The following is a 56,781-nucleotide window of genomic DNA, read 5'->3' on the forward strand; positions in this document are numbered from 1 at the left end:
ACATGTCGTTCCACTGCTGCAGGAAGAGATGGATCCCGGTGGAAAACACGCAACGGTCAAGCGCACGCAGGCGCGCACGCGGATACCGGCCTGCGCCCGCCCACCGCGGGTTGCCAAGTAGCGCCTCAGGCCGGTCTCCGGGCTTGCGAGGGGCATGAAGCCTTCACCTTCCCATGCGTGCGCACAGTGGTCTGTCGAAGGATTCACTCGCTTACCGTTGCGGGGGCAGCGCCGGACTTGTCGTGACAACGACGCACCGGCTTCCCGTTTCACCCTGCGCACGGCGGCGCAGGACACCTGAAACTGGCGCGCATCTGACCATTGAACGGGCAGTGAGTCAATCGTTTGAGTGGGTGGGGAAACTGTGACGGACAGGGCGGTTTAGAGCGGTTTGCCAAATTTTTTCGAACTTTTGCCAAGCCCGTTGTCTCGAACCGGTCGTTCGCCATTCATTCACGTCATGGAGACTTTTGCGAATGTTTACCCGTAACCTGCTGCGCCACGCCTGCCTGCTTGCCCTGCTCGGTGCCCCTCTGGCTGCCACGGCGGCACCGAGTACCGACCCGCTGTTCACCCTCGGCTTGCTGGGGTCCTACGACAAGTTCAAGTTCGAGGGAGGAAGCGAATCGGACAAGGAACACATGGGCCAGGGCGGTGTGTTCGCCACGTTCGGCAACAAGATGACCGCCGAATCCGGGTTCATCTACCAGATCGGTGCCGAGGCCAAGTATGGCAAGAAGAACGACAACAAGCTCAAGGAAGCCCAGGCCGACCTCGACCTGGGCTGGCGCGCCGCACTGGATGCGCGCAACTTCGTCGACCTGACGGTGGGCGGCGGGTACAGCTGGACCCGCTTCGAGCCCGAGATCAACGATCTTGATACACGGCTGACCTACAAGTCGCCGTTCGCCAAGGCAGCGCTGGGCTACAACCACCAGTTCGACGCGTCGACCCTGCGCGTGGAGGTGGGCGCGCGCCACACCATTGATGGCCGCGCGCGGCTCAAAGTCGATGATTTCGGCAGCGACAGCGTCGACATGAAGGACCGCACCAACCCGTATGCGGAGGTCACGCTGCTGATGAACCAGCAGGGCGGCATGCCGGTGCAGGTGGGGGCGTACTACACCCGTACAGAATACAAGCTGGACGAGGATACGCCGGTGGCCGACAACACCAAGCTCAAGCGCGACGAGTTTGGGGTGAAGGTGGGGTTGGCGTTCTGATCGGTTGAGCCTGCGCTGATTCCGTCGCGGGGCAGGCCCGCGATGGATTCAGCTGCCTCTTATCGCCCGCGTCGGCGCGACACCCGCGCCTCGATGTTCTTGCGCCCGATCAGCAGCGCCGGTTTTTCCACGACCGGCTCATCGGCCAGCCACTTGTACATCACCAGGCAGTCCACCAGGCCCAATTCGGCATGGCGGTATGCCTTGGGCAGTCGCCCGACGGTCTCGAAACCGAGCTTGTGCCAAAGCGCCACGGCCACCTCGTTGCTCGCTACCACCGAGTTGAATTGCAGGGCCAGGAAGCCCTCCTGGCGCGCCAGCTTCTGCGAGTGCTCGCACATCAGCCTGGCCACGCCCCGGCCGCGTGCCTGTTCGCAGACCATGTAGCCGCAGTTGCCGACATGTCCCCCGGGGCCGGCGGCATTGGCCTTGAGGAAGTAGGAGCCAAGCAGCACGCCGTCTTCATCGGCCACCAGTGTGCGCAACGGGGTTTCCAGCCACAGCCGGCGCGCCTGGTCGAAATCCAGGGCGGGGTCGAAGGCGTAGGTCTGGCGGGCCTGGACGATGGCCTGGAAGGTCGGCCAGAAGCGCTCGAAGTCTTCCGGGGTCATGGGGCGGATCTGGATCATGGTGGTTCCTGCACGGGCTGAGGCGCCAAGTCTGGGTGTCGCGGCGCCCGCGCGCAAGGGCGCCCACGCCGCAACCTGCTCAGGCGTCGGCCTTGCCCACGGCGTCTAGCGCCCTGGCCGAGTAGACCAGCGCGGCGCCGGCATTCATCGCCACCGCCACGCCCAGGGCCTCGGCAATCTCTTCGCGGGTGGCGCCGTGCTTGACCGCCTGCTGCGAATGCACGGCGATGCAGCCGTCGCAGCGCGTGGTGACCGCCACGGCCAGGGAGATCAGCTCGCGGGTCTTGGCGTCCAGGTGGTTGGTCTTGGCCCCGGCGCCGCTGGCGGTCATGTAGCCGGCCACGGTATCGGGAGAGAGTTGCTTGAGATCGCCGATGCCGGCCATCAACTGCTTACGGTAGGCTTCCCAGTCCATCATGCTCATCGTCTTCACCTTGTCAGGTTGGCAACAGGAGCTATCAGGCTAGTCGATGTTTGGCGGGGGGATGAGGTGTAGGTGATCTTGGTAGAAGCGGCCTTGCGGCCCTTTCGCGACACAAGGCCGCTCCCACAGGGGCGTGGGGCGGCCGATAGACAGTGGCAGGTCAGATATAGATGAACACCAGCACCAGCGCCGCGACCACCGCCCACTTCTCCAGGTAATAGCGGGTGCGGTTGCGTTTCTTCATCGCCTTGCCGCGCTCGCGGATCTTGTAGATGCGGGTGAACAGGCGGTTGATGCCGCCGGTCTTGTCGCTGGCATCGTTGGGCGCGGCGGCGGCGGCCATGACGTTGCGGCTGAACCAGCGGTTGAACGCTGCGGCCCAGCGGTACTTGAGGGGGCGCTCGACGTCGCAGAACAGGATGATGCGGTTGTGCTCGGTGGTGTTGGCCGCGTAGTGGATGTAGGTCTCGTCGAACACCACGCCCTCGCCGTCACGCCAGGAGTACTTCTCGCCGTCCACGTCGATGTAGCAGCCATCGTCGTTGGGCGTGTCCAGGCCCAGGTGGTAGCGGTAGGAGCCGGCGTACGGGTCGCGGTGGCGCACCAGCTTGGCGCCCGGCGGCAGGGTGGCGAACATCGCCGCCTTGACCGTGCCGATGCCGGCGAGCAGCTCGGTGGTGCGTGGGCACAGGGTCATCGCCGAGGGGTGGCTCTCGCCGTACCACTTCAGGTAGAAGCGCTTCCAGCCGGTCTTGAAGAACGAGTTGAAACCGACGTCGTCATAATTGTCGGACTTTTTGATCTCGCCGGCCTGCAGCAGCTGCTGGCCTTCCTTGCGGATTTCCTGCCAGTGGTCCTGCAGCACCTGCAACTCGGGGAAGGCGCTGACCGGCAGGTACGGCTTGGCCGGATGCTTGGAGAACAGGTAGAGGAAGGCGTTGACCGGGGCCAGGAAGCTGGAGTGGTCGCCCAGCTGGCGTGTCAGCTTGTGACGAACCCGACCGCGCAGGTGAACATAGGCGATCGAGAGGACGAAGATCAGTACGAGTGCAATTTTCATGGACGATTACTTGTCGAAAAATGGCCATGCGCCATGGCGTAAGCCCGCCAGCATAAACAATCGTGGCGTGGGTTTGTACTTATTGTTACGTCTTGTCTGGCCGACTTAGGTGCAATGGCTGACAGGTTGCGCAAACGATTCAACAGTTTATGTAGCTGTTTTGCGTGGGCAGAACGCTACACTCGATGACGCGAACCGTTACCAGGGAGACTCCAATGGTCCAGGATCAGCGCCCCAGCGGCGCGCCGTTCAAACGGTTGTTCTTCGCCTTGCCGGTCAGCGACGAACAATGCCGCGCCCTGGCGCAGTGGCGTCGAAGCCTGAACCTGCGCAGCGGCAAACCGGTGCCAGCGGAGAATTTCCACGTCACCTTGCTGTTTCTCGGTGACGTGGACGCCGAGCAGGTGCCGGCGATCTGCTCGGCGGTCGATCAGCTCAGGCGGCCGGTCGCACCGCCACGCTTGCTGCTCGACCTTCTGCAGGTCTGGCCACGGGCCAGCGCGCTGGTGCTGGAGGCGCAGCAGGCACCCGCAGCGCTGCTGCAACTGGTGTATGGCCTGCAACAGGCGCTGTTGCCCCTGGGCGTGGAGGCGGCAAACCGTGAGTACCGCCCGCACCTGACCCTGGCCAGGGACTTTCGCGGCCAGCCGCCGGAGGCCGGCACGGCGCCGGAATTCTTCCTTGCCGCGCGGCACTTCACGCTCTACGAATCGCGCAAGGGCCGTTACTGGCCCTTGGCGCAATGGCCGTTGAGCGCGTGAGCGGCGATCACAACTCAGGCGTGTACTTGACCGAGAACATCACGGTGCGCGGCTCGCCGTGGTTGTTGCTGCCGTTGAGCTGGTTGAAGCCTGCCCGGTGGCATATCAGGCCGCAGCTTCCTGGCCTTCGAACAGGGTCGATCCCAGTTGGCGGGCTTGCGGCAGAAGGCTAGCGGGGGCTGCGCCTTCACTGTCGGTGAACAGGGTCGAACTAATGACCCGGGCACCGCAGTAGTCGAAAATGCCGTGCTCGATCTGCACGCGCATGGCCTCGCCATAGCCATGGCGCTCGAAGGTGCCGGCATCGGCGCCGGCCACGCCGACCAGGTGCGCGGTCATACCGTGCAGCAGCTTGGTAGTGGTGCCGTCGGCGGCCTGGTCGAAGGCCCAGCCGTTGCTGAACACCCGCTCGACCCAGCCCTTGAGCAGGGCCGGCAGCGACCACCAGTAGATGGGGAAGACCATGACCACGGTGTCGGCACGTTCAATGCGGGCTTGTTCTGCCAGCACATCGGCGGGAGGCTTGCCCAGGCGCCGATGCACGGCGTGGTCGGCCAGGCCGAAGCGTGGGTCGAAACCTTCACGGGCCAGGTCGGCGAACTCGCTGGTATGGCCGGCGGCGTGCAGGCCCTCGGCCACTTGCTGGGCGAGGGCGTGGGTGAGGGAGTCGGGATCGTGGTGACCGATGACAATCAAGGCATGCATGGTGGAATCTCCAGAATCAGGATGCAGGGACACCGGGAGCGTTATATACTCGAGGTAAGTTACGTTTAGTAAGTTACTTTTGGTAGGTAATCGATGTCAAGCGAGGAAAAGTCCGCGCCGCGCAAACGCCTGTCCCGCGAGGAGCGTCGGCGTCAATTGCTGGACGTGGCCTGGCGGTTGGTACGCGAGGAGGGCACCGATGCCCTGAGCCTGGGGCGCCTGGCCGAGCAGGCCGGGGTGACCAAGCCGGTGGTGTACGACCATTTCGAGACCCGCAACGGCTTGTTGCTGGCGCTGTACCAGGAATACGACGCCCGCCAGACGGCCATGCTCGACAAGGCCCTGGCCGGCTGCCCGGCCGGCCTGCCGGAGCGGGCCTGGGTGATTGCCGAGGCCTATGTGGACTGCGTTGCCACCCAGGGCCGGGAGATCCCCGGGGTCAGCGCCGCGCTGGCCGGCTCGCCAGAGCTGGAGGCGCTAAAGCGCGGCTATGATGGGCCGTTCATGGACAAGTGCCGCGAGGCGCTAATGCCATTCGCGCCGGGTGGCGATATCGGCGTGGCCGGGTTGTGGGTGCTGGTGGGAGCGGCGGACGCGTTGTCCCTGGCGGCGGCGGCCGAAGAACTGACGGCTGAAGCGGCCAAGCGCGAACTGCAGGCGACTATCGTGGCGATGGTTCTGCGGCAGTAATTTGGGGGAGCTCCAGTTCAAGATTGCCGGGCTCCAGTCAGGCCGGCAGGCTCTGGTATGGCTGTTCCTCGCCCGGACTGCGGGCGAACTGGCGCTTGTACTCGCGGCTGAACTGCGAGGTGCTTTGGTAGCCGACCCGGTGCGCCACCTGGGCCACGCCCAGCCCTTCGCCGATCAGCATCTGCTGCGCCTTGAGCAGGCGCAGGCGCTTGAGGTACTGCATCGGTGCCAGGTCAGTGCAGCGCTTGAAGTGTTCGTGGAAGGTCGACACGCTCATGTTCGCCCGGCTGGCCAGCTCATCCACCCCTAGCGGCTCGGCGTAGTGCTCGCGCAGGTAGGCCAGGGCCGAGCCGATCCGGGCGAAATGCCCCTGCTGCTCGACCAGTGCCCGCAGCACGCTGGCCTGTGGCCCGCGCAAGGCGGTATAGAGCACTTCGCGTACCCGCGCCGGCCCCAGCACCTTGGCATCCAGCGGGTCCTGCAGGCACTGCAGCAGGCGCTCGACGCTGTCGCGCATGGCTGTGTCCAGCGCTGCCGAAGTCATCGATTGTGGCGTCTGTGCCTGCACCGCGGCATCCGGCCCCAGGTCCATGCTTTGCACCAGCTCGCCGAGCAGGGCACGGTCGATGTCCACCGCCACGCCGAGCAGCGGTGCCTGTGGCGTGGCGAAGGTCTCGCACATGAACGGCACCGACAGCGCCTGTACCAGGTAATGCCCGGCACCATACTCCAGGGTGCGTGGGCCCAGGCGCGCCAGTTTGCTGCCCTGGGCGAGGATGATCAGGCTGGGTTCGTAGATCTGCGGGCTGCTGGCCACATAGTGGTCCCAGGTGAGGATCTGGACCTGGGGCAGGGCGGTGGGCACGAACCCCGGGCCTGTGGCGAGGGCGCGGATCAGCGAGCAGAGCGTGGCATTGGCATCCACATGGCGAGTCAGGTGCATGGTGAACCCGGGCAGAGAATCAGACACTGGCATCTTCGCAGATTAGCGGGGGCATGCCAGAGGTAGGCGACAAGGTCCGGAGAATCAGGCATGCATGCCGGAGAATCGGCTGTGGGCGAGTCTGGTAGCGGCGCGCAGAATACGCCGCCTGAATCGTTTCACTCGCACGAGGTACCCCATGTACACCGCCATCGGTTACGCCGCCCAATCCTCCTCCAGCCCCCTGGCTCCCATGACCTTCCAGCGCCGCAGTCCGCGGCCCGACGATGTGGTCATCGAGATCCTCTACTGTGGTGTGTGCCACTCCGATATCCACCAGGCCCGTAACGAATGGGGCATCGCCGTGTACCCGCTGATGCCGGGCCACGAGATCGTCGGTCGGGTCAGCGCGGTGGGCGCGCAGGTCAGCCGTTACCAGGTCGGCGATCTGGTCGGCGTCGGTTGCATGGTCGACTCCTGCCGCCATTGCGAGGCCTGTCGCCAGGACGTCGAGCAGTATTGCCTGGAAGGCCCGACCATGACCTATGCCACCCCCGACCGGGTCGACGGCAGCAATACGATGGGCGGCTATTCCAACAGCATCGTGGTCAGCGAGCATTTCGTCCTGCGCATACCCGAGGGCATGGACCTGGCCAGCGCGGCGCCGATTCTTTGCGCCGGCATCACCACCTATTCGCCCCTCAAGCATCACGGCGTAGGCCCTGGGCACAAGGTGGGCGTGCTGGGCATGGGCGGCCTGGGCCACATGGGCATCAAGCTGGCCAAGGCCCTGGGCGCGGAAGTGACCCTGTTCACCCGCTCCGCATCCAAGGCCGAGGAAGCCCGTCGCCAGGGCGCCGATCATGTGATCGTCTCCACTGATGCCGAACAGATGCGCAGCGCGGCGGGCCGCTTCGATTTCCTGCTCGACACCATACCGGTACAGCACGACCTCAACCCCTACCTGCAAACCCTGAAGTTCGATGGCGTGCATATCCTGGTCGGGCTGATCGAACCGATTGACCCGCCGGTGCATGCGGCCAACCTGGTGATGCAGCGTCGGATACTCGCCGGCTCCCTGATCGGTGGTATTGCCGAAACCCAAGAGGTGCTCGACTTCTGCGCCCAGCATGGAATCAGCTGCGATATCGAAATGCTCGACATCCGCAACATCAACCAGGCGTACGAGCGGATGATTGCCGGCGACGTGAAGTACCGCTTCGTCATCGACATGGCCACGCTCAAGGCCTGATCCTGCCGTGGAGCGGGCTTACCCTTTGATGCCTTGCGCTACCTGAGCGGCGCAGCATATCCCTGGCGCAGGTCCATGGCCCAGCCATCGAGTACGGCCTTGACGTTGTCGGCGGTCATCACCTGTCGGTCGTTAGCCAGCGGCACGCCAGTACCCGCGAGCATCGCTTCGCCCACCACCTTGCCGCTGGTGCCGGCCTCGAACGACAGCTCGCTGGTGATCGCGCTGTCCCGGTCGCGAATACCCGCGGCGCTGCTCACCCCGGCCGCGACCAGTGTGATCGGCAGCCACTCGTAGAGCCGCAGGCCTTGGGTGTCGGCGCTGATGCGGGTGATGGCCGGCCTGACCACCAGGGTGTTCGGGCCGGGCCTGTCGACCACGGTCATGACCTTGCCCAGTTCGTTGCGCAGTACCGCGTCGTAGTAGTGGGTGATGCTGGCGAGGGTGGTCTGGGGAATGCGCGTGCTTGGCTCGGGTGTCGGGTAGAACTGGCTGGGTGCCAGGTACACCTCGATATAGCGTCCCCGTGGCCATTTCGGGTCGGCCCAGCTGAGCACCGTCCCGCCTGAAGGTGCCTGGTGCGGGGTGAGCAGGCCGTAGTCCTTTAGATAACCGGTGGGGGCCGGCTTGTTGCTGCCACACGCGGACAGTCCCAAGCTGGTCGTCAGCACCAGTACCAGAAGGTGGCGCCGACTCATGGGTGGCGAACCTCGCGCCGGGCCGGGTGGGCCGCTTGCAGGTGGGGTACATCCTGCGATGTCTGGATGCGCAACTGCCCGCGCGCCATCAGCCAGTGCACGAGGTCACGGACGGGAACGGTGTGGCTGTACTCGACCCATTCGCCAAAAGTTGGCTCATAGTGTTCGAAATACCGGCGCAGGGTGACATAGCCCTGTTCGCTTGCCAGCTCCAGGCTTTCCTGCTGCACGATCAGGGAACCCGTTTGTCCGCGCTGGGTGTTGCGCTGACTGAGGATCAGGGATGCGCGGCCCTCATGCCCATCGGTGCTGTTGCGGCTGTCGACTATCTTCATGGGGAACCCTCGGTAGTGGAAGGCCGGCAGGGTGAAGGGCCATCGTTGCCAGGTGATGTCTGCTTTGTGTCGGGTGTGACGAAATGTTGCGCGATTGAAATAAATGACCCGCGTGGCGCAATGGTTTTAGATACGCCTTTTTTCGGACCGGTATGACCGTGAGCAGACTGTTGATCGTCGATGACGACTTGGAAATCCTCGCCTTGCTGAAGCAGTTCTTCGTCCAGCACGGCTACGAGGTGGACCTGGCCGCCGAGGGGCAGGCGATGTGGGCGGCCATTGCGCGGCAACGCCCGGATGCGATCATCCTCGACCTGATGCTGCCCGGCGAAGGGGGGCTGGACCTGTGCCAGAAACTGCGCGCGCAGCTTGGGGTGCCGGTCATCATGCTCACTGCCATGGCCGAGCTGAGCGACCGCATCATCGGCCTGGAACTGGGCGCCGACGACTACCTGACCAAACCCTTCGACCCCCGCGAACTGCTGGCCCGCCTGCGTGCCGTGCAACGCCGTGTCGGCGAGCAACTGCCGCGCGGCGAGACGGCGCGGCCGGTGATCGGCTTTGCCGGCTGGCGCCTGGACATCACCTGCCGCGAGTTGCGCTCGCCCGAGCAGGTGATGGTGCCGCTGTCCGGCGCCGAGTTCGACCTGCTGGTGGTGTTTCTCGAACACCCGCAGCGTATTCTCACCCGCGAGCAGTTGATCGACCTGACCCGTGGTCACGGCCATGACGCCTTCGACCGCAGCATCGACGTGCAGGTCAGCCGCCTGCGGCGCAAGATCGAGCCCGACAGCAAGCGACCGGACCTGATCCGCACGGTGCGCAATGGCGGTTACCTGTTCAGCGCCACGGTGAGCCGTTCGTGATCCGCCGCCTGCTGGGCCGCGATACTTTGCGCAAGCGCATCGCCCTGACCATCTTCACCGCGTTGCTCGCGTCGTTGGCGTTCAATGCCCTGTTCGTCCAGCTAGCCGGCAGCTGGGCACGCCCGCCCATCGACCGTACCGGCCTGCTCGATCAGATCGCCGTGACTACCCATATGATCGAGACCGCGCCGCCAGCGCTGCGTGGGCAACTGGCCGCGGCGGCGAGTACGCCGACGTTGCGGGTAAGTTGGAGCACCCGGCGCGCAGACTTCGGTTTGCCTGGTCCGGGCGTGCCGCTCAATTCCGGACAGGTGCCGGCGATGGCGCAACTGTTGGGACCGTCACGCCCGATCGCGGTGTACAACCCGGGCGACTGGCCTGATGGCAGTGCCGATGCACACTACGTGGCGCTGGTCGGGCTGGACGATGACAGCTGGCTGCTGTTCGTGCCGCCGGAACGCAGCTGGGGCATGAGCGCGACGGCGCGTCTGGCGGTGGTCATCGGCCTGGGCCTGGTGGCGACCCTGCTGGTGGCCTGGCTTGCCACTCGCCAGTTGGCCGCGCCGCTGCAACGCTTCGCCAGTGCGGCGCGGCGCTTTGGCGGCGACCTGCAGGCACCGCCTATCGCTATCGAGGGCCCCGAGGAGATCCGCCAGGCGATCATCGCCTTCAACACCATGCAGGCACAGATCCAGCACTTCATCCGTGAGCGCACCCATATGCTCGCGGCCATCTCCCATGACCTGCGCGCTCCGTTGACGCGCATGCGCCTGCGCAGCGAGTTCATGGAGGATCTGGACCACCAGCGCAAGCTGGTCCGCGATGTCGACGAGATGCAGACGATGATCAACGAGGCCCTGGCGTTCTTCCGCGAGGGCACGCAGTTGGAGCAGCGCACGGCGTACGACCTGTCGGAGCTGTTGCAGACCCTGGTCGACGACTACCGTGACCAGCATCTGGACATCGCCTTCAAGGGCCCGGCACACCTGGTGCATGACGGCCGCCCATTGGCGACCAAGCGGGTGATCGTCAACCTGGTGGAAAACGCCATGAAGTATGCCCGCGATCCGCAGATAACGCTGCGTCGCGCCGCTCACCTGATCGTCATCGAGGTTCGCGACAGTGGCCCAGGTATTCCCGACGAGGCCCTGCAGCAGGTGTTCGAGCCGTTCTACCGGCTGGAGGGCTCGCGCAACCGAGACACCGGCGGCGTCGGCCTCGGCCTTTCGGCCGCCCGTGCCAGCGTGCGCGAGCAGGGCGGCGAACTGACCCTGCGCAATCGCGTTGGCGGTGGGCTGGTGGCGCGGGTCGAACTGCCCGATGACGGCTGAGCGGGTCAGTACACCCAGACCTCGACCCGGCGGTTGCGCAATCGTCCCTGTTCCAGGTCATTGCCGGCCACCGGCAGTTCGTCGCCCATGCCCGCCACGTCCCTGACCTGCACTCCGGTCCGGGCCAGCTCCCGGCGTACCGCCATGGCCCGCAGGCGTGACAGCAGCGCGGCGCGGCCCGGCGTCTCCTTGGGGTCGCCGAAACCCACCAGCACCACCTTGCCCTGCAACTTGCCGGCCTGGCGCAGGTAATCGCCGACCCGCTGCACATCGCGCAAGGCCTTGTTGTCCAGGCCGGCGCTGCCCTCCTGGAAGCGGAAGTTCACGCTCAGGCGCTGCGCCTCGCCGGCCAACGCCCGATAACGCGGCGGCATGTCGGTCTGGGCCGCGACCTGCTGTGGCTTGATCTGCTGGGAAACGAAGCCCTGCTCGGCGACGATGGCCTGGCCGGCGGGGCTCTGGGCGAACTCGGCAAGTGCCCTGGCTTGCGGCGCGGGGTGAGCGGGGAGGTAGAAGAACAGTCGACGCGACAATGGGTAGTCCTCGCTGGCCACCAAGGCACGGCTGGGCGCCAATGCCGGTGCGTCGCCTTCGGCCACTGCCAGCGCCTTGGCCCTGTGGACCGTGGCCAGGCCGCTGAAGCCGATGGCCTGGCGGTCGGCCGTGACTTGGGCCGCCAGTTCGTCGGCGGACTCGAAGCGCCGTGCCTCGCTGGCCAGTGTCGCTTTCTGAGGCGCGAGTACCAAGGCCTTGAACGTTTCGAAGGTGCCGGAGCGGTCATCGCGGGCATACAGGTGGATCGCTCCGCCAGGCACGCCCAGTTGCTCCCAGCGCTGCAACTGGCCGGAAAACACCTGGGCCAGTTGCTCGGTGGTCAGTTGGCTGAGCGGGTTGTCCGGGTGAACGATCACCGCCACGCCATCCAGGCCGATCACCTGTTCCGAGCCGGCGCCGCGCAGGTTGCCCAAGGCCTGTAACTGTTGCGCCTCGCTGTCGCTGATCGGTCGCGAGGCCGCGGCCAAGTCAGCCTCACCCCGGGCCAGCGCGGCAAATCCGGTGCTGGTGCCGTGGGCGGCGATTTCGATGCGCACGGGCTGGCCGTTCGCATCAACGGCGTGGATCTCGGTTTCGTTGGCCGTGGCACCGGGCCAACGCTCGATGGCACTTGCGCCCTGCGCCTGTAGCAGCCCCTGCACCAAGGCCGGGCCAAGGGCCGCGCCGATGGTGTTGGAGCCCTGGATACGCAGTTGCGCGGGCCCGGCGCTAGCCAGGCCCGGGAGCAGGCATAGCAGAAGGAGTAGCAGGCGGGGCATGCCGGAGACCTGTGGCACAGAGTTGCACTGCAGATTACGACAGTTGCTTGACCAAAAAATGACAGCGCCCCGGCGGGCGCTGCCAGCTTTTTGCAACCCGGCTCAGCGCGCCTCAGGCACGATGATCCCGGCCGGCGCCTCGGCCGCCCGGCGGCGGGCCACGCAGTAATACAGCACGCTCGGCACCACCAGGCCGATCAGCCACGACACATCCACGCCACCCAGGTGCGCGACCATGGGCCCGGTGTACAGCTTGGTATCGATGAACGGCATCTGCACCAGCACGCCGAAGGTGTACACGCCGATGCCCGGCCAGTTCCAGCGCCCGTAGCGGCCGTCAGGGTCGGCCAGTGCCGGGATGTCGTAGCGTTCCTTGGTGATGAAGTAGTAGTCCACCAGGTTCACCGCGCTCCATGGCACGAAGAAGGTCAGCAGGAACAGGATGAACGACTTGAACGCAGTGAGGAACGAATGCTGGCCGAGCAGGGCGACCAGTGTCGCAGCGCCGACGATACCAAGCACGAACACCAGGCGCTGGACCCGACTGATCTGAAGGTGACCCCGGAAACCGCTGATGATCGTGGCGATGCACATGAAGCTGCCGTAGCTGTTGAGGGTGGAGATGGTCACCTTGCCAAAGGCAATGCTGAAGTACAGCAGCGCCGCCGTGGTGCCGGCGCCGCCCAGGCCGACGATGTAGGCCACTTCGCGCCCGGAGAACTGGCCACCGGCGATGGCCGCGGCGAACACGCCGAGGATCATCGAGGCCTGGGCGCCGATCACCGAGCCCAGGCCGGCGGCGAGGAAGGTCTTGAGCGGCGAGGTATGGCTGGGCAGGTAGCGCGAGTAGTCGGCCACGTACGGGCCGAAGGCGATCTGCCAGGACGCCGCCAGCGACACCGCCAGCAGGAAGCTGGCCCAGCTGAAGTGGCGGTTGTCGAGCAACTGGCCGATGTCGGCGAGCATCAGGATGCGGCTGAACAGGTAGACGAAGGCGATGATCCCCAGCACGCTGGCCACGCGCCCGATCCAGTGGATCACCCGGTAGCCGGCCAGGGTCGCCAGCACGATCACCCCGGCGAAGATGAGAATACCGGCGCTGTCGCTGATGCTCAGCAACTGGCCGATGGCCTGGCCGGACAGCACCGCGCCGGTGGCGGTGAAGCCCAGGTACATCAGGCACACCAGGGCCATGGGGATGGCCGCGCCGTACACGCCGAACTGTACGCGGCTGGAGATCATCTGCGGTAGCCCCAGGCGCGGGCCCTGGGCGGCGTGCAGGGCCATCACCGCGCCACCGACCAGTTGCCCGAGCAGCAGGCCGATCAACGACCAGAACACATCGCCGCCCAGCACCACGGCCAAGGCGCCGGTGACGATCGCGGTAATCTGCAGGTTGGCTCCCAGCCACAGGGTGAATTGGCTGTAGACGCGTCCATGGCGTTCAGACTCGGGGATGTAGTCGATCGAGCGGCGCTCGATCACGGGTTTGCTGGACATCGGGGAGGGCTCCGCTTCGTTGTTTTTGTGAAAGGCGGCGGCTATCGGCGGGACGCAGGGCGGATGGCCGAAGCCCGATATGATCATGTATATACAAGTCTGGTCAAGTGAAGCTTGCGCAGGTTTTTGTCGGTGTCGCGAGGCCATCACAGCCGACTGTTGCGCAAGGCTGGCGCGCAACTGTGCTGGTCCGAGGCAGCGCGATGCCCTTATGCTGTAACCAAATATGTCTATAACAAGCCTGAAGAAGGAATGCGTGCCATGCCACTCAAGGACCTGCTGATCGCCCTGGTGGTGATCATCGCCTGGGGCGTCAATTTCGTGGTCATCAAGGTGGGCCTCGACGGCCTGCCGCCGATGCTGCTCGGGGCATTGCGCTTTCTGCTGGTGGCCTTTCCGGCGGTGTTCCTGATCAAGCGTCCGAACTTGCCCTGGCGCTGGCTGATCGCCTACGGCGCGACCATCTCCCTGGGCCAGTTCGCCTTCCTGTTCCAGGCCATGGCCAGTGGCATGCCGCCGGGGCTGGCCTCGCTGGTGCTGCAGTCCCAGGCGTTCTTCACCCTGGGCTTTGCCGCGCTGTTCCTTGGCGAGCGGCTGCGCCTGGCCAGCGTGCTGGGCCTGCTGGTGGCCGCCGGCGGTCTGGCGGTGATCGGCAGCGAGGACAGTGGCCACGTGCCGTTACTCGCACTGCTGCTGACCCTGTGCGGCGGCGCCATGTGGGGCATGGGCAACATCATCACCCGGCGCTTCGGCAAGGTCGACCTGGTTGCCCTGGTGATCTGGGGCGGGTTGATCCCGCCGCTGCCGTTCCTGGCACTGTCCTGGTGGCTGGAAGGCCCCGTGCGCATAGGCCATGCCCTGGCCAACATCGGCCTAAGCTCGGTGCTGGCCCTGGCCTACCTGGCCTTCGTCGCCACCATGGTCGGCTACAGCCTGTGGAGCACTCTGTTGTCGCGCCACCCGGCGGGCAAGGTGGCGCCATTCTCGCTGCTGGTACCGGTGGTCGGCCTGAGCTCCTCGGCCCTGTTGCTGGGCGAGCGCCTGAGCGAGGCCCAGGGCTGGGGCGCGCTGCTGGTGATGCTCGGGCTGCTGATCAATGTGTTCGGGCCGCGGCTTGGGGTACGCCTGCGCGCGGCCACCGTGCGCTGAAACGCTGCTGTACAGCTGTCAGCGCTGGGCGAACGCCAGGTTGATGCCAAGCCCGGCGAACGAGGCGGCGAAGCTGCGGCGCAGCCAGGCCTGTACCTGGGGCGAGTCGATCACGGCGCGGCGGAACAGATGGGCGAGCAGGCCGTAGATCACGAAGACGACGAAGGTCATGGCCATGAACACCGCGCTCAGGCCGAGCATCTGCACGGTCGCGGAACCGGCCTGGGGGCTGATGAACTGCGGCAGGAAGGCGAGGAAGAACAGCGTCAGCTTGGGGTTGAGGATGTTCAGCAGGCAGGCCTTGAGCACCAGCTGGCCGGCGGCGGTTGGAGTGGCCTGGGTGTCCACGGCGAAGGCCGCGCGATCGCGCCAGGTGGCATAGGCCAGGTACAGCAGGTAGGCGACGCCGGCGAACTTCAAGCCCTGGAAGGCCAGGGCGCTGGTGTGCAGCAAGGCCGAGAGGCCGAGCACCGAGGCCAGCAGGTGCGGGACGATACCCAGGGTGCAGCCGGTGGCGGTCCACAGGCAGGCGCGGCGCCCGGCCACCAAGGCGCTGGAAACGGTGAGGATGACCCCGCTGCCGGGAATCAGCACGATGATCAGCGCGGTAACGAGAAATTCCAGGCTCGGCATGAATGACAGCTCCTTGCAGTCGGGGGTGGATGCACTATACGCCCGGTGACAGCGGCTGCAACATGCCGTCCGGGCGCAGCGTGGCGAAGCGCTCGCGCAGCCACAGGTGCAGCTGGGCCACCGCCGGGGTGAGCTGCTTGCGGTGCGGGCACACCAGGGTCACCGGGGTCAGCTCGCCGGGGTGTTCGGGCAGCAGGACCTCCAGCTCGCCGGCGGCGACATTGGCGCTGACATCCAGCCACGACTTGTAGACGATGCCTTCGCCTTCCAGCGCCCAGCGCCGCACCACATCGGCGTCGTCGCTGAACAGCGGCCCGCGCACCTGCACGGTGCGGTTGCCGAGCCGCCATTTGTCGTAGACCCGGCTTTGCTGCAGGTACAGCAGGCAGTCGTGCTGCTGCAGCTCGTCAGGGCTGCCCGGCCGGCCATGGCGGGCCAGGTAGTCGGGCGAGGCCACCAGCACCCGACGGTTCCACGGCGCCAGCGGCAGGGCGATGTAGTTGGCGTCCTCGTTCTGGCCGTAGCGGATGGCGACATCCACCGGATCGCGGTAGAGGTCGGCCAGCTGGTCGGAGAGGAACAAGCGCAGTCCGAGCCCCGGATGCTCGCGGCGAAACGCGCTGAGCCAGGGCCGCAACAGGTTGCGCCCCATGTCCGAGGGCGCCGCCACCTGCAGCACGCCGCGCAGGCAGCTGTGGCTGCCGTGCAGGTCCTCGCGACCCTGGCGCAGGGCGTCGAGCACGCGCTGGGCGGTGGGCAGGTACAGCTCGCCCTCGGCGGTCAGGCGCAGGCTACGAGTGGTGCGGGCGAACAGGCGCACATCCAGTTCGCGTTCCAGGCGCTTGATCGCCGCCGCCACCTGGCCGGGCAGCAGGTCGGCCTCGTGGGCCGCGGCGGTGAAGCTGCCCAGGGCGCTGGCACGGGCGAACAGTTCGAGGTCGTTGATGCGCAGCATTTTCACTCCAGGGATGAAAGTGTTGCTGCATTGTGCTGGTTTTTCTTTACCGCCGGGAAGATAAGATGCGGCTCATTCACGATCCCTTTTAGGAATTGCCGTAGATGGATACCGTTGCCCTCGCCAAACGCCGTTACACCACCAAAGCCTACGACGCCAGCCGCAAGATTCCCCAGGCCACCATCGATGCCTTGCTCGAGCAGCTGCGCCACAGCCCGTCCTCGGTCAACTCGCAGCCTTGGCACTTCGTCGTGGCCGACAGCGCCGAAGGCAAGGCGCGCCTGGCCAAGGCCACCGACGAGCGTTTCGCCTACAACAGCCCGAAGCTGCGCGATGCCTCCCATGTGATCGTGTTCGCCGCCCGCACCAACATGACCGAAGGCCACTTGCAGGCGGTGCTGGCGCAGGAGGCCGCCGACGGGCGCTTCCGCACCGAGCAGGCCCGTGATGGCCAGGACCAGACCCGTCGCGGCTACGTCGACCTGCACCGCTATGATTTCAAGGACCTGCAGCACTGGATGGAGAAGCAGGTCTACCTGGCCCTGGGCACCGCACTGCTGGGCGCCGCCGCCCACGGCCTGGACGCCACGCCGATCGAAGGCTTCGACGCCAAGGCCCTGGACGCCGAACTGGGCCTGCGCGAGCAGGGCTTCACCAGCGTGGTGCTGCTGAGCCTGGGCTATCGCAGCGAGGAGGATTTCAATGCCGGGCTGAGCAAGTCGCGGTTGGCGGCGGCTGAGGTGTTTACTTTTCTGTGATTGATGGTAGGTAGGGCTGTACCTTGCAACTATCAGGTGAATAGCCGTGTTCTGGCTGCCACGCCCTCCATGCCGAACGAGATCAGTCTGGCTCTACGGCTGACCGATACTGTCGACCCCATGGGGCGTATCCTTCTCGATATCGGGAGTTTGACTTTGGCTCTTGGGCCGACGTTTAGAGGCACGGGTTTTCCTCTCCGGCCGTTTGCCAGGGCGTATGGCCCAGAGGTAGGCATTTTCCCGCAGCCTTTCCTGGATATGGGGGGGGTAATCGTCAACTGTGGTTAGTGCCGGGACGGGTTTTCCCGGCAGGCCGGCTTCACGGATAATCTTGGGCCATCGAGGCTTCCAGCACAGCAGGAGGCTCATCCAGTGGCCTGTTCCGATGATCAGGAAGGCAGGAGAGATCAGCAGCAGACCGCACTTGATGACGCGTGGTGAACTGCGGAAGTAGTGGGTCAGGCCTTCGAACTGAGGCGTGAAGGCTTGCCAGGGCCAAGGGAAGTGCGAGGTGATGTGGGGGCGCGGTAGCCCCTCCGGTCCGTCATCCATGAAGCGGCGGATAAACTCCCATTCGGCTTGAATCTCCGCGAAATTATTGGCGGATTTGCCGACCCAGATCAGTTCAGGACGCAGTGTGCCAGTAAAAACGGGCGACCATGTGAGTTCCAGCGGCATGCCCATGCCACCTGGTGGTGCATACTTTTTATCAGAGCCGCTGGACGATACGCCGTTCCACGGGAGCGTGACGATCCCTCCGCAGTATGGCGGGCGGTGGAGGTAGACTTGTTGGGTGGTGCGGTTGAAGCGTATCAACAGGTGGCGTGATGTAAACATCTCAAAGCGTGTGAAACGGAAACCATACTTTAGGTAAATCCATAAAAGCCATGGATCCAAGCAGAGAAAGAAAATTGTGGTGATTAGGAGTTCTCCATACGGTTCACCTTGATAATTGTAGGCTAATGCGATTAATTCCTTAATGGAATCAGTGGTGAAATATAACTCGAATGTGATTACCGCTATGATTGCAAGGGAAAGGATGGTGATCAAGCCACGTTTGTCCTCCCACATGCCGCAGCGCATTTCGAGCACATGCTCGTTGTACACGTAGACTGGGCCACGGCTCTTTGGGGTTTCGCATACTGATTTTTTTGCAGCTGCAACGTATTCTTCGTCTTCGCTTTCGTAAACCCCTCTATTTTTGATTGTTTTGTTCTGTTTTTTAAAGGCTTCGCGTTTCTCTTTAGGGTGTATGGCTGCCAGCCATGAGAACCACTCAATAAAATACATTAGATCACCTCGCTCATGGCATTAAACAACGCTTTGAGCTCTTCGGCGTCCTTTAGGTATCCTTTGTCGGATGGTTTAAGGCGGAAACAGCATTTGCTACACCACTTCTCCAATGCGTCGTCATCGATAATGAGTAAGGTTACAGTGGTGCCTAATATAATAGCGCCGCCTATCCAGCTCAAGCGGCTCAGAAACATCATGGCGGCACGGTTGGCTGCCAATTCTGCGGAGAGTGTGGATAAAGTGGAGAATAAGCTGCTTTTCCATGTTTGATTGGCACTCATTGATAGCCATTGGAAAAACGCACTCGCTTTTGAAAACGCAATTCCTCCCTGCCCCAGAATTAGGGCAATCGTAGATACAGCTCTTGTCCTGTATGCTGCGGCAAGCATTGATTTGGATCTGATTTTTGCTTCTTCGGCATCTGAAATGTCCCACGCAATACTGACAACGCCCCCCACCGTCGCCAACGCCGCCCCCCATAGCCGATAGCGCCCCAGGCTGATGTCCGCTCCCCGCGCAATCGCGCTGTTCCGCTCGACGCCCAGCAGGGTCTGTTCCGTCCCCACTGCCAGTAGCTCGAATCCCGCTGCCGCACTGGCCAATCCTGCGGCCACCACCTCGCTCCAGAAACGCCGGTCCTTGTCATCCCGCTGCCCCTGCAACAGGAGCAGTCCCGCCTCCAGCAGGAGCAGGCCACTGGCCAGCCGAAGCCGATAGAACGAATGAGCATGAGCGCCCTGCAACGTCTCCACATAGGCGCGATCAAGGCGTCGGACCATGGGGGCCGCCACCCGTCCTCGCGAGGGGGTGTCACCCTCGAGTGCGTGTTCACTCAGGCGCAGGTTGATGGCTTGCTCGCCCAGCGAGGCGATGAGGTAGGTGCCCAGGCGCCGGTATAGCAGGCGATCCATGTTGCCGGGGGCGCCGGCCTGCAGGCTCTGGCGCCCCAGTTGACCCAGCCAGGCCAAGGCCCCGGCGGTGTTGAGGGCGCTGTGCTGGGCCAGCTGGTCGAGGTGGCCGTCCACCCGGCTGAACTGCGAGGCGAGTTCCTTGGCGTACTTGAGTGAAGTGTCCACCTGCTGCCAGTGATCGTATTCCGGTGGCAGCGCTTGCAACGCCTGGCGTGTCTGCTCCAGCACCTCGGCAATGGCGCGCTGGTTGAAGACGAAGGAACGCAGGGCCAGGTTGTCGGGCGTCAGCGTGTCGGCATGCCACCACTGGGCGAGCAGCCGCGCCCCGGCTGGCACGCCCTCCATGCCGACCACGCTGAGCCCGGTCTGGTGAGCGAAGCACAGGCCGCTGCGCAGGTCGTTCTCGTCGTAGTAGGCCAGGGCCGCGAGCAGCTGCTCAGATTGCAGCCAGGCGAGGTGGTCGTCGGCCCGCACGTCGGCCAGGCGCTGCGCTTCGAGGCCGTGGGATTCGAACCAGGCCAGCTGGTCATGCATGGCCTTGAGGTCGACGTGTGGCAGGTAACGCGCCTCGAACTGCCGGGCGAACTCGCCGTTGTTCCCCCGGGCCTCAAGGTCCTGGCGCCTGAGTGCGCCTGCGGTATCGAGAATGCCTTCCTTGGCCTGCGCCCACCAGGCGGCCATCTGCGGGTTGGCGCCCTGGTCGGCACCGGCGAGGTGGGCGCGCATGGCCTCTTTGTGACGGTCGACCAGCGCGGCGACCTTGCGCTCACTGAATTGCTGATGCAGTTCGGTGAAGGCCTGGGCGACCAGCACCTTGCGCTCGTTGCTGGGGCCGGGTTTTCCCGCGACCGACTCCGAGGCTTGCAGCCAATCCTTCAGGTGTTCCATGCCCGCGTTGCGCCAGGCATTGAGTTGCTGGGTGATGCCGATGGCATCTTCCACCACCACCGCGATACCACGGGCTTCGGGTTTGCCGGCAACCGGGCCCAGCATGTACCGGGCTGCCGTCAGCGAGTGGACGCTGGTTTCACTGAACAGCTGGTTGTCCAGCAGCTTGCGCAATGAGCTGTCGGTTTGCGCAGCGAAATCGGCGACCAGGTCCAGTTGGTCATGGCGCAGCACATAGGGCCTGGGCGTCGGGCAGCCAAGGCCGGTGAAAGCGGCAACATCCACGGCCGGCAGCCTGTCGCGTCGACGCAGCAGTTGCTGCTGGGCCGCTTCGGTCAACGGGTCGGGGCTGTAGAACAGGCGCAGCTCGGCCAGGTCTTCGAGGTCATGGACGTTGAACGCCAAGGCCGTGTTGCGAATCATGTCGCGCAGGGTGTGGACATCTGTGGCGTCTGGCTCGGACTGCCCGGGGGCAACCAGCGACAAAGAACCGTTCGCCGCAATGCGATAGGGCGGGTGCAGGCTGTGCTGCCCGCTGCGCTTGCGTTTCTCCATGACATACAGGAAACCTTGGCGCAGTGGCCGGATGGCATAGTTGGCCTGCTGGAGCGTGGCAACGCTGTAGGGATGGCGCAGGTGTTCGGGCAGGGTTGGCAAGCGCAGGCGCTGGCCGGTAGTGCCGGCAACGGCCGCATAGCGCAGGGGCAGGATGGTGAAGGTGCGCGTGCAATGGACGGCGGGCCCGCTGGCGAAGGGGGCCTCCAGGGCCTCGCAGGCTTGCCGATTGATTTCGAGCAGTTTGTTGAAGTCGAACATCCGATGTCCTCAGCGAAGCTGTTCATGCAGGCGTGTTAGTACCGAGCCCGTGGCTGTTGCAGCCAGCCACGGGCGACGTTACGCAGACCTGAAACACTAGCGAGGAACGGATTCTGGGTGGTCGACAGGGCTTCCCAAGTCCGCGTAGGACGTTTCTCTGATTTTCCCTTTCAGGGCTATTTGGCAGCATTCGCTTACAGTTCTTGGGAGAACCTGCCTGAGGATGCCCCCATGCCGAAGCCCGCGAGCAGATCGACCCCCGCATCGCCAGCCTTGCCGACCGGCGTGGTCCGCACCTGGTCCCGGGTCAGGGCGCTGATCCACCATGCCGGGCTGCTCAATGCCAGTCTCAAGGGCGACACCCGCCGGGCCATCGACCTGTATGAGGACGAGTGGCTCGACGAGCAGGCATTCATCGCGCTGGTGCTCAACCTGGGGCAGTCCTGAATCACCACCCAGGCCTTGCGAGGGAGCAGTCGAGCGTTACACCGCCCGGGTGTTGACCAGGCGCACGCCCAGGCCGATGAACAGCGCGCCGGTGGCGCGCTTGAACCAGGCGGCCAGGGGCGAAGCCTTCAGGCGCAGGCCGAAGCGCCAGGCGGTGAAACAGTAGAAGGAATGCACCAGGCAGACGATCAGTGCGCCGCTCAGGTACATCGCCGCGAACTGGCCGAAGATCGGCCGCCCAGGCTCGAGGAACTGCGGCAGGAAGGCGCAGAAGAACACCAGGGTCTTGGGATTGCTCACCGAGACCAGGAAGGCCTCCACGGCGATCCGCCATTGCGTCTGGGGTGGCGTCGCGACCACCTGGGCCGCCGGGGCGGCGGGGCCTCCTTTACCCAGCAACTGGCGCAGGCCGAGGTAGATCAGGTAGCCGGCACCGGCCAGCTTCAGCACCAGGAACGCCGTGGGCAGCGAGATCAGCAGGGCGCCCACGCCCATGGCCACGGCGGTGATCGTCAGCAGTTGCGCGGTGAGGTTGCCGAACAGGGTCATGCCCATGCCGGAGGGGCCGTAGCGCAGGGCGTTGCGCACCGTCAGCAGGACGTTGGGGCCGGGGATCAGCGAGGTGAGCAGGTAGGCGAAGGAGAAGGTCAGCCAGAGGTGCAGGGCCATGGGGGCGCGTCCTTTGCGCGGGGAAAGTCGAACAATGCCAGCAATCGGGGCGGGCTGCCATGGGTACTACGCCAACCTGGAGCGGCCTTGCCGAGGCGTCGGACCGGTCGGAAAGGGCTGCGCAGCAGCCCCGGGATTTCAGCATTGTTGCAAAGATCGCCGGGGCCGCTTTGCGTCCCTTTCGCGACGCAAGGCCGCTCAGAGAGATCACGCCAGTTGAGAAATCTCCGCAAGACAATTGATCCCACGCTCTACGCCCCAGACTCAGACCTAGACGTCAGCGCGGTAGGCGCCCGCTGACGAAGTGCGCCACATCGTTGAACCCGGGTGTCGAGGCATGGCCCGGCGTCACCAGCGAGTCGATGAACGCTTCGTCCTCCGCCGTGATCTTCACTGCCAGCGCGCCGGCATAGGTGTCCCACTGCGCCTCGGTGCGCGGCCCGACGATGGCCGAGCTGACCAGGCGGTTGTTCAGCACCCAGGCGATGGCGAACTCGACGATGCCCACGCCCTTGGCCCCGGTGTAGGCATGGATCTTCTGGGCGATGGCCAGCGACTCCTGGCGCCATTCCACCTCCATGATGCGCTTGTCCTGGCGGCCGGCGCGGCTGCCTTGGTCCGGGGTCGAGCCGGGCGCGTACTTGCCGCTGAGCACGCCGCGGGCCAGCGGGCTGAACGGCACCACGCCCAGGCCATGGTAGGCGGCGGCGGTCAGTTGCTCGGGCTCGGCCTGGCGGTTGACGATGTTGTACAGCGGCTGGCTGACCACAGGCTTGGCCACGCCGAGCTTCTCTGCCAGGTTGCAGATCTCGGCGATGCGCCAGCCACGGAAGTTGGACACGCCCCAGTAGCGGATCTTGCCCTGGGCCAGCAGGTCGCCGATGGCGCGCACGGTCTCTTCCAGCGGTACGGTGTGGTCCTCGCGGTGCAGGTAGTAAATGTCCAGGTAGTCGGTGCCCAGGCGTGTGAGGCTGGCCTCGATGGCGTTGAACAGGTGCTTGCGCGACAGGCCGCTGCGGTTGGGCACGCCATCGACCGGGCCGTAGCCAGCCTTGGAGGCGATGATCCAGTCGTGGCGGTTGCGCGCCACCGCCTCGCCGACGATCTCCTCGGAACGGCCGCCGTTGTAGACGTCGGCGGTGTCGACGAAATTGATGCCCTGGTCCCAGGCCTTGTCGATGATGCGCAGCGAGTCTTCGGTGCTGGTCTGCTCACCGAACATCATGCTGCCCAGGGTGAGGGTCGAGACGTGCAGGCCGGAGCGGCCGAGGGGGCGGTAGATCATTGCGAGTCATCCTTTCCTTACAGTGTGGGTGAGCTTGTTTTACACAGTTCACCTCGGTATTGAAAGCTCGCGGTGGCCAAGGCAAGGCGTGCGCTCAGGGCGTCGGCAGGCCGAGCAGTTCACGCCTTGTCTCCAGGGCAATGGTTGCATAACCCTTGCCGGTACCCCGGTTGCGCAACCCATGGTCATGCTGGGCCGTCACGTCTTCCCAGCATTCGATCGACAGCAGCTGGCAGTAACTGCTGTCGGTCTCGAGCTCGAAGTCTATGAAGCGTTCGGTATCGGTCAACAGACTGCCCGTCAGGCTGGCCATGCCGGGGAAGTCGAACTCAAGGTCCAGCAGCAGGGAGCGTGTCCAGTCGATCCCGTGGCTTTCGGCGACGCGTAGCAGGGCAGGCGGTACCTCACGGGTGAGCCAGGGGCGTGCCGACTCTCTGATGCGATGGGCAGTGAGCAGGTTCTGCTCCTGCACATTGAGTTGTCGTTTCCTGAGCAACCGCTGGATATCCAGGGAGCGCGAGTTCATCCGTCGGCCCCGCTGCGGCCGAGGGCCTGCAGAAAGTCCTGTTCGCCGTCTGCCTGCCACCAAGGGATGCGAACCTGGCCGCCTTGTTGCCGAAGTTGGCGCAGCAACGACAGCAGGGCGTCGATTCGAGGCGCATCCCAGTCAGGCCCCATGCGATAGTCCAGTGTCAGGCCGTGCTTGCAGACCATCACGCCCAGGTCAGGGAGGGGCTGGCCATCGATGTTGATACCCTTCGCCAGTACATGAAACGGTTCGACGACACCGTCACTGACACGTGAGGCATCCTGTGGGCCGGTAAAGGGCGTTTCGCACCCGCTTGCCTTGTCCCATAAGCTGCCGCAGCCCACCCTCGCACCGAGGGTGAACAGGCGTGCGAATGCGCTCGGCATGTCCGCGCTCCGGGCAAAGTAGAGCTCGATTTCCGGCAGTGTACCGTCGTCATGGCTGAAGTAGCCTGCCAAGGGGTGCGCTTGTGGCGTCTCTACATGCAATACCAGTTCGATCGAGTCTTCACGTAACCCCGCAAGTCCTTCGCTCTGAATTCTGCTGATGACGAATCGTGAGCCAGGGCGAGTTTCGGCAGGCATGGAAAAACCGTTGGCCAGCCGCTGTCTGAGCGCTTCGGTGAAGGTGATTTGAAGCATGTCTTCATTCAGTGCCAGGAACGCCTCTCGCCGATCACAGGAAACTCGCAACATCGTGCAGGTTCCCGTGGCAGAGCGAAGCGCGAGTTGCGCGTGGCTGCCAGGTCGGCATCGGCGCATTGTCCGTGCCAGGTTGTTGAATGCCTGGGTACTGGCAAAGAGGTGGGCCTGGTGTTCGTGCCAGTCGAAGTGCACTGGATCAATCTCCCTGCGCTGGGGCGAGTCTGCGGTGTACTGTACGGTGAGGAGCGCGCGGTTGCCACTGTCCGGGCAACGCCAGGTCTCAATCCGGCCAGGCATCGATCAGGTCACGCGCCTCGCGGCTCGACAGCGGCCGTTTCAGCCGCTGCGACAGCACCGCCATGGCCCGCGCGTGGCCCTTGGCGATTACCGCCTCGACCTGGTCGTCCAGGCACTGCAGGGCGATGAAGTCGCCCTGTTCCGGGGTGCCGACGTATTCGATGCGGTTCCAGCCGCTGGCATGCCCGAGCACTTCGTAGGTGCGGCCGTGCTGGTAGGTCCAGAAGAACGGCACGTCGTCGTAGCGGCGGCGCTCGCCGAGCATGTTGGCGGCGGCGATCACCCCATGCTGCTGGGCCAGGCGCCAGTGCTCGATGCGTACCGGGCGGCCGGCCAGAGGGAAAGTGGCGATATCGCCGGCCGCCCACAGGCCGTCGGCGGCCTGCAGATGGGCGTCCACTGTCAGTGAACGGTCCTCGGCCAGGGGCAGGTCGTGCAGATAACCGGTGGCCGGGCTGACGCCGGTGCCGAGCAGTACCAGCGGGGTTTCCAGGCGCTCGCCAGTGGCCAGCAACACGGCCTCGACCCGCTCCCGGCCTTCGAAGCCGCTGACCTCGGTCGGCCCGTGGAATACCACGCCCTTGCGCTCGTGCAGCTCGCGCAGGGCCTGGCCGATGCGCTCGCCCAGCTGCCGGGCCAGCGGGATGGCGTGGCGCGTGACCACATGCACCTGTAGGCCGTACTTGCGCAGGGCGCTGGCGGCCTCCAGACCGATGAACCCATCGCCGACGATCACCACCGGCTGGCCTGGTTCGGCCAGGTCGAGCAGTTGCGCGGCATCCGTGCGCGAGCGCAGCACGCAGATACCGGGCAACTGCACGCCGGGGAGTTCGGGGCGTCTGGGTTTGCCGCCGGTGGCCAGCAGGGCGGCGTCGTATTTCAGCTTCTGGCCGTCGGACAGGGTGATCACGCGCTTGTCGGCATCCAGGGCGCGCACCTTGCCGTGCAAACGCTGCAGCTGGCCACGGCGCAGGGCGTCCGGGGCGAGCAGGGTCGGCACTTCGTCCACCGGCATCTGCCCGGCGATGACGAACTTGCTCAGGGCGGTGCGATCGTAGGCGTTCGGCTGTTCCTGGTCGATCCACAGCAGGCGCCCGGCAAAGCCATGCTCAAGCAGGGTGGCGATGGCGGCCGAGCCGGCGGCGCCGGCGCCCACCACGACGAAGGTGCGGGCGTCGCTGTGGCGCGGCGCCACGGTTTCGGGCAATGGCTGGTCGTCGACCCAGACCTGGCCATGCCTGAGCTGCACGGCATGGCGGCGCAGGCCGGTCAGGGCCGGCGGTTCGCACACCGCGCCCTCGTCCACGGCGAAGGCGGCCTTGTGCCAGGGGCAGATCAGCAGCCCACCACAGACCGCGCCTTGTTCGAGGGGCGCGCCCTCATGCGGGCAGTTGGCCAGGTAGGCCTTCACCAACTCGCCCTGGCGCACCAGGATGATCTCCTCGGTGCCGGCCTGGACGCGCAGGGGGCGGTGTTCCTCGAGCTGGTCGAGGCTGGCCACGGCGTGCAGGGTCATGGCGGATCTCCTCAGGCGTTGTGTTTCATTTGACGCCCTCCATGGGCCAGGACTGCGACGAGCCGACGATCGGAGGTGGTCATTACAGCTTTTCACAAAAACTTCAAATGAGACAAAATTGACTCAAATAGAATGTACAAGTACCATTCGCGCCAAATTTAGTTAACGGCTCGGGTGAGTTCATGAGCAATTTGCGTGCAATAGGAATGGCCAGCTGGCTGGCAGTGGCTGTGGCCCTGGCCGGCTGCGGGGCGGCCGACGAACAGCAGGCCGGCGCTGAAACGGCCTTTCCGGTGGAAATCGTGACCGTGGCCGCCGAGCCACTGGCCCTGGCCTCGACCTTGCCAGGTCGGGTCGAGCCGATGCGGGTGGCCGAGGTACGTGCCCGGGTGGCCGGCATCGTCCTGCACAAGCGTTTCGAGGAAGGTGCCGACGTCAAGGCCGGCGATGTCCTGTTCCAGATCGACCCGGCGCCGTTCAAGGCGGCCCTGGCCCGCGCCGAGGCCGACCTGGCCCGGGCCCAGGCCGTGCAGCAGGAAGCCCAGGCGCGGGTAAAACGCTATGAGCCGCTGGTGAAGATCGAAGCGGTCAGCCAGCAGGACTTCGACAGCGCCACCGCCGAGCTGCGCAGCGCCCAGGCCGCCGTGCGTTCGGCCCAGGCCGACGTGCAGACCGCGCGCCTGAACCTGGGTTACGCCACGGTCACCGCGCCGATCTCCGGGCGCATCGGTCGCGCCCTGGCCACCGAAGGCGCGCTGGTCGGGCAGGGCGACGCCACGCTGATGGCGCGCATCCAGCAGCTCGATCCGATCTATGTCGATTTCACTCAGTCTGCCGCCGATGCCCTGCGCCTGCGCCAGGCGCTCAAGGACGGTGCGTTGGCCGGTGGCGACGACAAGGCGCTGACGGCCCAGGTAGAAGGCACCGACTACCAGCGCCAGGGCGCGCTGATGTTCACCGACGTGGCGGTCGACCGCGGCACCGGCCAGGTCTCCCTGCGCGGGCGCTTCGACAATGCCGACGGCATTCTCCTGCCGGGCATGTACGTGCGTGTGCGCACCCCGCAGGGCACCGACCAGCAGGCGATCCTGGTACCGCAACGGGCGGTGCAGCGCGGCAGCGATGGCGAGGCGCGGGTAATGGTGGTGGGTACCGGCAGCCTGGCCGAGGTGCGCAGCGTGCGCACCGGCGGGATGCACGGTTCGCGCTGGCAGATCGTCGAAGGCCTGCGCGGCGGTGAGCAGGTCATCGTCGGCAGCCCGGCCGGCCTGGCCCCGGGCATGCCCGTGGTGCCAGCGCAGGCGCAGCCGGTCGCGGCGAAATAAGGCGAGGGTAGCGAGATGTCCAAGTTCTTCATCAATCGGCCGAACTTCGCCTGGGTCGTGGCGCTGTTCATTTCCCTGGCCGGCCTGCTGGTGATCCCGGCGTTGCCGGTGGCCCAGTACCCCAGCGTGGCACCGCCACAGATTTCCATCACCGCCAGCTACCCGGGCGCGTCGGCCAAGGTGCTGGTGGAGTCGGTGACCAGCATCATCGAAGAGTCGCTCAACGGCGCCAAGGGCCTGCTGTACTACGAGTCCACCAACAACTCCAACGGCGTCGCCGAGGTGCTGGTGACCTTCGAGCCCGGCACCGAGCCGGACATGGCCCAGGTCGACGTGCAGAACCGCCTGAAGAAGGCCGAGGCGCGCATGCCCCAGGCGGTGCTGACCCAGGGCCTGAAGGTGGAGCAGGCCAGCTCCGGCTTCCTGCTGATCTACGCCCTGACCAGCAAGGCCGGCGACCGTGGCGACACCACGGCCCTGGCCGACTACGCCGCGCGCAACATCAACAACGAACTGCTGCGCGTGCCGGGCGTGGGCAAGCTGCAGTTCTTCTCTTCGGAGGCGGCCATGCGGGTCTGGGTCGATCCGCAGAAACTGGTGGGCTATGGCCTGTCCATCGATGACGTCAACAACGCCATCCGTGGCCAGAACGTCCAGGTGCCGGCCGGCAGCTTCGGCAGCACGCCGGGCGCCAGCGAACAGGAGCTGACCGCGACCCTGGCGGTGCAGGGCACCCTCGACACCCCCGAGGCCTTCGCCGGCATCGTCCTGCGCGCCAACCCCGACGGCTCCAGCGTGCGCCTGGGCGATGTCGCGCGGCTGGCCATCGGCAGCGAGAACTACAACCTGTCCTCGCGCCTGAACGGCCACCCGGCCGTGGCCGCTGCGGTGCAGCTGGCCCCTGGCGCCAACGCCATCCAGACCGCGACGCTGGTCAAGGAACGCCTGGCGGAGCTGTCGCAGTTCTTCCCCGAGGGCGTCGAGTACTCGGTGCCCTACGACACCTCGCGCTTCGTCGACGTGGCCATCGAGAAGGTCATCCACACCCTGATCGAAGCCATGGTGCTGGTGTTCCTGGTGATGTTCCTGTTCCTGCAGAACGTGCGCTACACCCTGATCCCGTCGATCGTGGTGCCGGTGTGCCTGCTGGGCACGCTGATGATCATGAAGCTGCTCGGCTTCTCGGTGAACATGATGACCATGTTCGGCATGGTGCTGGCCATCGGCATCCTGGTGGACGACGCCATCGTGGTGGTGGAGAACGTCGAGCGGCTGATGGCCGAGGAGGGCCTGTCGCCGGTGGACGCGACCATCAAGGCGATGGGGCAGGTGTCCGGGGCAATCATCGGTATCACCCTGGTGCTGGCGGCGGTGTTCCTGCCGCTGGCGTTCATGTCCGGTTCCGTGGGGGTGATCTACCAGCAGTTCTCGGTGTCGCTGGCGGTGTCGATCCTGTTCTCCGGCTTCCTCGCCCTGACCTTCACCCCGGCGCTGTGCGCCACGCTGCTCAAGCCGGTGCCCCATGGCCACCATGAAAAGGGCGGCTTCTTCGGTGCCTTCAACCGCGCCTTCGCCCGCGTGACCGAGCGTTACTCGGTGATGAACAGCGCTCTGGTGGCCCGCGCCGGCCGCTGGATGCTGGCCTATGTCGGCATCCTGGTGGTGCTTGGCTACTCCTACCTGCGTCTGCCGGAGGCCTTCGTGCCGTCGGAGGACCTGGGCTACAGCATCGTCGATATCCAGTTGCCGCCAGGCGCCAGCCGGGTGCGCACCGATCACACCGCCGAGGCGCTGGAAAAATTCATCATGTCGCGCGAGTCGGTTGCCAGTGCGGTCATCGTCAGCGGCTTCAGCTTCTCGGGCCAGGGCGACAACGCCGCGCTGGCGTTCCCCACCTACAAGGACTGGTCCCTGCGCGGCCCCGAGCAATCGGCCGAGGCGGAAACCGCCGCCATCAACGCCCAGTTCGCCGCCAACGGCGACGGCGCTATCACCGCGGTCATGCCGCCGCCGATCGACGGCCTGGGCAACTCCGGCGGTTTCGCCCTGCGCCTGATGGACCGTGGCGGCCTGGGCCGCGAAGCGCTGCTGGCGGCCCGCGACCAGCTGCTGGCCCGTGCCAACGGCAACCCGGTGATCCTCTACGCGATGATGGAAGGCCTGGCCGAGGCGCCGCAGCTGCGCGTGCAGATCGACCGCGAGAAGGCCCGCGCCCTGGGCGTGAGCTTCGAAACCATCAACAGCACCCTGGCCACCGCCTTCGGTTCAGTGGTGATCAACGACTTCACCAACGCCGGGCGCCAGCAGCGCGTGGTGGTGCAGGCCGAGCAGGGCGAGCGCATGACCCCGGAAAGCGTGCTGCGCCTCTATGCGCCGAACGCCCAGGGCGAGCAGGTGCCGTTCAGCGCCTTCGTCACCACGAAATGGGAAGAGGGCCCGGTGCAGCTGGTGCGCTACAACGGCTACCCGTCGATCCGTATCGCCGGCGACGCCGCCCCGGGCTACAGCACCGGCCAGGCAATGGCCGAGATGGAGCGCCTGGTCAGCGAGCTGCCGCCTGGCATCGGCTACGCCTGGACGGGCCTCTCGTACCAGGAGAAGGTCTCCAGCGGCCAGGCCACGGCCCTGTTCGCCCTGGCCATCCTGGTGGTGTTCCTGCTGCTGGTGGCACTGTACGAAAGCTGGGCGATCCCGCTGACGGTAATGCTGATCGTGCCGATCGGCGCCTTGGGCGCGGTGTGGGCGGTGATGCTCACCGGCCTGCCCAACGATGTGTACTTCAAGGTTGGCCTGATCACCATCATTGGCCTGGCGGCTAAGAACGCGATCCTGATCGTCGAGTTCGCCAAGGAGTTGTGGGAGAAGGGCTACAGCTTGAGCGACGCCGCCATCGAGGCCGCGCGCCTGCGCTTCCGCCCGATCGTGATGACCTCCATGGCCTTCATCCTCGGCGTGGTGCCGCTGGCCATCGCCACCGGCGCCGGCGCGGCCAGCCAGCGCGCCATCGGTACCGGGGTGATCGGCGGCATGCTCAGCGCCACCTTGCTGGGCGTGGTGTTCGTGCCGATCTGTTTCGTCTTCGTGCTGAAGCTGCTCAAGCGCAAGCCGGCCCCCGTGCAACACGCTATAGAGGTGACTCAGTGATGCTCATGCGCAATCTCGCAATTTCGTTCGCGCTGGCCGTTACCTTGACCGGCTGCTCCCTGGCACCGACCTACCAACGCCCCGAGGCGCCGGTGGCGGCCGAGTGGGGCGATGCCGCCGGCCATCACGGCAAGGCGGTGGAGCAGTTGGACTGGCAGGGGTTCATCGTCGACCCGTCCCTGCGCCAGCTGGTGGGTACCGCGCTGGACAACAACCGTTCGCTGCGCCAGACCCTGCTGGATATCGAGCAGGCCCGCGCGCAGTACCGTATCCAGCGTGCCGACCGGGTGCCGGGCTTAAATGCCGGGGTTTCGGGCAACCGCCAGCATTTGCCGGCGGACCTGTCGAGCAACGGTCGCGAGGGTGTCAGCAGTACATATCAGGTGGGCCTGTCGTTGCCGGAGTATGAGGTCGATCTGTTCGGTCGGGTGAAGAGCCTGAGTGACGCGGCCCTGGAACAGTACCTGGCCACCGAGGAAGTTGGCCGTGCCGCGCGCATTGCCCTGATCGCCGAGGTCAGCCAGGCCTACCTGACCCTGGACGGCGCCGAGCGGCGCCTGGCGCTGACCCGCCAGACCCTGGCCAGCCGCGAGGATTCGCTGGCTCTGGTCGGCCAGCGGCGTGGCGCCGGCACGGCCACGGCGCTGGATCACCAGGAGGCGCTGGGGCTGGTCGAGCAGTCGCGGGCCGAGCTGGAAGGCATCGTGCGCGAGCAGCGCCAGGCCTACAACGCCCTGGTGCTGCTGCTGGGCAGCGTGGACGCGGCCAAGGCGATTCCGGCCGAGCGCAGCGAGGCGCCGATGGTTCTGCAGGACATCGCCCCGGGCGCGCCGTCGGCGCTGATCGAACGCCGCCCGGACATCCTCGCCGCCGAACACCGGCTGCGGGCGCGCAACGCCGATATCGGCGCGGCGCGGGCGGCGTTCTTCCCGCGGATCAGCCTGACCGGCAGCTTCGGCACCTCCAGCGCGCAGATGTCCGGGCTGTTCGATGGCGGTTCGCGCAGCTGGAGCTTCATGCCGCAGCTGTCGCTGCCGCTGTTCGACGCCGGGCGCAACAAGGCCGGCCTGAGCCTGGCCGAGGCGCGCAAGGATTCGGCGGTGGCGACCTATGAAGGCACGATCCAGACCGCCTTCCGCGAAGTCGCCGACGCCCTGGCTGCCACCGACACCCTGCGCCGCGAGGAAGCGGCGCGCCGGGCCCTGGCCGACACCAGCCGGGCGACCGTGGCGCTGGCCAAGGCGCGCTACGAGGGTGGGGTGGACAGCCACCTGCGTTACCTGGATGCGCAGCGCAACGGCTATGTCAACGAAGCGGCGTTCATCGAGGCCAGTACCCAACGCCAGCTGGCATTGGTCGATCTGTTCCGTGCCCTGGGCGGTGGTTGGCCGGGCAAGGGCTGAAAAACTCCTTTGGTTGGGGATTCCAACCGCTTGGCCCCGGGGAATTTTGCCCGGGGCTTTTTTTGCCTCTAAGAATGGGGTAGGCAGGGCCGACGAAATCGCGGGGCAAGCCCGCTCCCACAGAGCACGCGTATTTCTGCGGGAGTGGGCTTTCGTGGGAGCGGGCTTGCCCCGCGATCGAGGTGTTAATCCTGCAGCAGATCCGGGCTGTTGAAGTTACTCAATCGCGGGTCGTCCTCTATACACTCCAGCCCCTGGACATTCGCTTGTAGCAAGGCCTTCTGCAAACTCCGCTCACCCGCCTGCCAGGCCTGCTCCAGCAGCGGCAGCAACCGCCGTGGCAGCACATTGAACATCGGCTGCCAGTACCCGCCCTGGCGCACCATGGCCGGGCTGTCGTGGGCCACCGCCAGGGCCAGCAGGTTCTCGATCAAGGCCCGATCGATCAGCGGCGCATCGCAGGCCAGCACCACCACCCATTCATGCCGTGCCACCTTGAGCCCGCTGATGACCCCGGCCAGCGGACCAGGAAAGTCCGCATCGGTATCGTTGACGAGTTGGTCGGCATACGCCGCATAGGCCGCCTGGTTGCGGTTGCAGGAGATCACAAGATCATCGCTGAGTGCCCGCACGGCACGTTGCACATGGGCCACCAGCGGCTCGCCGCGCCAGGCCACCAGGCCCTTGTCGCGGCCGCCCATGCGCTGGCCACGGCCTCCGGCGAGGATGAGGATGGAACAGGGGGGGAGGGCGTCAGGCATGAAAAAGGGTTCCGGGCAGTCAATGCCGGGAACCCTCCCATTTACCGCGAGGCTTGTCCAGTCAGGCCTCGTGGGTGGCTGCTTCGGTCGTCCTTGCCCGACCGCGCCCGGCCAGGCGCATCACCACGACGAAGAACACCGGCACGAACACCACGGCGAAAGTGGCGCTGAGCATGCCGCCGATCACCCCGGTGCCGATCGCCTGCTGGCTGGCCGAGCTGGCGCCGCTGGCGATGGCCAGGGGCACCACGCCGAGGATGAACGCCAGCGAGGTCATCACGATCGGGCGCAGGCGCAGGCGCGCGGCCTGAATCGCGGCGTCCACCGCGTCGTGGCCCTGGTCGACCAGGGCCTTGGCGAACTCGATGATCAGGATGGCGTTCTTCGCCGACAGGCCGATCAGGGTGATCAGGCCAACCTTGAAGTACACATCGTTGGGCATCCCGCGCAGGGTCACCGCAAGCACCGCGCCAAGCACGCCCAGGGGCACCACCAGCAGCACCGCGGTGGGGATCGACCAGCTTTCGTACAGCGCCGCCAGGCACAGGAACACCACCAGCAGCGACAGCGCCATCAGCAGCGGGGCCTGGCTGCCAGACAGACGCTCCTGCAGCGACAGGCCGGTCCATTCCAGGCCGGCGCCGGCCGGCAGCTGGGCAACCAGATGTTCGACCTCGGCCATGGCCTCGCCCGAGCTGTGGCCGGCCGCCGGCTCGCCGGAGATCGACACCGCCGGGTAGCCGTTGTAGCGGGTCAGCTGCACCGGACCGGACTGCCAGTGGGCGCTGACGAAGGCGCCGAGGGGCACCATCTTGCCGCTGTTGTTGCGCACGTGGATCTTCAGCAGGTCCTCGACCTGGCTGCGCCGGTCGCCTTCGGCCTGCACCACCACCCGCTGCATGCGGCCCTGGTTGGGGAAGTCGTTGACATAGTTGGAACCCACGGCGGTGTCCAGCACCGCGCCGATGTCGGCGAACGACACGCCCAGGGCATTGGCCTGGCGCCGATCGATTTCCAGTTCCACCTGGGGGCTTTCGGCCAGCGAGGCTTCGCGCACGTTGACCAGTACCTTGCTCTTGCGCGCCGCCTCCAGCAACTGGTCGCGGGCTTGCATGAGCGCGGTGTGCCCCATGCCGCCACGGTCCTGCAGGCGGAACTCGAAGCCGGTCGACTCGCCCAGGCCGTCCACCGGCGGTGGCAGCACCGCGTAGGCGATGGCGTCCTTGAGCTGGGTGAAGGCCAGGGTGGCGCGGTCGGCGATGGACTGCGCGCTGTCGTCGCCACCGCGTTCGGACCAGTCCTTGAGCGTGGTAAAGGCCAGCGCCGCGTTCTGGCCGCTGCCGGAGAAGCTGAAGCCGAGGATCAGCGTGGTGTTGGCCACGCCCGGTTCTTCGGCGTTGTGCGCCTCGATCTGCCGGGCCACTTCGATGGTGCGCGCCTGGCTGGCGCCTGGCGGCAGCTGGATATCGGTGATGGTGTAGCCCTGGTCCTCGGTGGGCAGGAAGGCGGTGGGCAACTGGCTGAAGCCGTAGCCGAGCACCGCCAGCAGCACGGCATACACCAGCAGGTAGCGGCCGCTGCGGGCCAGGGCGTGGGTCACCCAGCGCTGGTAGCCGTTGCTCATGCCCTCGAAGCGGCGGTTGAACCAGCCGAAGAAACCCTTGCGCTCATGGTGCTCGCCCTTTTCCAAGGGCTTGAGCAGGGTGGCGCACAGGGCCGGGGTCAGGCTCAGGGCGAGGAACGCCGAGAACAGGATCGACACCGCCATCGACACCGAGAACTGCTGGTAGATCACGCCCACCGAGCCTTTCATGAAGGCCATCGGCAGGAACACCGCCACCAGCACCAGGGTGATGCCGACGATGGCGCCACTGATCTGGCCCATGGCCTTGCGTGTGGCTTCCTTGGGCGGCAGGCCTTCCTCGGCCATGATCCGCTCGACGTTCTCTACCACGACGATGGCGTCGTCGACCAGGATGCCGATCGCCAGCACCATGCCGAACAGGGTCAGCACGTTGATCGAGAAGCCCAGCGCGTTCATCACCGCGAAGGTGCCCATCAGCGCCACCGGCACCACCAGGGTCGGGATCAGGGTGTAGCGGAAGTTCTGCAGGAACAGGAACATCACCGCGAACACCAGCACCATGGCCTCGACAAGGGTGTTGATCACCTGCTTGATCGAGACCTTGACGAACGGCGAGGTGTCGTAGGGGATGTCGTATTTCACCCCGGCCGGGAAGTAGCGCGCCAGCTCGTCGAGCTTCTGCTTGACCAGGCCCGCGGTTTCCATGGCGTTGGCGCCGGGCGACAGCTTGACGCTGAAGGCGCTGGTGGCCTTGCCGTTCAGGCGCGTGCCGTACTGGTACTCCTGGGCGCCGATCTCGACCCGGGCGACATCGCCGACGGTGACGGTCGAGCCGTCGGTGTTGGCGCGCAGGACGATGGCGGCGAATTCCTCGGGGGTGCTCAGCTGGCCCTTGACCACCACGTTGGCGGTGATCTCCTGGGTCGGCCGGCTGGGCAGGTCACCGATGCTGCCGGGGGCGACCTGGGCGTTCTGCGCGGCGATGGCCTCGGCCACGTCGTTGGGCGTGAGGTTGAAGCCGACCAGCTTGGCCGGGTCGATCCAGATGCGCATGGCCCGCTCCGAGCCGTACAGCTGCGCCTTGCCGACGCCCTTGATGCGGCGGATCTCGTTCATCACGTTGCGCGCGAGGATGTCCGACAGGGCGATCTCGTCGAGGTTGCCGTCCTCGGAGGTGAGGGTGGCCAGCAGCAGGAAGCCGGTGGACACTTTCTCAACCTGCAGGCCTTGCTGAGTCACCGGGCGCGGCAGGCGCGACTCGATCACCTTGAGGCGGTTCTGCACATCGACCTGGGCCATGTCCGGATTGGTGCCGGGCTGGAAACTGGCGGTGATGGTGGCATTGCCCAGGCTGCTCTGCGACTCGAAGTAGAGCAGGTTGTCGGCACCGTTGAGCTCCTGCTCGATGATGCTGACCACGCTCTCGTCCATGGTCGCCGCCGAGGCGCCCGGGTAGACGGCGTAGATTTCCACCTGCGGCGGCGCCACGTCGGGGTACTGGGCCACCGGCAACTGCGGGATGGCCAGGGCGCCGACCAGGAGGATGAAGAGGGCGACCACCCAGGCGAATACCGGGCGGTCGATGAAGAACTGCGGCATGGATCAGGCCCTCATTGGCCGGTGTGTTGGGCGACCGCGGAGGCGCCCGGTTGCTCGTCGACCTGGACCTGGTCGCCGGCCTTGACGTGTTGCAGGCCCTCGACCACCACGCGATCACCCGGAGCCAGGCCCTCGCTGATGATCCAGCGATCACCCTGGGCGCTGCCCAAAACCACCTGGCGTTCGCTGATGCGCTTCTGCGGGTCGACCAGCAGCACCTTGGGCACGCCGGCGCTGTCGCGCAGGATCGCCCGTTGCGGCACGCTGATGCCCTGGGGCTGCACCGCCTGGTCCAGGCGCACGCGCACGTAGCTGCCCGGCAGCAGGTCGAGGTCGGGGTTGGGGAACTCGCTGCGCAGGGTGATCTGGTTGGTGCTCGGGTCGACACTGATGTCCGAGAACAGCAGCTTGCCGGCCAGCGGGTAGGCGCTGCCGTCGTCCTGGATCAGCGTGGCCTTGACCTGGTCCTGGCCGACCTGGCGCAGTTCGCCGGCGCGCAAGGCGCGGCGCAGGGCATTGAGCTCGCGGGTCGACTGGGTGACGTCGGCGTGGATCGGGTTCAACTGCTGGATGGTGGCCAGCGGCGTGGTTTCGTTCTGTCCGACCAGCGCGCCCTCGGTCACCAGGGCGCGGCCGATGCGCCCGGAGATCGGCGCGGTGACGGTGGCGTAGCCCAGGTTCAGGCGCGCCCGTTCCAGCGCCGCCTTGGCTTCGCCGACCGCGGCGTCTGCCTGGAGGAAGGCGGCGCGGGCGTTGTCGTACTCCTGGCGGCTGACCGCCTTGTCGTCGACCAGCTCGCGGTAACGCTGTTCCTGCAGGCGGGCCTGGTACAGGGTTGCCTCGGCCTTGGCCAGGGTGGCGCGGGCGCTGTCGAAGTCGGCCTTGAATGGCGCCGGGTCGATCAGGAACAAGACGTCGCCCTGCTTGACGTCGCTGCCTTCGCGGTACACCCGCTTGAGCACCACGCCGGCTACCCGGGCGCGCACCTCGGCGGTACGCGGCGCGAGGAGGCGGCCGCTGAGTTCCGTGCTGATCGCCAGTGGCTGCACGGCCAGGGTCTCGACCCGGACCTGGGAAGGCGGGGCCTGTTCTTCCTGTTCGGCGGCGTCGTTGCAACCGGCCAGGGAAAGGGTGATCAGCGCCAGCAGCGCCAAGGGGCGCAGGCGCGAAGGGCAGGGAATGGACATACGGATCTTCCAGGTTTGATCCAGCGTATGCTAAAGCAGCCGTTCGGGTGGCGGCTGTTAAGCTGTGTTGGGCGTGTGTGAAAAAGTGTGAACAATCGGCGGTGGCCCGCGCGGGATTCTATATCCTGCCTTACTTCAATCTTTCGTCAAATCCCCTTATGCCGAACATTCTCCTGGTCGAAGACGACAGCGCGTTGTCCGAACTGATCGCCAGCCACCTGCAACGCAACGATTTCCATGTCCGGGTGATTGCCCGCGGCGACCATGTACTGGACGAGTTCCGCCGGCAGAAACCGGACCTGGTGATCCTCGACCTGATGCTGCCGGGCCTCGACGGCCTGCAGGTGTGCCGCCTGCTGCGCCAGGAGAGCCAGGGCCTGCCGATCCTCATGTTGACCGCCCGTGACGACAGTCACGACCAGGTGCTGGGGCTGGAAATGGGCGCCGACGACTATGTCACCAAACCGTGCGAACCCCGGGTGCTGCTGGCCAGGGTGCGCACCCTGCTGCGCCGCAGCAGCGTCAACGAGCCGCGCCTGGACAGCGACCTGATCCAGGTCGGCGGCCTGCGCATCGACCTGGCCGAGCGCACGGTCAGCTGGCGCGGCGAGGAGGTGGAACTGTCCAGCGGCGAGTACAACCTGCTGGTGGTGCTGGCGCGCAACGCCGGTGAGGTGATGAGCCGCGACCGTATCCTGCAGCAGTTGCGCGGCATCGAGTTCAACGGCACCGACCGTTCGGTGGACGTGGCCATCTCCAAGCTGCGCCGACGCTTCGACGACAGCGCCGGCGAAGCACGCAAGATCAAGACCGTGTGGGGCAAGGGGTATCTGTTCAGCCGAGTCGAGTGGGAGTACTGACAGGCCATGCTCAAGATCCTGGTGCGGCTGTACCTGGTGATCATCGTCGCCTATGCCGGGGCGATCGCGCTGATCCCCGACACCATCGTCGGGTTGTTCCATGAGCGCTTCATGGCCTACAACCTCGAGCAGGCCAAGGGCGTGCAGACCCTGATCGTACGCCAGTTCCGGCAGGCGCCGCAGGAGCAGTGGCCGGCAGTGGAAAAAGACTTGGCCGAGGTGTTCAAACCTTTGCAAGTACGCCTGTTGCGCATGGACGATACCGACTTGAGCAGCGAGGAGAAAGCCCGGCTCGAACATGGCCTGTTCGCGGTGCGCATGGCCGACTGGGGCTACTACGAAACGGTGCTGGCGCCGCTGGATTCGCAATGGCTGGTGCGCCTGCATTCGCCGGACGACCCGCTGGACATCAACGTGCTGTCCTGGGGCGTGACCGTGCTGATCGGCGCGGCCATGCTTGGCTGCCTGCTGTTGTGGGTGTGGCCGCACTGGCGCGACCTCGAACGGCTGAAGGACACTGCCCGGCGCCTGGGGCGCGGCGAGATGTCCGAGCGCACGCATATCTCGCCTCGCTCGAACATCGGTGAACTGGCCGGGGTGTTCGACACCATGGCCAGCGATCTGGAACGCCACGTCAACCAGCAGCGCGAACTGCTCAACGCGGTTTCCCACGAGCTGCGCACGCCCTTGACCCGCCTGGACTTCGGCCTGGTGCTGCTGTTCGACGAGGTGCCGCCGGCCAGCCGCAAACGCCTGCTGGGGTTGGTGGGCCATGTGCGCGAACTGGACGAACTGGTGCTTGAACTGCTCTCCTACAGCCGCCTGGACAGCGTCGACCAGGCCCGCGAGCGGGTCGAGGTGTCGTTGCTGGAACTGGTGGACAGCGTGCTCGGCAGCTTCGCCGAGGAGCTCGACAACCGTGGCATCCGTTGGGAGGTGCGCTGCGAAACCGACCTGCCGCGTTTCGTCCTCGACCCGCGGCTGACCGCCCGCGCCGTGCAGAACCTGGTGCGCAACGCCATGCGCTACTGCGATGAAAGCCTGCTGCTGCGCCTGCGCCGGGAAGAGGACGGCGCTTGCCTGGTGACCGTGGAAGACGACGGCATCGGCATCCCAACCGAGGAGCGTGAGCGGATCTTCCAGCCGTTCTATCGCCTGGACCGCAGCCGTGACCGTAATACCGGCGGGTTCGGGCTGGGGCTGGCGATCAGCCGGCGGGCCATCGAAGGGCAGGGCGGCACGCTGACCGTGGCGCAGTCGGCGCTGGGCGGGGCGCAGTTCAGGATTCGTTTGCCAGCCGGGTAGTCCACAGGACGAAGCGGTCCTTGCCGGTGTGCTTGGCCTCGTACAATGCCTGGTCCGCCCTGATCAGCGCCAGGCTCAGGGTATCGCCGCTGTCGATCCGTGCCAGGCCGATGCTGATGGTCACCGGGTGCGCAGACAGGTCCTCGCGCACTCTCTGGCACAGCGCGGCGACCTGCTGCTCGGCGCTGGCTTCGTCCAGCCCCTGGAAGAAGATCGCGAATTCCTCGCCGCCCAGCCGGGCGATCTCGTAGCCGATCATCGCTGCCTTGATATGCGCTGCCACGCGCTTGAGCACCTCGTCGCCGATGTCATGGCCGAAGCGGTCGTTGACCTGCTTGAAATTGTCGATGTCGATCATCGCCAGGAACTGTCCGGCATCCGCCTGGCGCAGCTGCTTTCCGGCCTTGGCCATGAACGAGCGGCGGTTGGGGATTTCGGTCAGGGCGTCGATGTAGGCCTGTTCCAGCAGCACGTTGGTCAGGTAGAAATTGTGCAGCTTGGCCTGGCGGATGCGCAGGTAGCTGTAGGTCACCAGGCCGCTGAGGAATACCCCGTAGCTGATCAGCATCGCGCCCTCAAGCTCCAGGGCCTCGATACGCGTGTGGAAGAACGGGTTGAGCATGAGCCAGGTGATGCCCAGGGCGCAGAAGAACGACCAGCGCCGCACCGGCAGCAGCGAGACGGCGTAGAGCACCGTCGAGACTCCGAGCACCAGCCACACCGGGCGCAGAACGATCGGAATGCCCTCGATCACCAGGCGCATGGCCAGGGTGATCACCGCCACGAACAACAGGTTGAGCACGTCGAAATGCTGGCTCTTGCGGGTGAAGCCCAGGACCACGCAGAGGCTGCACAACAGGGCGATGAACACCCCCGACAACCAGGTGAAACCCTGGCCGCCAAGGTAGCTGACGATCAGGTCGAAGATCAGCCAGATGGCGATGCCGATGCAGAAGATCAGCAGGCAGAAGCGGCGCATGGCCTCGAATTCGTGCTGGCGGAACTCGGCGCGCAGGGCGGCGGGGGCGACCTGTTGGCGAATGTGGGCTTCGAGGGTCTTGTACATGGAGGCGATGATGGCCTTGAAATTGTTGTCTGTTATGCCTTCCAGGGCTGTGAGGTCACTGTAGGAGTGGCCTTGTGTCGCGAAAGGGCCGCTCCTACAACGAGCCTGATTGCAGCACATCCTTGGCCCAGGGCCGGTAGCGCAGTGCGAACACAGCCTCGGCGTGGCAGCCTCCGCTCAGCGCCGGCTGCGCCGGTTCGGCGCGGAACGGTTGCCCAGGCGGGCTGACCTGGCGAAACGCCTCGCGCACGATACCCACCTGGCAGGGCAGGGCCTGTTCATAGCCCTGGCGCACGAGTGGCGGCAGGCGACCGGTGCCGGCACCATCCTGCCACCACACGTTCAGGCCAAGGTTCGCCAGTTGCTCCAGCCACGCACCATTGACCCGTGGCGACAGCTGGCCGGCGCTGAAGGCACTGATATGCAAGGGCTTGTCCAATTGCCGATTGAACGCCTGCAATTGTGTGTAGAGCGCATCGCGCCTGGCCGCATCGCGAAAGTGCAGGTCGTCCAGCTCCAGCGGCAGGTACCAGCCGGACACCGGCAGCGCCCAGTCGGTCTTGAGCTGCTGGTATTGGGTGAGGGAGCGGCCCAACTGCGACTTGAAGTAGCTGTTCAGGCCTTCACCGTCGAGCTGTTCGAGCCGCTGGTAGTAGGCCGGATCCATGTACAGCCCCAGCACCAGCTCCAGCCCCTGGGCCTGCGCCTCGCGCAGGCTGCCGGCAAGCCAGCCGTGGGCGCCGCCGAAGTCGCTGTCGCCGTAGGCGCTCCATTGCACGATCAGGGTCGTGCCACCCTGGGCCCTGGTGGCGCGCCACAGTTGTTGCCACTGGGCTGGCGTGACGTTCGCATCACGGTTGAGCGGCTGGTAGAACAGGCGCTCGTCGGCAAGGGTCGGCAGGCACAGGGCGAGCAGGCAGAGAGCCAGAAAGGTACGCATCAGAAGTTCATCTCCACACCCAGCAGCACGCCGTTGGCGCGCTCGTAGAGGTTGCCGCCCAGCGCCTGCTGGTACTCGGCGCGCACTTTCAGCGAGCCACGGTAGGCGTTGTAGCGGTCGTCGTCGAACCACCACTGCCAGCGCAGGCCGACCCCGGCGCGGGCGTCCTGGCGCCAGTCGTTGCTTGGGTCCTGGCTTGAGAACTCGAGGAAGCCGTAGGGCATGATCGTCTGCGGCGACCGGCTTGGCAGTTTCCAGGCATGGCCCTGCTGGAAGCGCGACAGCCAGGCATGATCGCCCGCCCGGGTCCACCAGGCGGCGTCGAGGTAGAGGAAGCGCTCGTCCCAGTCGTCTTCGTCGATGCGCCAGTCATTGCGGTACCGGCCCTGGTCGAGGAACGAGGCGGTGGCACGCAGCAGCAGGTCGTTGCTCGATTCGGCGTTGTGGCGCAGGTCGCCCCAGTTGCCGCCGACCTTGGCCGGGCTTAGCAGCTCGCCCAGGCTCAGGCCGCTGTAGTGCGTGCTGTCGATCTGGCGCTGGTGGTAGAGCTCGGCGTACAGGTTGAGGTTGGCCTGTCCGAGCGGCTTGTAGCGCAGGCCGACGCCGGTGCCCATGCTCTGGGCGTAGTCGGTGCGGCTCTGGCCACCGAACAGCACGCGGCCATAGACCGACAGGGTGCTGCCGTTGCGGCTGGGCTCCTCGCCCAGGGCGTGGTCCCACATCGCCAGCTGCACGTTCTGCGATTGTGCCCGGCGGGAGCTGCCGGCGCGCGCGCCGTTGTCGAGAAACTTATCGTTGGTCGAGGTACCGGCTGGCGACCAGGTGCTGGCCAGGGTGATGCTGTCGCGGCGCGACAGGGCTTCATGGGCACGACGCTGGCGGTACTTGCGCGCCTCCAGGCTGCCGTACTCGTCGTCGCCGTCGACCAGGTTGCGCTCCACGTCCAGCACCCGGCGCAACTCGCGGCGGGCCGAGGCGCTGTCCTCGGCCTCGTCGTAGCGCAGGGCCAGGGTCTCGCCCAGGCGGTAGTCCTCGGGGAAGTCGCGGGTGGCGCGCTCCAGATAGGGGATGGACTGGCGCCGTTGCTGCTTGTCCGTCGAGCCGGCCAGGCGCATGCCGTAGTCGGCGCGGTAGCGCGGCTGATCCGGCGCCAGGCGCACGGCCTCGGCCAGCCAGGCGGTGCTCTGGGGGCTGTCGCCGGCCTGCTGGGCGGTGCTGGCGGCGGCGTAGTAGTGATCGGCGCGCGGGGTGTGGCGCAGGGCTTCGCGCTGGAAGGCCAGGGCCTGCTGGGCGTCGCCCTGGCGTTGGGCGATGGCCGCGCCCAGGGCCCAGTCATCGGCGTTGCGGTGCGCGGCCGCGTCCCAGTGGTGGCGGGCGGCGTCGGCATCGCCGGCGTTCAAGGCACCCCGCGCCGCGGTCAGGCGAGCATTGTCGGTCCAGGCGTCGGCCGGCAGGCTGTTCCAGATCGGCAGCGCTGCTTCGGCGTCGCCCGAGGCCTCCAGCGCGTAGGCCAGGGGCAGGCGGCTGGCGGTGTCGCCCAGGCGTTCGGCGGCCTGGTAGTAGACCACGGCTTCGCCGGGCCGGTCGGGCATGGCGCAGCGGCCCAGGGCGCGATACTGCCCGGCTTCGCTCGGGTTGGCCGGGATCGCCTTGCGCACCGCGTTGCACTGGCCGGCCTCGGCCAGGCGGGCGAGCAACTGGCCGCGGGTGGCGGCATCGACTCGCGGCACCAGGGCGAGCATGCGCGGGGTGTCCAGCGGACCGTCGTTGCGCGCATAGAGGTTGCCCAGGCGTTGCAGCAGCGAGGGCGTCAATCGGCCCTGGCGGCGGTCGTAGGCGTTCTCCAGCAACTGCCGGGCGTGCTCGGTCTGGCCTCGCTCGAGCAGCATGAACGTGGCTTGCTCCAGCGCCGCGAGGTCGCCGGTCTGGCGGTAGCGTTGTTCCCATTGAGCCGCCGTGCGTGGTTGCGGCGGCTGCGCAGGGTCGCCATACAGGCGTTGCTTGAGAATGGCATAGCTGCGCGGATTGTCGCGGGCCTCGCACTGGCCGAGCTGCTCGCGGGCCAGCTTCAGGTCCTTGTGCGACAGCCAGTCGACGGTCTCCAGGCACGGGCGCTGCAATTCATTGCTCAACTGGCGCACCAGCGCCGCATCGTCGCCCTCGCGGGCCAGTTCCCAGAGTTGCCGGCGCTGTTCGGGATGCTGCAGTTGATCGGTGGGCAGGCTCTGCAGCCAACGCTCGGCCTGCTGGTTGTGGCCCATGGCGATGGCGCGGTTGGCCATGGCCAGGCGGGCATGGGTCGCCGCCTCCTGGGAAGGCGCGCTGGCCAGCAGTTTGTTCAGGCCCTTTTCATCGACCTGCTGGATATAGGCGTTGGCCAGACGCTGCCAGTCCTGCGGCGGCAATTCGCCCTTTTCGGCCAGGGGTTGCAGCTGGTCGATGGTCTCGCCCCAGTTGCGCAGTTGCTCGGCGAAGTTGGCCCGGGTCATGCGCAGCACCATGCCGTCGTCGCGCACCGGCAACTGGTTGAGCCATTCCAGGGCCTTGGCCGCGCCACCGAACTTGGCCAGGCTGACGCTGTAGGCTTGCCACAGGCGCACCCGCTGCTGGCCCTGGCTGTCGGCCAGCCACGCCTCAACCTGGCTCTGCGCGGGCGGGTCCTGCTCGATCCAGGTCAGGCGCAGTTCGAGCAGGGCGTCGGCGTGCTCGGGGTTGTCGTCGAGGTCCTCGGCGATGGCCTCGGCTTCCTTGTAGCGACGCTGGTGGGCCAGGGCCTCGGCCAGCAGGGCGCGTGCCTCGTTGTTGTTGGGCACGCGCCCCAGCACGTGGCGGGTCAGGCGCTCGACCTCCGCCCAGTTGTCCTTCTGCGCCTCCCGGTAGCCACGCTCCATGAACGGGTAGCTGGTGAAACGCTGGAAGTCGGTCATCGGCTTGGTCGGCGCGGCCAGGGTGGAAGAGCACAGCAGCAGGCTGGCGAGGGTCAGGGAAAGATGGGGCGTCATGCCACCTCCCGGGTCAGTTCATAGGCGGCCTGCTGTTCGCTGGCCTGCTCGGCGAGGGCTTGCTGCAGCACCTCTTCGGTAATGATGCCGCGGGCAATCAGGTGCTCGCCCAGGCTCTGCTGCTCGGGGTTGAAGTCGATCAGCGCCTGGTTGAACAGGGTCACCGGCACCATGCCGCGCACCTGCAGTAGCGTGCCGAGCATCACCTGGTGGATGCCGACCTGCTCCAGCAGGGTGGCGTCGTCCTGATGGCGCTCGAGCACCGCGAGCATTTCGCGGGTCTCGGGCTTTTGCCAGGGGCTTGGGTAGTGGTAGCGCAGGCCCAGGGTGACCCGCCCTTGCGGCGCCAGGCGGGCGCGTACCGGGCGCTTGAGCTGGCGACTGATCACGCCCAGCGAAACCTGGCTGACCGGGCTCTCGCTGGCCAGCACCAGGGTGTCGCCGTCCTCGTCCACCGGCAGCACGCCGTAGTGGGTGGCGAGCTTGCGCGGCAGTTTGGCGATCAGCGCTGGCGCGATCTTGAACGGGTTCAGCGGTGCCCAGGGCAGGTCCAGCTGTTCAGCCAGGGTCTCGACCAGTTGCTCGCTGCTCAGCCAGCCGTGCAGCAGCAACTCGCGACCCAGGCGCCGACGGACCGGGCTGGTGATGGCCTGCTCCAGCTGGGTTTGGCTGATCAAGCCTTTCTCCACCAGGCGCTGGCCCAGCGGCGTGCGCGCAGGCGCGGCGAGGGCGGGGAACTCGTGGGTGGTCTTGTCCCAGGCCACCCGCCGCGAATCGCCCATTTCCATCACCTGGCGCAGGGCGCGCAGGTTGGCGAAGAAGTTGACGAAGTTGCTCCACATCATCCGCGGCGCCGACAGCAGGCCCTCGAAGATGCCGTAGTAGCGGGTGACGAACCAGAAACGCTGGAACAGGCGGTTGAACAGCAGCAGGCCGTTGAGCCACAGCAGCGTGCTCAGCAGCTTGCTGTCGCTGAGGATCGACATGAAGCGCCACGACTCCGGCGCGATCACCGTCACCAGCCACATCGCCAGCAGCACCAGCAGCAACAGGTTGACCAAAAAGCTCAGCAGGTAGGCGAACAGCCCGCGGCGGTCGCGCCAGAGGAAGTAGTTGAGCGCCCCCTTGCGGCTCCAGCCGAGGTTGCTGGTGCCCTGGAACACGATGCCGACGATCCACCGCGATTTTTGCCGGATGGCGTGCTGCCAGTCCCGCGGGAAGTGCTCGCGCACGCAGATCACCTGGGCGAATTCGCGGCTCATGCCGAGGCGCCAGTCCTGCTTGAGGGCCAGCGCCGGGTCGGTGATGGAGTAGCGGGCGAAGATGCACTTCATGCCCTTCTGCTTGAGACGAAAACCAATGTCGTAGTCCTCGGTCAGGCTCTGCACATCGAAGGCGATGCCGTCGCCGTCCTCGAGCAGGGCGCTGATCGCCCGGCGGCTGAAGCAGGTGCCGACCCCGGCGCTGGGCACCTGGCCGGTGAGCGCTTCGCGCACGATGACGTCCTTGCCGTGGTTCTCGGCGAACTCGTCGACATAGTGGCCGGCGGTGAAGCCTTTCCATTCCGGTGCGTAGGGGTACACCGGAATCTGGATCATGTCCTTGTTCGGCAGCAGGTAGTTGAACAGGCGCAGTTCCATCGGCGAGATGACGTCCTCGGCGTCATGCAGGATGAAACCGGCGAACTCGATGCGCGCGTCCTGCTGGAAGCGCAGGATGGCGTCGATGATGTTGTTCAGGCAGTCGGCCTTGCTGGTCGGGCCGGGGCGGGCGCAGACCACCTTGTGAACGTTTGGGTAGTGCAGGCAGACGGCGTCGACGTCGGCCTGGGTCTGCGGGTCGTTGGGGTAGGTGCCGACGAAGATCTGGTAGTTCTCGTAGTCGATGGTCGAGGCCGCCAGGCGCGCCATCTCGCCGACCACGCCGACCTCGTTCCAGGCCGGCACCATGATCGCGAGGGGCTTTTCCGGCACCTCGAACAGGCGTTTCTCGTCGGCCTTGTCGAACTTGTCGTAGATCCGAAAGCGCCGGATCAGCGTGCGTCCCCAGTAGCACAGGTCGATGAACAGGTCGTCCAGGCCGAGCACGAACATCAGTGTCGCCAGGATGATGGCGAGGATCTTCAGGCCGAACAGGACATAGGTGAGGAAGTCGATGAAAGCCAGGCTCATGCGTTGTCCCGCGCGGCGGATTGCTCGGCGAACCAGCGGCTCAGGCGTTCGGCGATGCGCTCGCTGGCGTGGCCGTCGCCGAAGGGGGTGAACACCTGCGCCATGCGCGCGTAGGCCGCCGGGTCGTCGAGCAATTGGCTGGTCTCGTGGACGATGCGCTCGGTCAGGGTGCCGACCAGCTTGACCGTGCCACCCTTGAGCACGGCGGGGCGCTCGGTGACCTTGCGCAGCACCAGCACCGGCTTGCCCAGGGCTGGCGCCTCTTCCTGCACGCCGCCGGAGTCGGTGAGGATGATATGGGCGCGGTTCATCAGCCAGACGAAGTGCGGGTAGTCCTGGGGGGCGACCAGGTGGATGTTGTCGCGCCCGGATAGCACGCTGTACACCGCGTGCTGCACCTGCGGGTTGAGGTGAACGGGGTAGAGGAACTGCACGTCCGGGTAGCGCAAGGCCAGTTCGGCCAGGGCCAGGCAGATGCGTTCGAAGCCGCTGCCGAAGTTCTCCCGGCGGTGGCCGGTGATCAGCACCATGCGCTGGTCGTCGCGCAGCACCTTGAGCGGGGATTCGGGGGCGGGGCGCCAGTTATCGCGGTGCAGCTTGTCGCGCATCCACAGCAGGGCGTCGATCACTGTGTTGCCGGTGACCTCGATATGCTCGGGCGGCACGCCTTCGCGGATCAGGTTGGCGTCGGAGTCGCGGGTGGGGGTGAAGTGCAGGTCGGCGAGCACGCCGGTCAAGCGCCGGTTGGCTTCCTCGGGCCAGGGCTGCTGCAGGTTGCCGGTACGCAGGCCAGCCTCGACATGGCCGATGGGTATATGCCGGTGGAAGGCCGCCAGCGAGGCGATGAAGCTGGTGGTGGTGTCGCCGTGGACCAGCACGATATCGGGCTTGACCTGCTCGTAGGCGCGGTCGAGCTTGTCCAGCAGGTCGCGGGACAGGCCGTTGAGGGTCTGGTTCTGGGTCATCACCTGCAGGTCCTGATCGACCGTGAGGCCGAAGGCGGTGAGGACCTGTTCGAGCATTTCGCGGTGCTGGCCGGTGGAGCAGATATGCAGGTCGACCTCGGGCCAGTCGCGCAGGACGCGGGCCAGCGGGGCCATCTTGATCGCTTCGGGGCGGGTACCGAATACCATCATCACGGTGTAAGCCATCGTGTAGTTCCTCGTTCGATTCCCTGGACGAAGTTGTACGACGTGTCGCCGCTTGCCAGTCATAGATACAAGCAGTCGATCACGGGGTTGTCCAATGCGCGGCCTGCGCCGGACGGTGCGCTGCAGGCGCTTGCGGAAGTGCCATGGAGGCGGGGGTCGTGTCGGCACTGTCGAGGCCGAACGCCAGGGAGGGTTGGTGCGGAAACGTTTATGCTAGTTTTTCTTGATTGAACGGTCAGTCAATAAAGTATTTCCGGCTTTTTCTTACAGCCTTCTTCTTGTAGCTTTGTAGGTCTTTTCTTCAGGGAGTAGAGCATGCAAGGCAAGGCGCGCAAGGTCGTCCAGGCCATCCTGTACGAGGCCATCGCCGTGGCCTGCGTGGCGCCGGCGCTGGAGCTGGCGTTCGGCGCCGGCATGGCCCAGTCCACCGTGCTGTCGATCCTCATGTCGGGCATCGCCATGAGCTGGAACATGGCCTACAACTGGGCGTTCGAGCGCTGGGAAGCGCGCCAGCGCCAGCGCAGCCGCACCTTCCTGCGGCGCCTGCTGCATGCCCTGGGCTTCGAGGGCGGGCTGGTGCTGATCCTGCTGCCGCTGGTGGCGTACTGGCTGGACATCGGGCTGTGGGCGGCGCTGGTGACCAACCTGGCGTTGTTCGTGTTCTTCTTCGTCTATGCGTTCGTGTTCCAGTGGGGGTTCGACAAGGTCTTCGATGTGCCGGTATCGGCGCAGGAAGCGGCCAAGGGGTGCTGATATCGGGGCTTTTTCCCACAAGTCACCGGGTTCCCCTTAGCCCCACGCATCGCCAATAATCTACGTTCAACCATGCCAGACCCGCACCGATGCCGCGTCCGATCATCCTGCCGCTCGCCGAGAACTACCGCCATGGCGAGCACATCGCGCCGCACTGTCATGACCGCGCCCAGTTGATCCACGCGATCAGTGGCGTGGTCACGGTCAGTGCCCGCGAAGGCTGCTGGGTGGTCCCCCCGGGGCGTGGGGTGTGGGTGCCAGCGGCGGTCGAGCACGAGCTGCGCATGGCCGGCGTCGTGCGCATGCGTACCTTGTTCGTCGAACCCGACGCGCGCCCGGACCTGCCGCGCCAGTGCCAGGTGATCGAGATCTCGCCGCTGTTGCGCGAGCTGATCATCCGCGCCATGGACATCGCCCCCGACCATCCGGCCCAGGGCCGCGAGGCGCGGATCATGCAACTGATCCTCGACGAACTGCGCGTGCTGCCGGTATTCGCCCTGCATGTGCCCAGTCCGCATTCGGCGCACCTGCAAGGCCTGTGCGAGGCCCTGCGCCAGGCACTGTCCGAGGACTGGAGCCTGGCTCGTGCCGCGGCCCACAGCGGCCTCAACCCGCGCACCCTGACCCGTGCCTTCCAGCGCGAGACCGGCCTGAGCCTGGTGCAATGGCTGCGGCGCATGCGCCTGCTGGCAAGCCTGGATGCCCTGGCGGCCGGGCAGTCGGTGCTGGAGGTGGCGCTGGACCTGGGCTATGACAGCCCCAGTGCCTTCAGCGCGATGTTCCGCCGCACCCTCGGGGTATCGCCGTCGGTCTACTTCGGCAGGGCCGTGGAGCGCTGGTAGGCCAGCCCCGGCGTCTCGTCCCAGCCGCCACCCAAGGCCGTGAACAGGTTCACCTCGGCGAGCAACTGCGCCAGACGGTCGCTGATCAGGCCCTGCTGGGCGCTGAACAGCGAGCGCTGGGCGTCGAGGAAAGTCAGGCTGCTGTCGATACCGGTGCGGTAGCGGTTCTCGGCCAGGTCGTGGTAGCGCTGGCTGGCTTCGACCAGGTCGCGCTGGGCCCGCAATTGCTGTTGATAGGTGCTGCGCGCCGCCAGGCCGTCGGCCACTTCCTGGAAGGCGGTCTGGATCGACTTCTCGTAGCGCGCCACCTGCATGTCCTTCTGCAACGTGGCGTAATCGAGACTGGCACGCAGGCTGCCGGCGTTGAACAGCGGCAGGTTGACCTGCGGCTGGAACAGCCAGGTGCCAGTGCCGGCGTCGAACAGGTCGGCCAGCTCGCGGCTGCTGCTGCCGGCGTTGGCGGTCAGGCTGATGCTCGGGAAGAACGCTGCCCGCGCCGCGCCGATATTGGCGTTGGCGGCCTGCAGCTGGTACTCGGCTTGACGGATGTCCGGGCGGCGCTGCAGCAGGTCGGCGGGCAGGCCGGCGGGGACCCTGGCAATCTGTTCGTCGGCCAGCGGCAATGCCGGCAGGTGTTCGTCGATCTGCGTGCCGACCAGGCGCTGCAACTGGTTGAAGTCCTGGGCGGCCAAGCGGGTGTAGCGCGCCACGGCGGCGCGGGTGCTGTCGACGCGGGTGGTGGCCTGGATCTGGTCGAGCGCCGACAGCGTGCCGGTGCGGCGTTGACGCTGGGTCAGGCGCAGGCTCTTTTCGTCGGCTTGCAGGGTCTGGCGCGACAGGGCCAGCAATTCCTGGTCGGCACGCCAGGTCAGATAGGCGCCGGCGACGCTGCTGAGCAGGCTGAGCTCGGCGCCACGCCGGGCCTCGTCGGTGGCCAGGTAGCTGAGCAGCGCCTGGTCGCTGAGGCTGCGCAATCGACCGAACAGGTCCAGTTCATAGGCGCTGATGCCAACGGTGGCCGATTGCTGGGTGCTGATAATGCCTTCGCCGCCGGTGCGCCGCCGTGGCAGGAACTGGCGTGTGCCCTGGGCGTTGGCCGCGATCTTCGGCAGCAGCTCGGCGCGCTGGATGCGGTACTGGGCGCGGTAGGCCTCGGCGTTGAGCACGGCCACGCGCAGGTCGCGGTTGTTGGCCAGCGCGGTGTCGAGCAACTGGCGCAGCACCGGGTCTTGGAACACCCCGCGCCAGTCGCCGGTCAGGTCCGTGGCGGGTGGCCCGCCCCGGTAGGCGACGCCCGTGGGGTACTGCTCGGCGCTGGGCGAAGGTGGGCGCTGGTAGTCGGGGGCGAGGCTGCAACCGGTCAGAACGAGAGCAAGCAAGGGCAGGGCGATTCGCGGCATGACAGGGTCTCTGGGGTCAGGTGCCGGCCATCCAGCGGGCCAGGCCATGGCGCCCGCTGACGCCGAGCTTGGCGGTGGCGCGTTTCAGGTAGGTCTCGATCGAGCTGTTCTTCACATTCAAGCGCTGGGCCATCTGCGGCACGGTGGCTCCGGTGAGCAGGCCGATGCACACTTCCTGCTCGCGGGTGGACAGGCGGATTGCCTCCTGCTCCAGGCGCTCGGTGAAGACCTGGCGCAGCGAGCCGGCCTCATCCGCCTGCACGCTGCCCGGACGACGCTGGGCCGTCTGCAGGAACAGCTGGGCATGGTGCTCGACCAGTGGCAGCAGGGTGTCGGACAGGCGCTTGAGCAGCGACAGTTCGGCCAGGGAGAACATCCGCTCGCTGCGCTGGCGATGGCAGCAGATGACCCAGCGCCGGTCGCCGCTGCGCGACACCAGGTTGCACTGGTGCACGGGGGCGTTTATCTGGATCAGCAAGGGGTCTTCCATGCGCATGATGCTTTGCAGCAGGGGATGGCGCAGCTGCGCTTGCGCGGGCGTCGCCTCGGGCAGGCCGGCGCTGCCCAGCACCTTGACCTGGCGGATGTTGGCCTGGTCGCTGTCAAGGGTCCACTCGCTGAGGTCGAGCCGATGGATCGGCACCTGGTCGTCGATCAGCTGGAACATCTGTTCGGCGAAGGTGGCATCGCCGGTGCTGGCAACCAGTGCCCCCAATTGCAGGTACAGGTGCGGGTCGTGGCGGTGTTCGAGGCTGTCGATCAGCTTCATGTCGTCGTCTTCCTTGATCCGGTAACGCGGTGGGTCTCGCGGTCGAGTCCTCTCTGTGGTGGGGCTTGGCGCTATTGAATAGCAGGCTCCGAGCCTGCGTCTGTAGCGGAAAGCGGGGACAGGAAATGTCAAATTATCCGACAAGAAAAGTCGGTATTTCCGTGGGTTCATGCAGTCTTAATTGACGGATTGTCGGACAATTGGCGCCAGAAACCGGCCAGATCGCCGGCGATTGCCCCGTCGGTTGGCGGGGGTAGGCAGGTACCGGCTGCCGACTATCGTCAATTTCCTACAAAAGTTTCAGCGGACTTAGGCGGAGCAATAAGGGACTGGCCAATGTCCGGGTTTGGGGGGCCATACAGGGCGCGGGGTGGGTGCTTGAATCCGCGGACGATCCCGTTTCAAGGAAGACCCGCCCATGCCTGTCGCCGATAGCTTCCCCCTGACCTGCGCCCAGCGCGACATCTGGCTGGACCAGATCAGCCACGGTGACTCGCCGCTCTACAACGTCGGTGGGTATCTGGCATTCGACGGCGCCGTGAACAGTGGTCTGCTGCGGCGCGCGCTGGCGCATCTGGTCGCGCTCCACGACGGGTTGCGCACGGTGCTGGTGCGCGAGGCGGGGGACGATGGCATCGCTCGCCAGCGCTTTGTGGCCGGTTTGCAGGTGCCGCTGGACGAGCACGACCTGCGCGGGCAGGCCGAGCCGTTCGCCGCTGCGCAGCGTCTGGCCAAGACCTTGCTGCAACAGCCCTTCGCCCTTGAAACCGGACCGTTGCTGCGCATGGCATTGCTGCATGTGGATGCCGGGCGCAGCCTGCTGATGTTGCAGGCCCATCACCTGATCCTCGACGGCTGGGGCCTGGAGCAGTTGCTCCACCAGCTGGGCCAGTACTACGGTGTGCTTGAGCAGGGCCTGGCACTGCCGGACACGGCCCCGTCCTACCGAACATTCATCGAGGATGACCTGGCCTACCAGGGATCGGCCCGTCAGCAGCGCGATCTTGCCTATTGGCTAGGCCGTTACCCACAACTACCGGATGCGCTGCTGCAGCCCAAGGAACAGGGCCTGCCGCCAGGCGCCACGCCCAGCCATGCGCTGGAGCGCAGTTTCGACGGCGACCTGCTGGCGCGCATGCGGCAGCTGGCCGACGAGCTGCAGGGATCGGTCGCCCATGTGCTGCTGGCGGCCTTGCACGTGTGCTGTGCCCGGGCCTGGCAGCGGGACGACTGGGTCGTCGGCCTGCCGGTGCGTAACCGTGGCAATGCGCGGGCCAAGGCGACCCTGGGCATGTTCGTCCAGGTCAATGCCTTGCGCATGGACTTCGGTCGGCAGTTGAGCTTCGCCGAACTGGTGCGCGGTATCGGCGATGCCCTGCGGCGCGACCTGCGTCACCAGCGCCTGCCGCTCAGCGAGCTCAACCGGGTGCTGGGGCTATCCCGGGAGGCCCGTGGGCAATTGTTCGAGATCACCGTGTCCTACGAGGAAGAGGGCCACGACCTGCGCTATGGCAGCCTCGGCGCCCACAGCGTGAAGGTATGCAACGATCACGAGCCGACGCCGCTGTCGATCTACCTGCGCAGCAACCCGCACAATGGCAAGGCCTGGCTGCACCTGGTACATAACCAGGCCTGGCTGGCCCCCGAAGAGGTCGAGGTGTTCACTGCGCGCCTGCTGCATGTGCTGGCCCAGGGGCTGGCGCGGCCGCAGGCGGGCATCGACGACTACGACCTGCTGTTGCCTGACGAGCAGCAGCGCCTGCGCCTGTGGAATGCCACCGCCAGCGCAGCCCAAGGCCCGGCCCTGATCCATCGGCGCATCGAGGCCCAGGCCGCGCTGCGCGCCGAGGCGACGGCCGCCGTGCACGAGGGGCGCCACCTGAGTTATGCCGAGCTGAACAACCGCGCCAACCAGCTGGCCACTCAACTGCTGGCCCTGGGCGTGGTGCCGGAGCAACGGGTGGCCGTGGTCGCCCGCCGCGGCCTGGACACCCTGGTCGGCCTGCTGGCGGTGCTCAAGGCCGGCGCCGCCTATGTGCCGATCGATCCGGCGCACCCGGGCGAGCGCCTGCGCTACCTGCTCGACGATTGTGCGCCGAAGGTGGTGCTGACCCAGTCCGGCCTGCGCGAGCGTCTGCCAGCCATCGAGGTGGCGGTGATCGAACTGGACCGCCTGCCACTGCCCGCGACGGCGTTCGCCGACCTCGAGGTGCCGGGGCTGTCGGGTTCTAGCCTGGTCTATGTGATCTACACCTCCGGCTCGACCGGTCAGCCCAAGGGCGTGATGATCGAGCACCGCATGCTCGCCAACCTGGTCGACTGGCACTGCGAAGCCTTCGATCTCCACCCTGGCAGCGCAACCTCCAGCCTGGCCGGTTTCGGCTTCGATGCCATGGCCTGGGAGATCTGGCCGGCTTTGTGCGCTGGCGCCACCCTGCACCTGGCACCGGTGGGCGAGGGCGGCGAGGACATCGACGCGCTGCTGCGCTGGTGGCGCGCCCAGCCGCTGCAGGTCAGCTTCCTGCCCACGCCGGTGGCCGAGCACGCCTTCGCCCAGGGCGCGCCACATCCGACTCTGCGCACCTTGCTGGTCGGTGGCGATCGCCTGCGCCGGCTGGCCCGAGAGCGTGGCTGCCAGATCATCAATAACTACGGGCCGACCGAGGCCACGGTAGTGGCCAGCGCGGGCGAGGTGCGCCCGGGCCAGGTGCTGCACATTGGCGCGCCGGTGGCCAACACCCGGCTGTACGTGCTCGATGCCCAGGGACGGCAACTGCCGATAGGTGCTGTCGGTGAGCTGCACATCGGCGGCGCGGGAGTCGCCCGCGGCTATCTGAACCGCCCCGAACTGACTGCCGAGCGCTTCCTCGACGACCCGTTCACCCTGCAGCATGGCGCCCGGATGTACCGCACGGGTGACCTGGTGCGCTGGTTGCCCGACGGTACCCTGGAGTACCTTGGGCGTAGCGACGACCAAGTGAAGATACGCGGCGTACGGGTCGAACTGGGCGAGATCGAGAGCGCGCTGGCCAGTCATCCAGCCGTGCGCGAGGCGCTGGTGCTGCTGCGCGACGGCCAACTGGTGGCCTGGTACCTTGGCGTACAGCCGTCGACCCCGTTGCAGTTGCACGAACACCTGCGCAGCCGCCTGCCGGCCGCCTTGCTGCCGAGCGCTTATGTGGCGATGGCGGCCTGGCCGTTGACCGCCAACGGCAAGCTTGACCGCCGCGCGTTGCCCGCGCCGGGCAACGAGGCCACGGTACGGCGCGCCCACGAGCCGCCCCGAGGCGAGCTTGAACAGCGCCTGGCCGCGCTGTGGGCCGAGTTGCTGGAGGTGGAGCAGGTCGGACGGCACGATCATTTCTTTGAACTGGGCGGTCATTCGCTGCTGGCGGTGCGCTTGATCGAGCGCATGCGTCAGGCGGGGTTGCAGGTCGATGCCCAGGTCCTCTTTGGCCAACCGACCCTGGCGAGCCTGGCCGCGTCGCTTGACGGCGCCCCTGTGCACTCGGTGGCGGCCAATCGCGTGGCCCCGGGTTGCCAGCGGATCACCCCAGAAATGCTGGCCCTGACCCACCTCGACCAGGCCGACATCGACCGCATCGTCGACAGGGTGCCGGGCGGGGCGGCCAATGTGCAGGAAATCTACCCGCTGGCACCGCTGCAGGAGGGGCTGCTGTATCACCACCTCACCGAAGACCGTGACCCGTACCAGCAACAGGCGCTGTTCGCCTTCGCCAGCCAGGCTGCGCTGGAGGCGTTCAACCGCGCCTTGGCCGGGGTCATCGAGCGTCACGACATCCTGCGTACCAGCCTGGCTTGGGAAGGCTTGGCGCAGCCGCAGCAAGTGGTGTGGCGCCAGGCCTGGTTGCCGTTGAGGGTGCTTGCGTCCGGTCCGGGCGACGCGGCCACCCGGCTGCGCGAAGAGGGACTGCGGCTGGACCTGCGTCAGGCGCCGATGATGGCTCTGGCCTGCGTCGAGGACAGCGCGCGGCAGCGCTGGCTGGGGCTGCTGCACTTCCACCATCTGGTCAACGACGCCGTATCGGTGAAGGTGCTGCTGGCCGAACTGGCGGTACTGATGGCGAACGAAGGGCATACATTGCCCAGGCCGGTGCCCTACCGCAATTACGTTGCCATGAGCCGCGACGAGGCTCGGCAGGCGGGCCATGAAGTGTTCCTGCGCGAAGCACTGGCCGGGGTGGAGGCGCCGCCGAGGCTGGCCGGCATGGGCGAGGGGATCCAGACCCGTGTCGAGACCTGCGTCCTGACCGTTCCTGAGGACCTGGCCCTGGCCCTGCGCCAGCGCGTGCGCCAATACGACGTCGGCCTCGGTAGCCTGATGCACCTGGCCTGGGCCCAGGTGCTGGGAGCCTTGGGTGGTCGCGACGAGGTGGTGTTCGGCACCGTGCTGCTGGGGCGGGTGATGGCGGGCGAGGGCGCCGACCGGGCATTGGGCATGTTCATCAACAGCCTGCCGCTGCGGGTGTCGCTGGCGGGTCGCGACGTGGGCCAGGCGCTGGTCGGAATCCACGGCCAGCTGGCGGCGCTGCTCAGGCACGAGGACGCGCCGCTGGTGCTGGCCCAGCGCTGCAGTGGCCTGCCCGCCGGCGTGGCACTGTTCGACAGCCTGCTCAACTACCGGCATGGCGCCGCGCACGACGCCGAAGCGTTGCCCGGGGTGACCCTGCTCGATGCCAGCGAGGTGCACAGTCACGCCCTGGTGTTGACCGTGGACGAGCAGGGCGACAGCCTGCGCCTGAGTGTGCGGGCACCTTGCGAGTTGGGTGCCGGACGGGTGCTAGGGTTCGTTTCCTGCGCCCTGCAGGCGCTGGCTGCCGCCCTGCTCAGCGAAGCCCCGGTGGCGCTCGAGGCGCTGCCGACCCTGCCGGAAACGGAGCGTGTGTATCTGCTGGAAACCCTCAACAGCACCGAGGTTGCGCTGGATCCCGCGTATCCGCACCTGCCGGCGCTGTTCGCCGCTCAGGTGCGACGCACGCCGGATGCCGTGGCGCTGCA

46 protein-coding genes and 1 riboswitch (2 of these 47 running past the window's edge) are annotated in these 56,781 nt (G+C 66.3%); of the genes, 17 read left to right on the forward strand and 29 right to left on the reverse strand.

Annotated features, from left to right (window positions below):
• Positions 1 to 4, reverse strand: the beginning of a protein-coding gene (locus tag K5H97_RS10930) for a TonB-dependent receptor (RefSeq protein WP_028691805.1). Its footprint begins 2,123 nt before the window's first position; 4 of the gene's 2,127 nt are visible here — the first part of the coding sequence; the start codon lies at positions 2 to 4; its stop codon lies beyond the left edge, outside the window.
• Positions 5 to 111: 107 nt separating this feature from the next.
• A riboswitch (cobalamin riboswitch) is annotated at positions 112 to 316 on the reverse strand.
• Between the two features lie 160 nt (positions 317 to 476).
• Between K5H97_RS10930 and K5H97_RS10935 the strand changes: the two genes are divergently transcribed.
• A complete protein-coding gene (locus tag K5H97_RS10935) occupies positions 477 to 1,223 on the forward strand; it encodes an outer membrane beta-barrel protein (RefSeq protein WP_028691804.1) in 747 nt (248 codons plus the stop codon).
• Between the two features lie 59 nt (positions 1,224 to 1,282).
• Here the strand turns inward: K5H97_RS10935 and K5H97_RS10940 are convergent, their stop codons facing one another.
• From K5H97_RS10940 to lpxO, 3 genes are all read right to left on the reverse strand, one after another.
• Entirely contained in the window at positions 1,283 to 1,852 is a 570-nt protein-coding gene (locus tag K5H97_RS10940) for a GNAT family N-acetyltransferase (protein WP_028691803.1), read from the reverse strand.
• Between the two features lie 79 nt (positions 1,853 to 1,931).
• On the reverse strand, positions 1,932 to 2,276 hold the full coding sequence (locus K5H97_RS10945; RefSeq protein ID WP_028691802.1) for a carboxymuconolactone decarboxylase family protein: 345 nt from the start codon (positions 2,274 to 2,276) through the stop codon (positions 1,932 to 1,934).
• 160 nt (positions 2,277 to 2,436) lie between these two features.
• Complete coding sequence (gene lpxO / locus K5H97_RS10950; protein ID WP_028691801.1) at positions 2,437 to 3,336, reverse strand: lipid A hydroxylase LpxO; 900 nt, start codon at positions 3,334 to 3,336, stop codon at positions 2,437 to 2,439.
• A gap of 215 nt (positions 3,337 to 3,551) precedes the next feature.
• Between lpxO and thpR the strand changes: the two genes are divergently transcribed.
• Positions 3,552 to 4,097, forward strand: coding sequence for an RNA 2',3'-cyclic phosphodiesterase (gene thpR, locus K5H97_RS10955; protein ID WP_028691800.1), 546 nt, complete (start codon positions 3,552 to 3,554; stop codon positions 4,095 to 4,097).
• 105 nt (positions 4,098 to 4,202) lie between these two features.
• Here the strand turns inward: thpR and K5H97_RS10960 are convergent, their stop codons facing one another.
• Positions 4,203 to 4,802 carry an NAD(P)H-dependent oxidoreductase gene (locus K5H97_RS10960; protein WP_028691799.1) on the reverse strand — a complete coding sequence of 200 codons (600 nt, stop codon included), beginning with the start codon at positions 4,800 to 4,802 and terminating at the stop codon, positions 4,203 to 4,205.
• Positions 4,803 to 4,895: 93 nt separating this feature from the next.
• Between K5H97_RS10960 and K5H97_RS10965 the strand changes: the two genes are divergently transcribed.
• Positions 4,896 to 5,492 carry a TetR/AcrR family transcriptional regulator gene (locus K5H97_RS10965; RefSeq protein ID WP_028691798.1) on the forward strand — a complete coding sequence of 199 codons (597 nt, stop codon included), beginning with the start codon at positions 4,896 to 4,898 and terminating at the stop codon, positions 5,490 to 5,492.
• Positions 5,493 to 5,529: 37 nt separating this feature from the next.
• On the opposite strand, the gene K5H97_RS10970 is transcribed toward K5H97_RS10965, so the two are convergent.
• The gene (locus K5H97_RS10970) at positions 5,530 to 6,435 is read right to left on the reverse strand and encodes an AraC family transcriptional regulator (protein ID WP_028691797.1); all 906 of its coding nucleotides are present in this window, start codon (positions 6,433 to 6,435) and stop codon (positions 5,530 to 5,532) included.
• A gap of 178 nt (positions 6,436 to 6,613) precedes the next feature.
• On the opposite strand from K5H97_RS10970, the gene K5H97_RS10975 reads away from it, so the two are divergent.
• Positions 6,614 to 7,666, forward strand: a complete 1,053-nt coding sequence (locus K5H97_RS10975) for an NAD(P)-dependent alcohol dehydrogenase (RefSeq protein WP_028691796.1) — start codon at positions 6,614 to 6,616, stop codon at positions 7,664 to 7,666.
• 38 nt (positions 7,667 to 7,704) lie between these two features.
• Here the strand turns inward: K5H97_RS10975 and K5H97_RS10980 are convergent, their stop codons facing one another.
• Complete coding sequence (locus K5H97_RS10980; protein ID WP_028691795.1) at positions 7,705 to 8,364, reverse strand: DUF3313 domain-containing protein; 660 nt, start codon at positions 8,362 to 8,364, stop codon at positions 7,705 to 7,707.
• Complete coding sequence (locus tag K5H97_RS10985) at positions 8,361 to 8,699, reverse strand: hypothetical protein (RefSeq protein ID WP_028691794.1); 339 nt, start codon at positions 8,697 to 8,699, stop codon at positions 8,361 to 8,363. The genes K5H97_RS10980 and K5H97_RS10985 overlap by 4 nt, the downstream gene beginning before the upstream one ends.
• A 152-nt stretch (positions 8,700 to 8,851) precedes the next feature.
• Here K5H97_RS10985 and K5H97_RS10990 point away from each other — a divergent pair, with 152 nt between their 5' ends.
• The gene (locus K5H97_RS10990) at positions 8,852 to 9,565 is read left to right on the forward strand and encodes a response regulator (protein WP_028691793.1); all 714 of its coding nucleotides are present in this window, start codon (positions 8,852 to 8,854) and stop codon (positions 9,563 to 9,565) included.
• On the forward strand, positions 9,562 to 10,896 hold the full coding sequence (locus K5H97_RS10995; RefSeq protein ID WP_028691792.1) for an ATP-binding protein: 1,335 nt from the start codon (positions 9,562 to 9,564) through the stop codon (positions 10,894 to 10,896). Before K5H97_RS10990 ends, K5H97_RS10995 begins: the two co-directional genes overlap by 4 nt.
• Positions 10,897 to 10,901: 5 nt before the next feature.
• On the opposite strand, the gene K5H97_RS11000 is transcribed toward K5H97_RS10995, so the two are convergent.
• The gene (locus K5H97_RS11000) at positions 10,902 to 12,209 is read right to left on the reverse strand and encodes a phosphate ABC transporter substrate-binding/OmpA family protein (protein WP_028691791.1); all 1,308 of its coding nucleotides are present in this window, start codon (positions 12,207 to 12,209) and stop codon (positions 10,902 to 10,904) included.
• A 102-nt stretch (positions 12,210 to 12,311) separates the two neighbouring features.
• Entirely contained in the window at positions 12,312 to 13,709 is a 1,398-nt protein-coding gene (locus K5H97_RS11005) for a purine-cytosine permease family protein (RefSeq protein WP_028691790.1), read from the reverse strand.
• 261 nt (positions 13,710 to 13,970) lie between these two features.
• Between K5H97_RS11005 and K5H97_RS11010 the strand changes: the two genes are divergently transcribed.
• Positions 13,971 to 14,858 (forward strand): EamA family transporter, encoded by an 888-nt coding sequence (locus K5H97_RS11010; protein ID WP_028691789.1) that lies wholly within the window; start codon positions 13,971 to 13,973, stop codon positions 14,856 to 14,858.
• 18 nt (positions 14,859 to 14,876) lie between these two features.
• On the opposite strand, the gene K5H97_RS11015 is transcribed toward K5H97_RS11010, so the two are convergent.
• Together K5H97_RS11015 and K5H97_RS11020 are read right to left on the reverse strand one after the other, a co-directional pair.
• The gene (locus K5H97_RS11015) at positions 14,877 to 15,491 is read right to left on the reverse strand and encodes a LysE family translocator (RefSeq protein WP_028691788.1); all 615 of its coding nucleotides are present in this window, start codon (positions 15,489 to 15,491) and stop codon (positions 14,877 to 14,879) included.
• 34 nt (positions 15,492 to 15,525) lie between these two features.
• Positions 15,526 to 16,446, reverse strand: a complete 921-nt coding sequence (locus tag K5H97_RS11020; protein WP_036986328.1) for a LysR family transcriptional regulator — start codon at positions 16,444 to 16,446, stop codon at positions 15,526 to 15,528.
• Positions 16,447 to 16,550: 104 nt separating this feature from the next.
• On the opposite strand from K5H97_RS11020, the gene K5H97_RS11025 reads away from it, so the two are divergent.
• Entirely contained in the window at positions 16,551 to 17,204 is a 654-nt protein-coding gene (locus K5H97_RS11025; RefSeq protein ID WP_028691787.1) for an oxygen-insensitive NAD(P)H-dependent nitroreductase NfsB, read from the forward strand.
• 93 nt (positions 17,205 to 17,297) lie between these two features.
• Here the strand turns inward: K5H97_RS11025 and K5H97_RS11030 are convergent, their stop codons facing one another.
• Together K5H97_RS11030 and K5H97_RS11035 are read right to left on the reverse strand one after the other, a co-directional pair.
• Positions 17,298 to 18,494, reverse strand: coding sequence for a DUF6708 domain-containing protein (locus K5H97_RS11030; RefSeq protein ID WP_051555716.1), 1,197 nt, complete (start codon positions 18,492 to 18,494; stop codon positions 17,298 to 17,300).
• Positions 18,494 to 21,112 (reverse strand): T6SS effector BTH_I2691 family protein, encoded by a 2,619-nt coding sequence (locus tag K5H97_RS11035; RefSeq protein ID WP_222578005.1) that lies wholly within the window; start codon positions 21,110 to 21,112, stop codon positions 18,494 to 18,496. The genes K5H97_RS11030 and K5H97_RS11035 overlap by 1 nt, the downstream gene beginning before the upstream one ends.
• Before the next feature lie 231 nt (positions 21,113 to 21,343).
• Between K5H97_RS11035 and K5H97_RS11040 the strand changes: the two genes are divergently transcribed.
• Positions 21,344 to 21,559: a hypothetical protein gene (locus K5H97_RS11040; protein WP_028691715.1), complete on the forward strand. Its 216-nt coding sequence runs from the start codon at positions 21,344 to 21,346 to the stop codon at positions 21,557 to 21,559.
• 36 nt (positions 21,560 to 21,595) lie between these two features.
• Here K5H97_RS11040 and K5H97_RS11045 read toward each other — a convergent pair whose 3' ends face one another.
• The 5 genes from K5H97_RS11045 to K5H97_RS11065 form a co-directional block, all read right to left on the reverse strand.
• The gene (locus tag K5H97_RS11045; protein WP_028691714.1) at positions 21,596 to 22,228 is read right to left on the reverse strand and encodes a LysE family translocator; all 633 of its coding nucleotides are present in this window, start codon (positions 22,226 to 22,228) and stop codon (positions 21,596 to 21,598) included.
• 277 nt (positions 22,229 to 22,505) lie between these two features.
• Positions 22,506 to 23,513, reverse strand: coding sequence for an aldo/keto reductase (locus tag K5H97_RS11050; protein ID WP_028691713.1), 1,008 nt, complete (start codon positions 23,511 to 23,513; stop codon positions 22,506 to 22,508).
• Between the two features lie 94 nt (positions 23,514 to 23,607).
• On the reverse strand, positions 23,608 to 24,039 hold the full coding sequence (locus K5H97_RS11055; protein ID WP_232853860.1) for a hypothetical protein: 432 nt from the start codon (positions 24,037 to 24,039) through the stop codon (positions 23,608 to 23,610).
• Positions 24,036 to 24,878, reverse strand: a complete 843-nt coding sequence (locus K5H97_RS29600) for a hypothetical protein (protein ID WP_232853861.1) — start codon at positions 24,876 to 24,878, stop codon at positions 24,036 to 24,038. The genes K5H97_RS11055 and K5H97_RS29600 overlap by 4 nt, the downstream gene beginning before the upstream one ends.
• A gap of 88 nt (positions 24,879 to 24,966) precedes the next feature.
• Entirely contained in the window at positions 24,967 to 26,499 is a 1,533-nt protein-coding gene (locus K5H97_RS11065; RefSeq protein WP_028691710.1) for an FAD-dependent oxidoreductase, read from the reverse strand.
• Between the two features lie 182 nt (positions 26,500 to 26,681).
• Between K5H97_RS11065 and K5H97_RS11070 the strand changes: the two genes are divergently transcribed.
• From K5H97_RS11070 to K5H97_RS11080, 3 genes are read left to right on the forward strand one after another with little or no spacing between them, the layout of a single operon-like run.
• Complete coding sequence (locus K5H97_RS11070) at positions 26,682 to 27,824, forward strand: MexC family multidrug efflux RND transporter periplasmic adaptor subunit (protein WP_028691709.1); 1,143 nt, start codon at positions 26,682 to 26,684, stop codon at positions 27,822 to 27,824.
• Positions 27,825 to 27,839: 15 nt separating this feature from the next.
• Positions 27,840 to 30,968 (forward strand): efflux RND transporter permease subunit, encoded by a 3,129-nt coding sequence (locus K5H97_RS11075; protein ID WP_028691708.1) that lies wholly within the window; start codon positions 27,840 to 27,842, stop codon positions 30,966 to 30,968.
• On the forward strand, positions 30,968 to 32,371 hold the full coding sequence (locus tag K5H97_RS11080) for an efflux transporter outer membrane subunit (RefSeq protein WP_211258420.1): 1,404 nt from the start codon (positions 30,968 to 30,970) through the stop codon (positions 32,369 to 32,371). Before K5H97_RS11075 ends, K5H97_RS11080 begins: the two co-directional genes overlap by 1 nt.
• Positions 32,372 to 32,556: 185 nt before the next feature.
• Here the strand turns inward: K5H97_RS11080 and mobA are convergent, their stop codons facing one another.
• The 3 genes from mobA to K5H97_RS11095 all read right to left on the reverse strand — a co-directional run bounded on the left by mobA (position 32,557) and on the right by K5H97_RS11095 (position 37,503).
• Positions 32,557 to 33,132 (reverse strand): molybdenum cofactor guanylyltransferase MobA, encoded by a 576-nt coding sequence (gene mobA, locus K5H97_RS11085; protein ID WP_028691706.1) that lies wholly within the window; start codon positions 33,130 to 33,132, stop codon positions 32,557 to 32,559.
• A gap of 61 nt (positions 33,133 to 33,193) precedes the next feature.
• Positions 33,194 to 36,316 (reverse strand): efflux RND transporter permease subunit, encoded by a 3,123-nt coding sequence (locus tag K5H97_RS11090; protein ID WP_028691705.1) that lies wholly within the window; start codon positions 36,314 to 36,316, stop codon positions 33,194 to 33,196.
• Positions 36,317 to 36,327: 11 nt separating this feature from the next.
• Entirely contained in the window at positions 36,328 to 37,503 is a 1,176-nt protein-coding gene (locus K5H97_RS11095) for an efflux RND transporter periplasmic adaptor subunit (RefSeq protein WP_028691704.1), read from the reverse strand.
• A gap of 158 nt (positions 37,504 to 37,661) precedes the next feature.
• Between K5H97_RS11095 and K5H97_RS11100 the strand changes: the two genes are divergently transcribed.
• Positions 37,662 to 38,363, forward strand: coding sequence for a response regulator transcription factor (locus K5H97_RS11100; protein ID WP_028691703.1), 702 nt, complete (start codon positions 37,662 to 37,664; stop codon positions 38,361 to 38,363).
• Between the two features lie 6 nt (positions 38,364 to 38,369).
• Positions 38,370 to 39,668, forward strand: coding sequence for an ATP-binding protein (locus K5H97_RS11105; protein WP_028691702.1), 1,299 nt, complete (start codon positions 38,370 to 38,372; stop codon positions 39,666 to 39,668).
• Here K5H97_RS11105 and K5H97_RS11110 read toward each other — a convergent pair.
• The 5 genes from K5H97_RS11110 to wecB form a co-directional block, all read right to left on the reverse strand.
• On the reverse strand, positions 39,643 to 40,734 hold the full coding sequence (locus K5H97_RS11110) for a GGDEF domain-containing protein (RefSeq protein ID WP_028691701.1): 1,092 nt from the start codon (positions 40,732 to 40,734) through the stop codon (positions 39,643 to 39,645). The two genes, K5H97_RS11105 and K5H97_RS11110, sit on opposite strands and share 26 nt — an antisense overlap.
• A gap of 94 nt (positions 40,735 to 40,828) precedes the next feature.
• The gene (locus K5H97_RS11115) at positions 40,829 to 41,674 is read right to left on the reverse strand and encodes a DUF4434 family protein (RefSeq protein WP_028691700.1); all 846 of its coding nucleotides are present in this window, start codon (positions 41,672 to 41,674) and stop codon (positions 40,829 to 40,831) included.
• Positions 41,674 to 44,676: a phage receptor gene (locus K5H97_RS11120; RefSeq protein ID WP_028691699.1), complete on the reverse strand. Its 3,003-nt coding sequence runs from the start codon at positions 44,674 to 44,676 to the stop codon at positions 41,674 to 41,676. Before K5H97_RS11120 ends, K5H97_RS11115 begins: the two co-directional genes overlap by 1 nt.
• On the reverse strand, positions 44,673 to 46,847 hold the full coding sequence (nfrB, locus tag K5H97_RS11125) for a cyclic di-3',5'-guanylate-activated glycosyltransferase NfrB (protein WP_028691698.1): 2,175 nt from the start codon (positions 46,845 to 46,847) through the stop codon (positions 44,673 to 44,675). The genes K5H97_RS11120 and nfrB overlap by 4 nt, the downstream gene beginning before the upstream one ends.
• Positions 46,844 to 47,998, reverse strand: a complete 1,155-nt coding sequence (gene wecB, locus K5H97_RS11130; protein ID WP_028691697.1) for a non-hydrolyzing UDP-N-acetylglucosamine 2-epimerase — start codon at positions 47,996 to 47,998, stop codon at positions 46,844 to 46,846. Before wecB ends, nfrB begins: the two co-directional genes overlap by 4 nt.
• 315 nt (positions 47,999 to 48,313) lie before the next feature.
• On the opposite strand from wecB, the gene K5H97_RS11135 reads away from it, so the two are divergent.
• Positions 48,314 to 48,751: a PACE efflux transporter gene (locus K5H97_RS11135; RefSeq protein WP_028691696.1), complete on the forward strand. Its 438-nt coding sequence runs from the start codon at positions 48,314 to 48,316 to the stop codon at positions 48,749 to 48,751.
• Positions 48,752 to 48,840: 89 nt separating this feature from the next.
• Complete coding sequence (locus tag K5H97_RS11140) at positions 48,841 to 49,593, forward strand: AraC family transcriptional regulator (RefSeq protein ID WP_028691695.1); 753 nt, start codon at positions 48,841 to 48,843, stop codon at positions 49,591 to 49,593.
• On the opposite strand, the gene K5H97_RS11145 is transcribed toward K5H97_RS11140, so the two are convergent.
• Positions 49,563 to 50,993, reverse strand: a complete 1,431-nt coding sequence (locus K5H97_RS11145; RefSeq protein ID WP_028691694.1) for an efflux transporter outer membrane subunit — start codon at positions 50,991 to 50,993, stop codon at positions 49,563 to 49,565. The genes K5H97_RS11140 and K5H97_RS11145 overlap by 31 nt on opposite strands.
• Before the next feature lie 16 nt (positions 50,994 to 51,009).
• On the reverse strand, positions 51,010 to 51,762 hold the full coding sequence (locus K5H97_RS11150) for a helix-turn-helix transcriptional regulator (protein ID WP_028691693.1): 753 nt from the start codon (positions 51,760 to 51,762) through the stop codon (positions 51,010 to 51,012).
• Between the two features lie 418 nt (positions 51,763 to 52,180).
• Between K5H97_RS11150 and K5H97_RS11155 the strand changes: the two genes are divergently transcribed.
• A protein-coding gene (locus K5H97_RS11155; RefSeq protein ID WP_028691692.1) for a non-ribosomal peptide synthetase crosses the window boundary here: on the forward strand, positions 52,181 to 56,781 show its 5' portion. The gene runs 1,738 nt beyond the window's last position; 4,601 of the gene's 6,339 nt are visible here — the first part of the coding sequence; its start codon is at positions 52,181 to 52,183; its stop codon lies beyond the right edge, outside the window.

It is taken from the genome of Pseudomonas mosselii (genome assembly GCF_019823065.1).
Taxonomy (GTDB): Bacteria; Pseudomonadota; Gammaproteobacteria; order Pseudomonadales; family Pseudomonadaceae; genus Aquipseudomonas; species Aquipseudomonas mosselii.

Bases quoted from the DNA above. Each gene is read 5' to 3' on its own strand.
- K5H97_RS10935 (WP_028691804.1), top strand. From the start codon at position 477: ATGTTTACCCGTAACCTGCTGCGCCACGCCTGCCTGCTTGCCCTGCTC.
- K5H97_RS10940 (WP_028691803.1), bottom strand. From the start codon at position 1,852: ATGATCCAGATCCGCCCCATGACCCCGGAAGACTTCGAGCGCTTCTGG.
- K5H97_RS10945 (WP_028691802.1), bottom strand. From the start codon at position 2,276: ATGAGCATGATGGACTGGGAAGCCTACCGTAAGCAGTTGATGGCCGGC.
- lpxO (WP_028691801.1), bottom strand. From the start codon at position 3,336: ATGAAAATTGCACTCGTACTGATCTTCGTCCTCTCGATCGCCTATGTT.
- thpR (WP_028691800.1), top strand. From the start codon at position 3,552: ATGGTCCAGGATCAGCGCCCCAGCGGCGCGCCGTTCAAACGGTTGTTC.
- K5H97_RS10960 (WP_028691799.1), bottom strand. From the start codon at position 4,802: ATGCATGCCTTGATTGTCATCGGTCACCACGATCCCGACTCCCTCACC.
- K5H97_RS10965 (WP_028691798.1), top strand. From the start codon at position 4,896: ATGTCAAGCGAGGAAAAGTCCGCGCCGCGCAAACGCCTGTCCCGCGAG.
- K5H97_RS10970 (WP_028691797.1), bottom strand. From the start codon at position 6,435: ATGCACCTGACTCGCCATGTGGATGCCAATGCCACGCTCTGCTCGCTG.
- K5H97_RS10975 (WP_028691796.1), top strand. From the start codon at position 6,614: ATGTACACCGCCATCGGTTACGCCGCCCAATCCTCCTCCAGCCCCCTG.
- K5H97_RS10980 (WP_028691795.1), bottom strand. From the start codon at position 8,364: ATGAGTCGGCGCCACCTTCTGGTACTGGTGCTGACGACCAGCTTGGGA.
- K5H97_RS10985 (WP_028691794.1), bottom strand. From the start codon at position 8,699: ATGAAGATAGTCGACAGCCGCAACAGCACCGATGGGCATGAGGGCCGC.
- K5H97_RS10990 (WP_028691793.1), top strand. From the start codon at position 8,852: ATGACCGTGAGCAGACTGTTGATCGTCGATGACGACTTGGAAATCCTC.
- K5H97_RS11000 (WP_028691791.1), bottom strand. From the start codon at position 12,209: ATGCCCCGCCTGCTACTCCTTCTGCTATGCCTGCTCCCGGGCCTGGCT.
- K5H97_RS11005 (WP_028691790.1), bottom strand. From the start codon at position 13,709: ATGTCCAGCAAACCCGTGATCGAGCGCCGCTCGATCGACTACATCCCC.
- K5H97_RS11010 (WP_028691789.1), top strand. From the start codon at position 13,971: ATGCCACTCAAGGACCTGCTGATCGCCCTGGTGGTGATCATCGCCTGG.
- K5H97_RS11015 (WP_028691788.1), bottom strand. From the start codon at position 15,491: ATGCCGAGCCTGGAATTTCTCGTTACCGCGCTGATCATCGTGCTGATT.
- K5H97_RS11020 (WP_036986328.1), bottom strand. From the start codon at position 16,446: ATGCTGCGCATCAACGACCTCGAACTGTTCGCCCGTGCCAGCGCCCTG.
- K5H97_RS11025 (WP_028691787.1), top strand. From the start codon at position 16,551: ATGGATACCGTTGCCCTCGCCAAACGCCGTTACACCACCAAAGCCTAC.
- K5H97_RS11030 (WP_051555716.1), bottom strand. From the start codon at position 18,494: ATGTATTTTATTGAGTGGTTCTCATGGCTGGCAGCCATACACCCTAAA.
- K5H97_RS11035 (WP_222578005.1), bottom strand. From the start codon at position 21,112: ATGTTCGACTTCAACAAACTGCTCGAAATCAATCGGCAAGCCTGCGAG.
- K5H97_RS11040 (WP_028691715.1), top strand. From the start codon at position 21,344: ATGCCGAAGCCCGCGAGCAGATCGACCCCCGCATCGCCAGCCTTGCCG.
- K5H97_RS11045 (WP_028691714.1), bottom strand. From the start codon at position 22,228: ATGGCCCTGCACCTCTGGCTGACCTTCTCCTTCGCCTACCTGCTCACC.
- K5H97_RS11050 (WP_028691713.1), bottom strand. From the start codon at position 23,513: ATGATCTACCGCCCCCTCGGCCGCTCCGGCCTGCACGTCTCGACCCTC.
- K5H97_RS11055 (WP_232853860.1), bottom strand. From the start codon at position 24,039: ATGAACTCGCGCTCCCTGGATATCCAGCGGTTGCTCAGGAAACGACAA.
- K5H97_RS11065 (WP_028691710.1), bottom strand. From the start codon at position 26,499: ATGACCCTGCACGCCGTGGCCAGCCTCGACCAGCTCGAGGAACACCGC.
- K5H97_RS11070 (WP_028691709.1), top strand. From the start codon at position 26,682: ATGAGCAATTTGCGTGCAATAGGAATGGCCAGCTGGCTGGCAGTGGCT.
- K5H97_RS11075 (WP_028691708.1), top strand. From the start codon at position 27,840: ATGTCCAAGTTCTTCATCAATCGGCCGAACTTCGCCTGGGTCGTGGCG.
- K5H97_RS11080 (WP_211258420.1), top strand. From the start codon at position 30,968: ATGCTCATGCGCAATCTCGCAATTTCGTTCGCGCTGGCCGTTACCTTG.
- mobA (WP_028691706.1), bottom strand. From the start codon at position 33,132: ATGCCTGACGCCCTCCCCCCCTGTTCCATCCTCATCCTCGCCGGAGGC.
- K5H97_RS11090 (WP_028691705.1), bottom strand. From the start codon at position 36,316: ATGCCGCAGTTCTTCATCGACCGCCCGGTATTCGCCTGGGTGGTCGCC.
- K5H97_RS11095 (WP_028691704.1), bottom strand. From the start codon at position 37,503: ATGTCCATTCCCTGCCCTTCGCGCCTGCGCCCCTTGGCGCTGCTGGCG.
- K5H97_RS11100 (WP_028691703.1), top strand. From the start codon at position 37,662: ATGCCGAACATTCTCCTGGTCGAAGACGACAGCGCGTTGTCCGAACTG.
- K5H97_RS11105 (WP_028691702.1), top strand. From the start codon at position 38,370: ATGCTCAAGATCCTGGTGCGGCTGTACCTGGTGATCATCGTCGCCTAT.
- K5H97_RS11110 (WP_028691701.1), bottom strand. From the start codon at position 40,734: ATGTACAAGACCCTCGAAGCCCACATTCGCCAACAGGTCGCCCCCGCC.
- K5H97_RS11115 (WP_028691700.1), bottom strand. From the start codon at position 41,674: ATGCGTACCTTTCTGGCTCTCTGCCTGCTCGCCCTGTGCCTGCCGACC.
- K5H97_RS11120 (WP_028691699.1), bottom strand. From the start codon at position 44,676: ATGACGCCCCATCTTTCCCTGACCCTCGCCAGCCTGCTGCTGTGCTCT.
- nfrB (WP_028691698.1), bottom strand. From the start codon at position 46,847: ATGAGCCTGGCTTTCATCGACTTCCTCACCTATGTCCTGTTCGGCCTG.
- wecB (WP_028691697.1), bottom strand. From the start codon at position 47,998: ATGGCTTACACCGTGATGATGGTATTCGGTACCCGCCCCGAAGCGATC.
- K5H97_RS11135 (WP_028691696.1), top strand. From the start codon at position 48,314: ATGCAAGGCAAGGCGCGCAAGGTCGTCCAGGCCATCCTGTACGAGGCC.
- K5H97_RS11140 (WP_028691695.1), top strand. From the start codon at position 48,841: ATGCCGCGTCCGATCATCCTGCCGCTCGCCGAGAACTACCGCCATGGC.
- K5H97_RS11145 (WP_028691694.1), bottom strand. From the start codon at position 50,993: ATGCCGCGAATCGCCCTGCCCTTGCTTGCTCTCGTTCTGACCGGTTGC.
- K5H97_RS11150 (WP_028691693.1), bottom strand. From the start codon at position 51,762: ATGAAGCTGATCGACAGCCTCGAACACCGCCACGACCCGCACCTGTAC.